Source organism: Acidobacteriota bacterium, from assembly GCA_040754075.1.
In the GTDB taxonomy this organism is placed as follows: domain Bacteria; phylum Acidobacteriota; class Blastocatellia; order UBA7656; family UBA7656; genus JBFMDH01.
In genome coordinates this window covers 57,672-115,342 of record JBFMDH010000016.1, presented here as the reverse complement: position 1 = coordinate 115,342, position 57,671 = coordinate 57,672, and the positions used below count along the sequence as shown (strand labels likewise).

Below are 57,671 nucleotides of genomic sequence, written 5' to 3'. Positions count from 1 at the left end.
TGGCACAAATTTAATCATGGCGAAGTTGCTAAACCGCCCCCAAAGCGGGTAAGATGTCGCCGGTTAATAACGAAAGAGCAAACACATCCCGGTAAAATCTAAAGTCGCATTTTCTCGCTTGCCCCAACATTTGAGCGGATACCCCCACGAACTTTGCAAAATCATTGCAGGGCAAAAGCGCTGTCTGAATCAATTAAACTTTTTGGCAATGCTGAATGGCCTCACCACGAAAAAAACATCGTTCTGCTTGGACGAATCAGGTTCTGGCTTGGGATGCTGAAAAGGTTTTAAGAGGGGATTTGAATGAAGACGGTAACAATAAAATCGAAACTGGTTAATGGCGCAGCCATCATCTATCCCGGCGCCTATCTCAATCAATTGCGCGGTGAAGTCATCGAACATCAATGCAAAGAATTTTTAGGCAATGGTGTAAAACGTCTGGTAATTAATTTCGAGGAAACCGAGTTGATTAACAGCATCGGCATTTCAATTCTGCTGGAAGTGATGGAAACCATCAAAGCGGCAAAGGGCACCTTGCTGCTTTCAAACCTCAACGATTCAAACCGCGAGTTGTTTGAAATGCTGGGGTTGATGTCACACGTTTATGTCGAAGAGACGGAACAAATCGCTTTAGCAAAATTGTATGCCTATGCATCGTAAAATCTGAACGCTGGCTACAGGACACATCTGCATAAGAACTGGCTAAAACTTTTTACGGGGCTGCCGTAAAAGTGAGGGATTGGTTCTGTCAACCGAACGGACAGGAATTATTTTGGAGGAGGGGTATGAGTCCGAATAATCTAACCGTCAGAAAAATGCTGCATACACTCGGCGCGCTCACCGATTTAGGCGCTGAAATCACCTCACAGGAAAATTTCGATGAACTGATGCGCGCTTCCCTGCATACCTGTCTGGGCACGATGGCGATTCCCAAAGGCGCAATTGCGCGATTCAGCGAAAAACCGCGACAACTGAAAATCATCGCCGCGAAAGGGTTGCATGGCGCAGTCGGGCAAAAAATCGAACTCGGAGGCGATGAAGCCGAAAAAATCGCCGGTTGCCTGAAACCGATTAACTTACACGCAGAGCGCAACGGATTGGCGCATTTCGTTCGTCGTCATGGGGAAATGTTTAAAAAGCTTCGCGCCGATTTAATCGTTCCGATGACCGTCAGAAGCGAATTGATGGGCGTCATCTACCTTTCGGAAAAAATCTCAGGCGAACCATTTCAAGATGAAGATTTGGAAATCATCAACACCATTGCGCGCCACATTGGGCTGGCGCTTTATAATCAGAGGTTGATTATTTCGCTCAAACGCCGCGCCGAGGAAAATCGTCGCCTCTACCGCGAAATGCATTCGGTTTATAAAGACACGGTGGCGGCATTTGGCGCAGCAATCGATTTGAAAGATGCCTACACCAGCGGGCATTCCGAACGGGTTGCCAGGTATTCGGAAGCCATCGCCAAAGAGATGGGCGTCACCGGCGACGAGTTGGAATACATCAGCGTCGCCGGCTACCTGCACGACATCGGCAAAATCACGGTTGACCGCAGCATCATCAACAATCCGCAACCGCTCAGTGAACGCGAATTCAAAGAGTTGAACAAACACCCGATGGCGGGATATGAAATCCTGTCGCACATTCGCCGCCCGTGGCAGGACATCGCTTATATGACCAAATGCCATCACGAAAGAGTCGATGGCACGGGTTATCCGAACGGACTGCGCGGCGATGAAATTCCGCTCGGCTCACGCATTGTGACGTTTGCCGATTCCTTTGACGCGATGATGACCGATAGACCGTATCGCAAACGATTGCCGCTGGAAGTGGCGCTTGGCGAACTCGAAAAACATACCAACAGCCAATTCGATGCCGGAGTGATTACGGCGTTTTGTCGTCTGCTACTCAAAGAGATTAACGGCATCATCCGTGAACGGGTGTTCATTTCAAAAATCGGCTTGCAATTTGACCGCGAAGCGATTGTCGAAAAATTGCGCGATATGATAGACCGATTTGACCTAACCATCTCCTGTCAGTAGCCCGACCGTAAGAGAGGGCGCGAGTCAAGCAAGCAGGCGCTCTCTTACGACCGAGCTATTGCTCATTATTTCCTCAATATCGCTCCGAAAAAATTTTAAAATAGTTTCCAAAGTTGCATCGCAAATGAAATCTTTTTCGTCAACAGATACCAAAGCGTTTCCCAAATCGAAAAAGTTTCGAGTTAGGGATTTGTTTACCTCAGCGCGCAGTTTTCATCGCCGCGCATAGGCTCAGAAAATCTTGCGCGTGACCGGAAACATTGCGCCACAATAGCCGAAGACGGGGATAACCGGAAAGGAGATAGTGATGAATTCCGAGAGACATTTAATCCTGCATAAAATCGCATCGCAAGTTTCATGCCTTAATTGGCAAATCTAAATTTATCCGAATCCCGCTCTGTCTGATATTGATGTTGAGCTTGTTAATTTTTCCGGTTCAGCATTCTTTTATCGAAGGCGCGAAGGCGTTTGCCTCTACAACTTGGAGTGGAGCCGCCAACGTGAGCGCTTCATCATTCAAATTATTACCCGACTTCATCAAATGGTTATTCAATACAAAAGCCAAATTACCCAGGCAAGAAACGATGACTGAACGCAATAATCGCGTGTCGCGGATTCGTATATCGCCATTCAAATTCGTTGGCTACCTCAACGAAGCGCAAATTTTCACCGCTTTGGGTGTTGATGCAAATGGGGAAATCGTTCACGGCGCGAAGTTCTCATGGGAAACTTCCGACCGCAACATCCTCACCATTGATGACACCGGGCGCGCTACTTTTTTACAGCCTGGACAAGCTCGTCTCATCTGTCGAGCGGGTGCAGCACAAGGCGAAGCGATTTATGGAGGACCTACCTTTACCCAACGCACAGAGACCGCGACCAACGCGCCGAACGCGACCTATGCTTATTCGACCAGTTCAGGTGTTTATGTCATCACTCGCCCGGATAATTCGACTTTGCGACTGACGCCCGGCAGCCTCGGCATCACGCAATCGGAAATTCGCACCAGCGGCGGCACGACCGTAGCGAAAACCGTGTACACTTATGCCAACGACGCGGGCGGACAACCACAGGTGCAAACGATCACCAGTTATGACGACACCAACACCGCCAGCAAAGTGGATTTCAGTTATGACCAATACGGCAACATCACCGACAAACGCGAATACGGCAATCAAATCGGCGGGCAATGGAAAGTCCGCAGGCGAACCCACAATACCTACGTTCCTTATCAACAGTATGTTGATGCCTATCTGAGAAGCCTGTTGCAGACGGTCGAGATTTACGACGCACAGGAGAACACCAATGACGGCGATGATGTGTTGATAGCCAAGACCGAATATCAATATGACAACACGACGGTGACGACTTATTCGGGAGCCAACCCGCCGGGCTATATTGCCAGTTACAACGGCACGACGCACGGTAATCCAACGACGGTCAAAGAGTGGACAAATATTTCGAGCAATACGTTTGACACTCACACCAGAAATTACGATATGTTCGGCAATCGCGTGAAAGAGCAGATTTCGTGTTGCAACGAAAAGAGCTACACCTTCGGACAGAACACCTATTGGTCGAAAGCCGAACAAGCGACACGCGGCAATACCAGTGGTATCTATTTGACCGACGCGATGAGCTACAGTTTCAATAGCGGCAACCTGCAAACTAACACTGACCCGAACGGACAAATCACCGCGTATAGCTACGGCTCAGGCAATCTGTTGACTGGAACGACCAGCCCGACAGGTGCGACCAATTCAACGAGTTATAATGGCTGGGGCTTGCCGAGTTCAACGACGCAGCAGTATGTTGAAGGTGGGGTGACTAAAACCATCACCACCTCGACGGTCTATGATGGCTGGGGACAAGCGATTCAGGAAATCAATGAACACGGCGGGCAAGTCAACATGGCTTACAACAACCTGGGCAGAATGACCAGCCGCACCCATCCCTTTCAAGCGGGCGGCACTCCGGCTCCGGCGACCACTTATCAATACGACACCCTCGGTCGCGGCACAGTGATTACGACGCCTGATAGCAACACCGTGACAACGGCTTACAATGGCAAAATCACAACCGTCACCGATCAAGTGAATCGGAAAATTAAACGCGAGGTGGACAGCTTGGGCAGGCTCATTAAAGTCACGGAGCAAGAGGTCACGACCGGCGCGCTCTCGCAGGAGACCGCTTACACTTATGATATGGCTGACCGTCTGACGCAGGTCAATCAGGGCGGACAGATTCGCTCGTTCAAATATGACGCGGCAGGACATTTGCTTTATGAAAAAATCCCCGAACAGACGGCGACCATCAATGACGGCACGGGAACGCTGTGGACGATGAAATACGCCTACACCGATTTCGGTGCAGTCGCAACCCGCACCGATGCCAGAGGCGTCATCACCACCTATTCCTATGACAGCTTGAATCGTTTAACCAGCATCAGCTACAACACCAGCGGGGCATCGGGGGTGGCAGCGACGCCAACCATCACTTACACTTATGACAACAATCAAACCAGCATCTTCAAAGGCTTGTTGCTCTCGGTCACGGTAGGCACAGGGTATTCGGAAACTTATACCTATTCCAACATTGGACAAGGTAACGGCGCGAATGGTGGCGACCGCCTCAATCTGCAATCTCTTGCTTACAACATCGAAGGCAAAAATTATTCGACCAGTTATCAATACAACCAAGCCAATCAACGCACACAAATCGGGCACCTCTATCCTGAGTACGACAACAAAGGGCGCTTGTTGAAGTTGAAGAACTCTTCAGGCGTGGCGTGGTTGAGCAACGTAGCCTACAACAATGCGGGGCAAGTGACCGGCGATACCTTGAACACCAGTGGCACAGTAATCAACGAAACCTTCGGCTATGACACCAATCGAATGCAACTGACCTCGCAAACGGCAACCAAGGGGGCGACCAGTTTGCTGAATTTGACCTACAACTATGCCGCCGCCGCCGGACAAAATGGCGTCGGCTCAACCGCCGGTAATAGCGGGCAATTGATGAGCATCAGCGGCACGATTAACTCAACGACCGAGAGCGCCAGTTACACTTATGATTTATTGAGTCGGTTAGTCACCTCCTATCAAACGACCAATGCAACATCAGCCCAACGCCGCTTTGCCTATGACCGCTGGGGCAATCGCACAGGAATGTGGGATGCCACCACAGGCGGCAATCAAATCCAATCCATCACCTTGCAACAATCAGGCGGAACCGCGACTAATCGCATCACTTCGGTCACGCAAGGCGCGACGTTGAATTACACTTACGACAACGCGGGCAATGTCACCAGCGACGGACAGCACAGCTATGTGTTTGACGCTGAAAACCGCATCGTCGCAGCCGATAGCGGCGCGAGTGTCTATGCTTACGACCACAAGAACCGCAGGGTGAAAAAAACCGTTGGCGCGACCATTACCCATTATGTCTGGGAAGGCTTTCAGGTACTTGCCGAACACAACGGCGCGACCGGCGCGGTCATCACCCGATACATCAACACGGGGAGCAAGTTGATTGCCAAAATCGAAAATGGCAACACCCGCTATTTTTTGAGTGACCGGTTGAGCGCGAGAGTGGTGTTGGATGCGAGTGGCACAGTCGTCGGCAGACAAGCCCATTTGCCGTTTGGTGAAGAGTTGGGCGTGAGCGGCGAATCAGACAAGCATCGCTTCACCAGTTATGAACGCGACTCAGAGATTGGCTTGGATTATGCCGTTAATCGCTATTACAGCTTAGCAATCGGCAGATTCGAGACCGTTGACCCACTGCTTGATAAGGGATTCAAAGCCGCAAAAAGAATGACTTGTGGCGGGAACAAAGGGAATAATCATTACCAGCAACCGCAGAAGTTGAGCCGCTACAGCTATGTCGTCAATGACCCGATTCTGTTAACTGACCCACGCGGCTTGAATGCCCAAGGTCCTTGCCAAAGCCCGAATGTGCCGTTTTATTGTCCGCCGGAATTTTCAAGCTGTGAGTTTGACCGTTGTGGGAATCCCATTGATGCTGATGGAAGTGCCTTCGGTGGTGGAGGCGGTTGTAGTTGTCCGGGAACTACCAGTTGCAATTATTATAGAAAGAAATGCAAAACAGCATCGGGCGCAGGACAGGTATCATATTATTGCGTAGGGGCACAAATAGTATGCAGAGCTGCTTCAAACACCTGCACCAATAATTGTAGGAGGTTTTATATTCAATTAATGGATACTGCTTATGCCTGTAGTATTTCCCCATCAGCAGAAGCATTTTATGCTTGTCAAACTGCTGCCCATATTACAGCATTTGAGATTTGTAATTCTTTTTGCAATCTTCCATAGAACACTACTTCGGACAGTTTTTATAGACAAAAAGTTCTTTAGAATCAATAAGCGGTAGGTTCAAAGATGATTTTTTTGCAAGTTTAGACAACCTCTAACTATGAAGAAATTCAACCGCCTACAAAAATCTATACCTTACAGCAGGTCGCCCAGTAAACCGTGTCCGAACTATTGCGTTATGTAAAGAAAGTTAAAAAGTTGGAGGTAATTAAAGACATGAAAATCCATAAGGTAGCTTTAGCTAATACAGTCATAGGAGGGAGCATATATTGGATTCCGAGCGTGTTTCTTCATGCAATCAGGGGGAATGAGTTTTCTAGAAGAGATGAAATTTTCCTTACATATTTTATGCCTTCATTAATTGCGGGCATCTTGGTATTAGTATATCGTTGGTTGAAATATTGGGGTATAAGCAAACGATTATTCTCCATTTCAATTCTATTAGGGATATGGATTTTAGGTCCTTTTTTTATGTTCATAAGCGCCAGTTATACAGGCGGTGGTTTTGCTCAAAGCGGAGCATGGGTTAGGTTACTATTTGGAACTCTTGTCTTTCCTATCACTACATTTTCGATGTCAGTTTTCGACGGAACATTATATGCCCTCTTAATTATTACCGCTGTCCTGATTTTAACATCCACGTTTCCACAACTCCTTTTTATTAAAGGAGAATTAAAATAAAGACTCATGCCAAGTGCTTTTTGTCATGCTTATCGTGTAGTGGTGATTAACATACCAAGGATTCGCTATTCGTTTAATCCTCTTATACTGTATTTCTGCTTAAGAGAGTAAAGGAAGGTAAGTAAACATGGCTAAATTAATAGCATTGGTAAAACATTTTGGAATTGGGGGACTCGTTTTCTGGCTTCCTAGTATTTTATTGCATCTTGCTAGAGGAAATAATTTTTCCGGGATGGACGTACTTCTTCTTACTGCTATTTTGCCTGTTACTACCCTGTTAAGCTACGTGGTTATTTTAAAATTTTGGAAGAGTCTTGAGTTTCCCTTTGAAATTCGAGCAATCTTCCTGCTTCTTGGAATATGGATATTAGGCCCGCTTTACATGATGGTTGAAGCAAGTTTTTTGGGGGGAGGTTTCACAAGTTCCGAGGGATTGAGGGTTGTATTTTTGGGGACATTGCTGTTTCCTATATTCACACCTATACTGGCAACCCACAAGGGAACATTAGGAGCGATAGTGATAACCACATTGGTTCATCTTGCTTTAATATCATTATCCAAACTAACCAGTTTTTTGGGTAAGTCGCGGAATTCAATGTGAACCCGATAGCTAATCCTTCAAGTACGACGCGGCGGGCAGGTTGCTATTCGAGAAAATCCCTGAACAGACGGCGACCATCAATGACGGCACGGGGACGCTGTGGACGATGAAATACTCCTACACCGATTTCGGTGCGGTCGCAACCCGCACCGATGCCAGAGGCGTCATCACCACATATTCCTATGACACGTTGAATCGTTTAACCAGCATCAGCTACAACACGGCGGGCGCGTCAGGTGTAGCTTCGACGCCAACGGTCACTTACAATTATGACAACAACCAAACCAGCATCTTCAAAGGCTTGTTGCTCTCGGTCACGGTAGGCACAGGGTATTCGGAAACTTATACCTATTCCAACATTGGACAAGGTAACGGCGGCAATGGTGGCGACCGCCTCAACCTGCAATCTCTTGCTTACAACATCGAAGGCAAAAATTATTCGACCGGTTATTAAAGGTATCGTGAAAGCGTTTGATAAGCCTTCGCTTTTGAAACTTCGCCGAAGGTGAGCCGAACCTGAGAATACAACCTACATAAGCATAATTCCTTTTGAAATGCATATAGTGAGCACAGCAGGAATTATTTCAAGCTCACTTCATTGCTTAGGAGAACATCAATTATGGATATTTTTAAAAGAGGTGGTAAAGAATATCCGATATCCCGAAGTTTGGCGCAGATTTTCAGCGCTGGTTTGTTCTTCTATATCGGTGTTGCGATATACACCTATTTCTCCCGCAATCTTTCAATCTTTTTTATTCTTTGGAGTCTTTTTTCTGCAATCATATTGATGTTAATCTGGCACAACTACGAATTAAGCAAGCAAAGGAAAACGCCATTGAGCCTCAATCTATTACTTGGGACAATCGCTTTCTTGCCAATTTACTTTCCATTGGTTTCCACCATTTATTACCCTAAACCTGTTCCTTTAAGTTTTTTGGAACAATTGGAAAGTATTCTGGGCGGTTATTTAATACTACCTGTGCTAATTATCACAATTCAACAAACCATCGAAGGTTGGGCTATTGACTTATTCTGTATAGCGGTTCTTCTTACAAACGAATCAATAAAGCGAAGAAAAAGGATGGCTAAAGAACTCCAATAAGAAGGAGAGCACTATCTCATTATTAAAAGGTTTTGAGGTTGATTCTCACAGCAATTGCTTTTCCGGGTGTACTCTCTTTTGCCCATTTTTGAATCAGGGCTGTAACAAAGTCGGAAGCCGTGATACTGGGAACGCGGACGTCCACCTCCGCCGACTTCACGGCTGCGGACGTGGACGTCCGCATTCCCAGTTAAAAAGTTTTCTGATTCCTCATAGAGAAGTACTTTTGGATTTGCCCCAGACTTTGTTACAACCCCGTTTTTGAATAGGATAACTTTTCGATGTTTGAATTAGGGTTATATATCTTGGCTCTACAAGGAGTATTAGGAGCCTTTGACACAATTTATTACCACGAGCTAATAGCACGGCTCCCATCTAAAGCGGAAGCAAAGGTCGAATTGTGGCTTCATTCAGCAAGAGATTTTATTTACGCCATCGTTTTCTGCACCCTTGGCTGGGTTGCTTGGAATGGAAAATTTGCCTGGCTTCTCATCCTCCTGCTTTTGGCTGAAATCATTATCACACTTTGGGATTTTGTCGAGGAGGATTGCACTCGAAAACTTCCTGCCGGAGAGCGGATAACTCATGCAGTAATGGGAATTACTTATGGTGTATTTCTAGCTTATTTATTACCAGAAGTCTTTATTTGGCTTCGGCAACCAACAGGTTTTGCATTGGTAAAAACCGGTATCGTCAAATGGTTGCTGACGGTTATGGGTATCGGGGTCTTTATTTCAGGAGGGCGAGATTTGCTATCCACTATACTTTCCTCTCCAAAATATTAATTAATTTGCACTTGGAAAACCTATGCTATGAATTTGCGAAGGCTCATCAAAATCACTGCTCACTTTAGGTACTTTGGATACCCAGCCTATCAATACATCAGATGCCCATTGTAGAAATTCATTAATCGGCAAATAAATTTTTCTTTTCTTACATTTCTCGCCGCGCTTTGCCGACGCTTTCGCCAACCGTTACAATGCCAAGTTTAAAACGAATCATAAATGGTGTTCGCAGGTGTATGACCATTGAATGTAAAACGAATGCGCGGTCATAGACCGCTTGCTCAACTTGAGGAGAGCGGCAGGCTTGACGGCTTTTCAATTTTCAGGTCATAAACCGCTTGTTCAACTAAACTATGCGTCGCTTTACAAACTAAAACCCATAGATAGCCGAGAACTGATATGAAAATACTGGTGTGTGATGGATTGGAAAAAACCGGAGTCGAGATTTTAGCGGCTCTTGAAAATGTTACCGTTGATGAACGTCCCAACATCAAGCCCGGCGAAATCGCCGAAATCATTGGCGATTACGATGGCTTAATCGTGCGCTCAAAGACCCAGGTCACTCGCGAATTAATCGAACGCGCCGCAAAAATGCGGGTCATCGGTCGCGCCGGCACCGGCGTTGATAACATTGACGTAGCCGCCGCCACCCGGCGCGGCATCGTCGTCATGAACGCCGCTGCGGGTAACACGGTGACCACCGCTGAACATACCTGGGCAATGCTGATGGCGCTCGCCAGGCGGATTCCCCAAGCCGTCGCCTCGACCAAATCGGGCAAGTGGGAAAAGAATAAATTTTTAGGGGTTGAACTTTTAAGCAAAACCCTTGGCATCATCGGGCTTGGGCGCATCGGCTCAACCGTTGCTAATCGCGCCCGCGCTTTCGGAATGACGGTGCTCGCCTTTGACCCGTACTTCACTAAAGAAGCCGCTCGCGAACTGGGAATAGAAATGTCAACCCTTGATGAAATTTATGCGCGCGCCGATTTCATCACTCTGCACACGCCGCTCACCGAAGAAACCCGCGGCATCATCAATGCCGCTTCGATTGCCAGGATGAAAGATGGTGTGCGCATCATCAATTGCGCGCGCGGCGGTCTCGTCGATGAACTGGCGCTCGCCGAAGCCGTTCAAGCGGGCAAAGTCGCGGGCGCGGCGCTCGATGTTTTTGAACAGGAACCCATCAATGCCGATAATCCGTTGCTTGCGCTCGATAAAGTGATTTGCACACCGCACCTCGGCGCATCAACTCAGGAGGCGCAGCTCGGGGTGGCAACCATCATCGCCGAACAGGTCAGCGATTATCTGCAAAGCGGTGCGGTGCGCGGCGCAGTCAATATGCCGGCGGTGAGCGCGGAACTCATGGCAGTCATCGGCCCATACATCACACTTGGTGAAAAGCTCGGCTCATTTCAAGGGCAGGTATTCGGGCACGATTTGCAGGAAGTTGAAATCGAATATTCCGGCGATGTTGCCGATTACGATGTGAAGCCGATTACTCAAGCGATTCTTGCGGGCTTTCTATCGCCGGTCATCACCCGCGTCAATATGGTCAATGCCGCCCTGGTTGCCGAAGAGCGCGGCATCAAGGTGCGCGAATCGCTTTCAAGAAAGGCGCGCGATTTCGCCAGCATGATTCGCGTGCGCGCCGTCACCACTAAACAGGAAAGCGAAGTCGCAGGCGCACTCTTCGGACGCAGTGATGCGCGAATTGTTCGCGTCAATGGATTCAATCTCGAAGCCATTCCGCGAGGCGTGATTTTGTTTTTATTCAATCGCGACGTGCCGGGCGTGCTTGGCAACATCGCATCTTACATTGGCAGCCAGAACATCAACATCGGGCGGTTGTATCTCGGTCGCAAAGTGGTTGGTGAAAACGCGCTCGCATTGATTCAAATTGACGAAGCGATGAGCGAAGCGCAGTTAAGCGGTTTAGAAGCATTGCCCAATGTGATTTCGGTTCAACAGGTAAAGTTATAAATTCTCTTTGGCTATCAGGTTGGTACGGAAAATCATCGGGCGCTTTATCAAGGTCAATTTCCCAGCGGATGCGGCGGATTTGAGCGAATAAAGGTTTACCAGTTGCGCATAGCTGTAGTTCATAAAAATCCGTTCTTATCCGCGCCATCCGCCGCATCCGCTGGGAAATCAGAATTGCAAGACCAGCCCGATGATTTTCCATCAGACAAATGAAGTTGAACAAATTTGCTGGAAGTCACCGTCCAAAAATTTCAAACCAGGTTTGAATTTATGAAACAATGGAAATTGGTCTTCGCAATTTTTTTAGTTTTGTTTTCTCTGTATTCTTCCTTCACTTCCGCAGCACAAAAACCATCCGCTAAAAAATATCGCGAATGGAAAACGTTTGGTGGCGGCGCGGAAAATATTCATTACTCGACGCTCGACCAAATCACTCGCGACAACCTAAACAAACTCGAAGTCGCCTGGACGTATGACACGGGCGATGCCTTCGCGGGTTCCGAGATGCAGTGCAATCCGATTATTGTTGATGGCGTGATGTACGCGACCACGCCCAAAGTTCGCGTCATTGCGCTTGATGCCGAGACCGGCAACTTGCTCTGGAGTTTCGACCCCAACGAAGAGAAAAAACCGGTCGGCAAAATGCGCAATCGCGGTTTGAATTACTGGCAAAGCGGCGAAACCAAACGGATTTTTTTTGGCTATCGAAACTGGCTTTATGCGCTGGATGCGAAAACCGGAAAACCTGCGCAAGCGTTCGGCAGTAAGGGGCGCATCGATTTACGCGCCGGGCTTGGACGCGACCAGGAGACCAATCTCGCCATCACCCTCACCACCCCCGGCGTGATTTATAGAAACCTGTTGATTATCGGCAGCCTCGTCAGCGAAGGCTTGCCCGCCGCGCCCGGTCATATTCGCGCTTACGATACGCGCACCGGCAATCTGCAATGGATTTTTCACACCATTCCGCAACCCGGCGAATATGGTTATCAAACCTGGCCCAAAGATGCTTATCAATATATCGGCGGCGCGAACAACTGGTGCGGCATGACATTGGACGAAGCGCGCGGCTTGGTCTTCGTGCCTACGGGTTCGGCGGCATTCGATTTTTACGGAGCCAACCGGCACGGCGATAATCTGTTCGCCAATTCGCTCATCTGTTTGAATGCATCAACCGGCAAACGCCTCTGGCATTTTCAATTCGTTAAACACGATGTCTGGGATAGAGATTTGCCGAGCGCGCCGAGTCTGGTGCGCGTCAAACGCCACGGGCGCATGATTGACGCGGTCGCGCAAATCACCAAATCGGGACACCTCTTTGTTTTTGAACGCGCCACCGGCAAGCCGCTTTTCCCGATTGAATATCGCAAAGTATCAACCGCAGGCGCTGATGGCGAAAAACTCGCTGAGACACAACCGTTGCCCATCACGCCGCCACCGTTTTCGAGACAACAACTCACCGAAGAGATGCTCACGCGCCGCACTCCCGAAGCCCACGCGGCGGCGCTTGAACGCTTTCGCAATCTCCGCAGTCGCGGGCAATTTGAACCGCCGAGTTTTGCCGGCACCATCGTCTTTCCGGGGTTTGATGGCGGCGCGGAATGGGGCGGCGCGGCATTCGATCCCGAAACCAACTGGCTTTATGTGAACGCCAACGAAATGCCTTGGATTTTACGATTGGTCGAGAAGCGACGTCCGCAAACAGTCACCAGCGCGAAAAATTTATACGAAAGCAATTGTGCCAGTTGTCACCGCAGCGATTTGCGCGGCACGCCTCCCGAATTCCCTTCTCTCATCAGCATCAACAAAAAATATCAGGAAGCGGAAATCGCCAAGGTTATCAGCAAAGGCGCGGGACGCATGCCGGGATTTGCGCGCCTCGGTGAAAATGCGATTCAAGCCATCACACATTACCTTGCGACCGGCGAAAATCGTGAAGGCATTGCGTATCAGGTTGCGCCTTCGCCGATTGATTTGAAATATACGATTGATGGCTACAACAAATTTTTAGACCCCGATGGCTATCCTGCGGTCGAACCGCCCTGGGGCACCTTGACCGCGATTGACTTGAACGCCGGAAAAATCGTCTGGCAGATTCCTTTGGGCGAATATCCTGAACTGGTGGCAAGGGGAATGAAAAATACCGGCAGCGAAAATTATGGCGGCGCGATTGTCACGGCAAATGGCTTGTTATTTATCGGCGCGACCAATTACGACAAAAAATTCCGCGTCTTCGATAAAATCACTGGCAAACTGTTGTGGGAAACCCTGCTGCCTGCTGCCGGTAACGCCACCCCCGCGACCTATGAAGTGAATGGCAGACAGTTCATCGTAATTGCCGCGGGTGGCGGCAAATCAAAAGACCCGGCGGGCGGAACTTATGTTGCATTCGCATTGCCGAAAAACTCGCAATAAATTTTTTGCATTTAAATTTTGATTTTTCAGGGAGAAGGAAATGGATTACACACCGCGAAAAGATTACTGGGTGCAGACCGCAATTCAACGACTGCAAGCCGACAGGTTTACATTTTTACCCGATAACACCTTTAAAATGGTGGCGCATCGTTCAGGGTTTGAACTCTCGAAGTTCGGCAACGCAGAAACCTTTTTCATCTTTCATGAATTCGATTACACCGATGCCAATTTAATTCGCCGATTTTCCGCAGATGCTTTCAATCACGCGATGAAATTGAAGACCAATCCGCTGCCTTGCGGATTTTTTGAAAGCGTCTGGTGTTTTGCAGTAGCGATTTCGCATAACGTCGATGATATGACGGCGCAAATCCTCAAGACCGAAGACCCGCCAAAACACTGGTCAGCCGGTGAAATGCGCGTCTGTTACGATGCGCCGCGTCACGGGCTTTATTATTTTGAAAAAACTCCCGTCTGGGGCGCAGCTTATTATGCGGGCTTTAGAAATCAGATTAAAAAATATCTCGGATAAAATTCGCGCAATCGATTAAAGCCTAGGCGGGATTACCGGTTCAATTAACCACACGCCGTCAAAAACCGGCATTCAAAAAATGAAAAAGCGCGAGCAACTCACTCGCGCTTTTTCATTTGTGGGTTTCGGTGATTGAAATTTTATTCGCTGGCGACGGTGACGATTTCCGTAGCCCCCGCATTTTGTGAAATTGATTTTTCGGCTTTTGATTTCTGAAATTTCAAATCGACTTCATTCTGAAAATTGGAAATCGAACTCAGAAAATACCGGTCGGCATATTTATTAAAATTCACCTGAGTTTTTGCGCGATATTTCGCTGACGGGGTTGAAAGCGTCGGCACGATGACGCTGGTCTTGCCATCGCGACTGGTAATTAAAAGTTTTTGAAATTTACTGGTATCGGAAATGGTTTTGATGGTGTACTCGCCAGCCGGAAGCGCGCGTTTGCCGACGGAGAACTGGAAAGGCACGTTGACGGTGCAAGTCTCCTGCACCTGCGCCATTGTTGTGGTTGCTGCCATTGCCCATACAAAGCTCAATACGGTTATGGAACTGAAGATTTTTTTAAATAATTTACTACCCATAAAATACTCTCCTTTCTAAATCGGATGATGATTTGCCGCTCACCATCGAAAGCCTTCATTTAACTAACGCGCAAAAATTCGGTGAATCCAATCACTGATAGAAAAATATTTTTTATAGATGGGGTGGGGTAACCTGAAATGCGTGGAGTGTCAAGAAGTTGAATAGGCTCAATGATAACTTGAAGATTGTTTATCTGAGCGAACTTATCTATTCACGCAAGGTTTCTTTCTACCTTCTTCAGTCCAAAATGTTGGCGCATTTAAAAATTCAAATGAGTAAAGTTCTTTTGTTTTGGGGTTATATTCCCACTCGGCAGTCTGGTAATTTTTCTGATAATCCTTGTGGTAGAGCGCTATTTTCCAATTGCCCGAAGTTTTTTTCTTTTGTGCATACCAACCTATCGGAAAGATATTGTACGCACCTTTGTTGGAAATGTGTTCCTGTACAATGTCGATAAGTGATTTTGTCGCTGGGCAATCATTGATTAAAGGTCTCATTTCATGAACCTGTTTTAACACTTCACGACCTTCTGGAGTGATGTTAGAAATTTTTTCCAACGCTTTTATTACCCGCTCATCTTCCTGGTTGGAGAAGGTTACTCTAGCTGAAGCAAGCAAGAACATTATTAACAAGACAGTGATACTTTTCATTTGCTACTCCCTTGCAATTGAAGCTTCAATCGCGATTCGCACCGCCGCGATGACGGTTTCGCGTGACAGGCTCGGAAAGTCATATTTCTTGTCGATCACTTGTTCGTGAATGTAGGGCAGATGAATGAAACCGGCGCGGGTGGTCAATTGATTTTCCGCCAGATGATGCATCACCGCATAAAAAATCCGGTTGCAAAGATAAGTTCCTGCCGAATTGGAAATCGCCGCCGGAATATTGACCGCTTTCAACCCATCAACAATTTCATAAATCGGCAGCGTCGAAAAATAGGCGACGGGTGCGCCTTCGACTATCGCTTCGCCTTTCGGTTGGTTGCCGACATTATCGGGAATGCGAAAATCATCTACGTTAATCGCCACACGTTCAGGCGTCACGCGATACCGCCGCCCGGCTTCACCCAACATGATGACAACATCAGGACGGGTTTCTCGTAATCGCTCCAAGACCATCGCAAGCGCCACGAAGCGATCAACCGGCAGTTCCAACACATCAATTGTGACGCCATCGAAACTGATTTTTTTAATCGCCAGCAAAGCCTCCATCGAAGGGTTGATCGTCTCTCCGTCAAAAGCTTCAAATGCTGTCAGTAAAACTTTTTTCATAAATTCCATTTTCTACTTTTTCGACAACCGCGACCACATCTGATCGCGTTCGAGTTTGCGAACCAACTCAACCGCTTTGAGCAGGTTCTCTTTGGTATCCGCCCAGTCCGGGTAGGTCGCTGTATCCAGGGCGATTTCGACTTCGATAATCGTCGAACGCAAAACTTCGTGTAATTTAGTCAAATCTTCAGATGCCATTTTAATGTCCTCAAGTCACGCGAATTTGATTTTTCAGCTTATGAGTTAGAGCGTTGCATCGTCAACCAGACACCGGCAAGCACCAACAGACCGCCCGCCAATATTGAAAGCGTCGGGCGTTGGTTGAAAAAGAAATACGCCAGTATCGAAGCGATGACCGGTTCACCTAAAAACGCCAGTGACACGGTTGCGGGTCTGACGTGTTTCAATGCCCAGTTAAAAACCGTGTGCCCTAAGATCGTCGGCACAATCGCCAAGGCAAAAAAATAGCCCCAGGAACTCGCCGGATAAGGATAAAGCGAATTGCCGAGTGAGCTTGCCCAAATCAATAAAAACGCCGAACACGCCGCATAAACCGGCGTGACATAACCTAAGAGGCTCACACCTTCGCGCACCTTGCGCCCGATGATGAAATACCCGACAACCGCCAGCGCGCCGAGTACCGCCAGCAAATTTCCTTTTAAAGCGAACTCGGCATCCGCCAGACTATTCCAGGCAATGACCAACATGCCGATTAAACCGATGCTGGTGCCCATTAAACTGAATCGGTTGGGCTTTTCTTTTAAAAAGAGCAAAGCCGCAATCACCACGAAAAACGGATGAGTATTGACCAGCACTGCGGATGCGGCAATCGAAATATATTTGAGTGAGGTAATCCACGCGCCGAAATGCAGCGCCAGAAACAAGCCGCTGACGATAAGCCATAAAATATCTTTGCGCGTCAATGTCGCCAGTTCCTGACGTTTGCAAGCCACTGCCGCCGGAAACAACAGCAGGGTGGCGATTGCCATTCGATAAAAGGCGATGATTAATGGTGGAACTTCCGAGCGTTCCAGGTGTGTAATAAAAATTGAAGCGAACGACAGTGACACCATTCCCAGACTCATCGCGATAAACACCATCGCGCCGGAAGGGTTCGGAGTTTGGTCTGAGGATTGAGAGCGAGTCATCAAGTTTGCAGTCGCAGTTGAAATAGCGCGCGCGCCGAAGTTTTATAACACCGCTCACCGCTTTATCAAAGAGGCTGGCGGCTTGCTTGCCAAGCGATTGATGAAGATGTTAATAACTTTGTTTAATTATCGTGACCGCTATGACCAGATTTTTACCAATTGAAAGGAATGCTCTTTAATGCGAAAAACGCTTTTTATATTACTGTTCGGCGCGCTGTTTTTTAGCGCCTGTGCCGATGATACGGTCAATAAAAATACCACGCCAACTAATTCCAATAGTCGCACCCCTTCTTTGAATGAGAACATAACGCCGGTTAAAAATACTTCATCCTTTGACCCGAATTCCAAATCCTGCAATCCCTATTTTCCCTTGAGACCCGGAACCTCGGTCAAATACACGCTGCAATATTCCAGCCCGTTGGTTGCAGAGGTTACGGTGGTCACAGACGCCGCCGAGGAAAACGGACAGAAGGTTTTTATCGAACGAACCCAGATTGTCGATAAAAGCGGCGGCTACGAGAAAAACGAATTATCGACACGAAAATATATCTGCGAGGACGGACGTATTAAAATTCTATCGGAGAAGACCGAAAATAAAATTCAGGGGCAGGCATCCGTCTTTGAGCATAAATTCCGGGGCGTGCCTTATTTGCTGGTTGACCCGTCAGCCTTAGAGAAAAAAGGTTCGACCTGGACAGTATCATTTACCCAGACCATCAGCGTTGGCGATCAACCGCCGATGAACCCGGCTGAACCAATTATTATTAACTTTGAATCGCAGGGCGAAGAGGAAATCAAAACTCCCGCCGGAACCTTTAAAGCCTGGCGCGTCGCGAGAAAAATCAAAGAAGCCGAAGTTTATGATTATTACGTTAAAGGTCTGGGACTCGTAAAACGCGCTTCCAAAGAAGGCACCAACTGGGAGATGAAAGAGTATGCCGGTTTGCAACCCGACCCCAAATCGGTTGTTGAGAAATAAATTAAAAATAAAAAAGCCCTGTAATGACGGGGCTTTTTTATTGCAAGGTGAGGTTATGACAACAGAATTTATTAACCCTGAAGCATTGGGAAGACCGCGCGGTTACAACAACGGTGTTAAGGTCGCGGGCGGCAATTTGTTGTTTGTCGCAGGTCAAATCGGCTGGAATCACAATCAGGTGATTGTGAGCGATGATTTCGCTTCGCAGTTTACGCAGGCACTCGAAAACGTCATCACCGTGGTACGCGAAGCCGGAGGCGAACCCACGAATATCACCAGACTGTTGATTTTTGTCACCGATAAACGCGAGTATCTCGCAAGCCTTAAAGCGCTCGGTGAAGCTTACCGGCAACTGATGGGCAAACATTTTCCGGCAATGACCCTGGTTGAAGTTACCAGCCTGGTTGACGAAGGCGCGAAGATCGAAATCGAAGCCATCGCAGTTTTATAAAGTGATGAGTAATGAGTGATAAATAATTCACTCATTACTCATCACTCATCACTAAAATCATGCTAAACAAACCGAATCCACAAAGTTTTCTTTACGAAGAACGCGATGCCGTAGCCATCATCACCTTTAATCGCCCGGATAAGTTGAATTCCTTGACCTTTGAAGTTTACCGCGAACTCACAGACACATTTGCCGCGCTTGAACACCGAAAAGAGGTTCGCGTGGTGGTCATCACCGGAACCGGCAAAGGCTTCTGTTCGGGCGGCGATGTCAAAGACATCATCGGCGAACTCTTCAGTCGCGATATGCAGGGGCTTTTGGAATTCACCCGCATGACCTGCGAGTTGATTAAAAATATCCGCCTGCTGCGAAAGCCGGTGATTGCCGCGTTGAATGGGACGGTCGCGGGCGCAGGCGCAGTCATTGCTTTGGCTTGTGATTTACGCCTTGCGGCGGAATCGGCAAAGATTGCCTTTTTATTCACCAAAGTCGGGCTTGCAGGCGCAGACATGGGCGCGGCGTTTCTGTTGCCGCGAGTCGTTGGACTCAGCAAAGCGACAGAGATGCTCTACACCGGCGATTTTGTGAGCGCCGCTGATGCTTTACAAATTGGTCTTTATAATCAAGTGGTCAAAGCCGAAGAGTTGGAAAGCGCCTCGATGGAACTCGCCAGTAAGCTGGCAGCGGGACCGGCATTTGGACTGGCGATGACCAAAGACGCTTTGAACCGCGAACTGCACATGAGTTTGGAACAGGCGCTCGATGCCGAAGCTGCCGCTCAAGCGATTTGCATGCTCAATCCCGATTTCAAAGAAGCCTATCAAGCCTTCGTTGAAAAACGCGCACCGAAGTTTAATCAAGGTTAGATAAAAACATCGTTGGAGTTAAATCCCTTTCAACTATGTACCCTGAGAATGTGATACAAAAGCCAAAATTCAGTCGCAAAAAACTGGCGCTGATTATTGTTGCAAGCGTCCTCTTTCCTCCATTGCTTTCAATTCTTCTGGTGGCTTTTGTGGTTCAACCAGTTAGAAATGAAGGAACCGGAATGTTACCGACGATTAGAAATGGCGATAAAATATTACTCAGAAAAAGTGTGGCTACATTAAACCGAGGTGACATCGTTGTGCTTCACTATCCGCCTAACCCATCTCAAAGTTTTATTAAACGCATCGTTGGTTTACCCAATGAAACATTGAGTATTGACGCCAATGGAAAACTCATCATCAATGGCAGTCCGGTTGATGAACCATATATATCACCTGACTTTTATCAACATCCCAGAAAAACGCCGGAACTAAAAATTCCTCCTGATCATTATTTTGTGATGGGGGATAACCGCGATGCTTCAAACGACAGTCGTCAATTCGGAACCGTGCCGAAAAAATTGATATACGGGAAATATTTATTGACTTACCAGAAAGCGCCATAGCAGCAATATCGCGGTTTGGAAGATACAGGTCATGAAAAAGCTTTGAAGTTTTATTGAATCAACAGCTATACAGACCGTGTGTTAAAATTCCTCTCCGACGAAGAGTATACGAAATGACAATGGTTTTTAACCGGATGCCGGTGATCTGATTGCAGGAAGCGGCGGTATCAGAAAAATTCGCCAGGCAGGTAGCGGGCGAGGCAAGCGCGGTGGGCTGAGAGTGATTTATTATTGGGCGGATTCACGGGACAAATTTTCATGCTCAATATTTCCTAAAAATGAATAACCAGATTTGAACTCCGATGAATTGAAAGTTTTAAAGCGATTAGTGGAGACCTGGTTGAAATGAAAAAATCAGAATTCGAGCGATTAAAAAAGAGCATTGTAGAAGTCGGCGATGCCATCAGGGGAAAACGCGAAGCCTCAAGAGTGTTTAGTTATGAAGTTCCCGCGCGAGGCAAAAAACCGGTGAAAACTTTTGCTATCTGCCTGAACACCGATGACCCGGAATTGCTCGTGCCGCGAAAATTTTATGAGATTACCATTGCTGATAATGATTTGGTGCGCGTGATTGATGAAGGCGGGGAATCCGCTATTTAACCGGCAAATTTCTTTATGCCGGTTAATCTCTCAAAAGAGGGCGAGACCGCGCTGGCAAAAATTGCTTGAATATTACAGCAACTTGAATTCCATAATTTAAAATTTCAAACAACCTTTTTTCATCAAACCAATGAAACTCTTTGAACCGATACAAATCAATTCGATGCGGCTGGAAAATCGCATTGTGCTGACCGCAATGGTGACGCGGCTTTCCGGTGAAGACGGCTTTGTCAATCAAGACATTCACGACCGTTACATTCGTTTTGCCAAAGGCGAACCGGGACTCATCGTGGTCGAAGCAATGGCGGTGCATCAGGCGAAATCGGGTCCCCTCCTCAGACTCTGCGCCGATGAGTTCATTCCGGGACTCCGCAATTTGGCGCGCGAAGTTCACGATATTTCCCCCTCGAAAATCGTCCCGCAAATCATTCACTTTTTGAAAATCGCGCGTTCCGGCTGGCGACAGAAAATCACCGACCTAACAACTACGGACATCAAACAAATCATCGAGGAATACGGCGCGGCGGCGGCGCGCGCGCGCCTTGCCGAATTCGATGGCGTCGAACTGCACATGGCGCACGCTTACACCATGTCGTCGTTTCTTTCACGCATGAATAAACGCGCGGATGAATACGGCAAAACTCTGGAAAACCGTATGCGTTTGATGAGCGAAGTGATTCTGAAAGTCCGCGAGCGTGTCGGCAAAGATTTTCCCATCGGTGTGCGTTTTGATGGCGAAGAGTACATCAAGAACGGTTACACGACAGTTGATTCGCGGGAAATCGCTTTGCGAATGGCGGAACTCGGCGTCGATTACATTTCGATTTCGGCGGGCGGCAAATTCGAGGACGCGATTCATAAACCCGGCGAACCGCTCTACCCTTACACAGGCTATTCGGGCGACCGTTGTATGCCCGGCGCTTCTTACGCGGACGGCGCGAATGTCTATATCGCTGATGCCATCAAGCAATACATCAACGACCGAGGCTATCACACGCCGGTCGTGACAACGGGCAAAATCGTCCATTCGGAACTCGCCGAAACTATTTTGCAAACGGAACGCGCAGATTTAATCGGCATGGCGCGTGCCCTGCTTGCCGACCCAGATTTGCCGCGCAAAGTCCGACTCGGCGAAGAACACAAAGTCATCAAATGCGTTTACGGCAACATCTGTAAAAACCTGGATGAAAATTTTAAACGCGTGGTCTGTGTGTTATGGGACAAAGGCACATTGCAAGCGCCGCTTTCCGATGACACGATTGCCCCGAGTTGGAAAGCCGATGGCGCGAAACTCACAGGTGAGTTAAAGACCGGGCAGATTTATCTGGAGTGGGAAGAGGCTACGGATAACGAAGGCATTTACGGATATGAGATTTTCCGCAGCGAAGATGACAGCCCGTTCAAACGCCTGCATGCCATCAAACGCACGCATTTTTACGATATGTCGGTGGTCGGCGGTCGCACTTATGCCTACTTCATCCGGGCTTATGATTACGCCGGCAATCGTTCGCAAGACTCGAACGTTACGACTTTGCGCGTTCCGCGAGTCGGCGAAACGGCTAATGCCTAAGAAGGGGAGAAGGGGAGAAGGGGAGAAAGGGAGAGAGGGAGAAGGGGAGACATTCGGCTTCAATGCTCAACCAACCTGGAATTTTTAATCAATCAGCGAAAACCAAGGGGAGATATATTTTAAGCTCCCCTTCTCCCTTTCTCCCCTTCTTTTTTCGAGTTTCGTTTGGGGGTACAATATTGATTGAATTATAGATTTTCATAAGGAGTCTTCATGCGATTTGGATTACCGATTAATAAACTGGAAGGGCAATTGACCTATGGCGGTTATTTGAAGGTCAATGAATTGCTCAATCTGCAAAATTTGCTTTCCGAACCGGCGCAACACGACGAAACGTTGTTCATTATCATTCATCAGGTTTACGAACTCTGGTTCAAACAGATGCTTCATGAACTCGACACGGTGGTTGAAAAATTCAATAACGGCGATGTGCTTGGCGCGATTCGTTTGATTCGCCGGTGCATTGAAATTCAGCGCGTCTTGGTTTCGCAAGTGGCGGTACTTGAAACCATGACGCCGATGGATTTTCTGGCGTTTCGCGATAACCTGATGCCCGCGAGCGGCTTTCAATCAACACAATTTCGCGAGTTTGAATTTGCCTGCGGAATCAAAGATGCGAGTTTCCTGAATTTCTTTGATGAAGGAACCGAAGAGCGAAAGCGTTTGCAAAAGCGTTTGCAAAACCCGTCTCTGCCCGATGCCTTTTTTGCTTTACTCAATCGTCGCGGTTTCGAGGTCGGCGAAAAGCGTGAAGGCGAAGCCGCGGAAGCCTATCACGCCCGTGTTAAAGAGATGATGCGAATTTATCAGGAAGCCGATAAACATTACGATCTGTTTTTACTCGCAGAGAGTTTGATTGAATTTGATGAAGCGGTGATTTTGTGGCGATTCCGTCACACAAAGATGGCAGAGCGTATGATTGGCAGCAAAATCGGCACCGGCGGCAGCGAAGGCGTCGCATATTTGCAATCCACCACGACGCAAAAATTCTTTCCCGAACTCTGGGAGTTGAGAACCTATTTGAGCAATGCAACCGGCGGCTGCCCGATGCATGGTTCAACGTCGAGCTAATCAATCATCGGCGATAAACAATAATGCAACTTGAATACGTCCCACTGCTAAAAATTCAACGCGAGTTATATGAATCGCCTCGCGGGATGGAGCGATTCGAGGCGTACATTAAAACGATGGTGGATGCAGAGACTCGCGACCTCAAATTGCCTCTGTCATCAATGAACCCGATGGGCAAAGACCATTTGCCGAAATTACTGGATGAATATCTGGCTTTTCATGCCGATGAACTCGCGGCTCAATCTGTCGAAGAAGCCGAAGCGAACCTTACGAACATAGACGGCAAATTCAAAGTGACGCTTGTGCTTTCAGATGATTTGATGGGCGGATGGACGAATCGTTATACGGTAGAGTTCGGTCATCGTTCAGGCAGCGCAGCCTATTTCAAGCGCGGCTGGTTTACCGGAATGCTCTGGACAAGTTTGCAGCCAACACCTGAATTGGTTCGCCGTGAAGTTTTAATTACGGTTTATCGCGGCGCGCACATCGTTGCGCACGGCTTTGCAACGACGCTTGGAGGCTTACTCGCACAGGAAGGTTACGCGATGGCAATGGCGAATTGCCAAACGCCAACCCTCGATGCGGACGATCTCGCCTACACCGAAGAAATCATTTCGCCGTTTCTTGACAGCAAAGATTATCCAATCTTGCTCACCTGTTTATTCGGCGATGAAGCGGCGAAAGCGCTCGGTTACGCGCCGATGGGACTCAGCCGCAATGCGGGTCTTGCGCTCACCTTATCGCAAACGAAAAAGAAATTTGGATAACCACAGAGACACGGAGACACAGAGGAAGAAAAAGAGAGGGGGACGGGAGAAGTTCATCATTCTCCTTCTCCCCGTCTCCCTCTCTCCCTTTCTTCTTATCCCTGTGGTAAAAAACTTTGACAGTTTCAACCTTGCGCATTACCGTTGAAGCCTGGCACTTAAACTAAGGAGAGTTTTATGGACGAATTGCTTGAATGGCGGAAAGAGTTTCCGACACTTGAACATACTGTGTATATGATTTCGCATTCACTCGGCGCAATGCCGCGCCGCACCCGCGACCGTTTGAATGAATACGCTGACCTTTGGGCGACGCGCAGCATTCGCGCCTGGGAAGAAGGTTGGTGGGAGATGCCGCGTTCAGTGGGCAATCTCATCGGCAAAATCATTGGCGCGGGTGAAGGCGAAGTCATCATGCATCAGAATGTTTCGGTATGCCAATCGCTCATTCTGTCGTGTCTTGATTTTTCCGGCAAACGCAACAAAATCGTTTCCGAAGATTTTAATTTCTCTTCAAACATTTACATCTTTCACGCCGCCGAACGCCTGGGCGCGCGGCTGGTCACCGTCAATTCCGAAGACAATGTCACGGTGCCGCTTGAAAAAATGCTTGCGGCAATCGATGAAGAAACTTTAATCGTTTCGGTGTCGCACGTCTTGTTTCGCAGTTCGTTCATTCAAGACCTCAAAGCGATTGTCGAACGCGCTCACCAAGTCGGCGCGTTGGTGTGCGCCGACCTGTATCAATCGGCGGGAACCGTCCCCGTGAATGTGCGCGAATTAAATTTAGATTTCGCAACCGGCGGTTCGGTGAAATGGTTATGCGGCGGACCGGGCGCAGGGTATTTATATGTGCGGCGCGATTTGTGGGACAAACTCGAACCGCGCATGACCGGCTGGGTGGCGCACAAACAACCGTTTCAATTCAACATTGGCGAAATCGAATATGCCGATGACATCTTTCGCTTTGCGCATGGCTCACCGGCAATTCCTGCGATGTATGCGGCGATGTCGGGTTACGAAATCATCGCCGAAGTCGGCGTAGATAAAATTCGCGCGAAATCACTCAGACAAACCGAGCGGTTAATCGAACTCGCAACTGCCGCTGGCTTCAAACTCAACAGCCCGCAAGCGGCTGCGAGTCGCGGCGGCACGGTGGTTGTTGATGTGCCGAACGGCTACGAAGTGAACAAAGAACTTTCGCGCAGAGATTTCCTGGCAGACTACAGACCCGGCGCAGGCATTCGCATCGCGCCACATTTTTACACCAAAGATGAAGAGTTGGAGTTAATCATCCGAGAGATTCAAACGATTCTCGAAACCCGCGCTTACGAACAACACAAAGCCGTAGCCGGTTGACGTGCCATCACCAATAATTTTTCAATAGGCGGGCGAGTTGAATTTCGACTCGCCCTTTCTTATTTTTTGCAGTTCCGTTCAAACAGCACAATTAATCAAAGATTCCGAGAGCTTAATTGCCAGGCTCAATGCCCGCGAAGAGCAAATACATAACCCTATAGCCGTTTGCAAAACGAAGCGGCGAGTAAACTCAATCGCAAACCGCTCTAAAGCCGAAGTAGTCTATGATGTGCTGGCAATGAAAGGCGGCGCGAAACTCTATTCGCGAATGGCAGGCGTTTATGCCGCCGCACATGACCTCCTCGCTTTAACCAATCATCACCATAGAAATGGCTACAGTAGCCATTTCTATGGTTTCTTCATTGCAATCATTCAATACAATCTGCAAGCCCTTCGCAATTCGTTATCGTAAAGAATGGGCACGATATGGGGTGAAAAGGCTCTGCAAAGCGCGTCTGCGATTCATACAATGGCTTTTATCTTCGCCGGTAACTTCTCTTATTACCGGGTTAATCCGAACCATTAATATTGCAACCTTTGAGGCATGATTCTTGCCTTTCTAAATTGGTTTGTCGCACCTCACCAAGACAAAGTCGACAAGGAGGTTTCAAAAATGGCTGAGAATTTTACACATTATTTGTCGAGACAATTATCACGAATTTCTCTACGAACCGCATTAGTTGGTTTAGTCATTACAGCAGCCTTAGCTGCCGGAGTGGTTTATTTCAAATCAGGTTCACAGCCTAAAACCGAAGCCAGCACGACCCCGTATGCGGCGCGAATCGAACAGGTCAACGGCAGCGTCGGCATTGCCAGCGTTTTAAATAATCAAGACAATGCGCAACTGGAATGGCAGGAAGTCACACGCAATACGCCTCTGGTTGCCGGGAATCGAATTTATGCGCGCGAAGGTTCAAATGCCATGGTCGCTTTTACCGGTCGCAATTATGCGCGGTTGGATGCCGGTACAGCCCTGGATGTTTTAACTCTTGCGGACAACCGTACACAATTGGCTCTGCGTGACGGTACGGCGCTTTTTGATTTAGGCGAATTAGAAAGTGATGAATTATTTGAAGTGGCAACTGCCAACGGAGCCGTGGATTTTACCGAACCCGGTTTGTATCAAGTCGGCATCGGCGATGATGGCAATGCCTGGGTATCGGTATTAAGCGGGCTGGCGCAAGTCGTCGGACTTGGCGGGTCAGGCGAAATTGAATCCGGCGAAATATTCAACTTCGGCAGTCAAGGCGTGACAGAGGCTTCGATTGGCAATCTTGCGCCGGATGATGCCGGCAGCGTAGTTGATGATTATTATAGTTACCGCTATCCGAAAGTTTATGATCATCGCTATCGTACTTATTCAGCCTATCTGGATGACCCGGATTATTACGACGATTACCACTCGGTGAGTTACGATTATTTGGATTATAACCTGCCGGGTTTATACGACCTGGATGAGTATGGGTACTGGCAGGATTTCGATGATTACGGACATTGCTGGGTTCCGCGTGTGGACGCAGGTTGGGCGCCTTATCGCTATGGCTATTGGGATGTGGCTAACCTTTATGGGCCAACCTGGATTTCTTATGAACCTTGGGGCTGGACACCTTATCACTATGGTCGTTGGGCTTGTGTAAACAATGTCCAGTGGGTGTGGGTGCCTGAACGCATCAGCAGACCGATTTATGCGCCGGCATTGGTTGCTGTTGTGCCTTTACATCAGGTCAATCAAATCGGTTGGGTGCCGCTCGCGCCGGGTGAACCGTATCTTCCGAGGTATTATGATGCGGACTTTCATCCGCGTTATTTCGCTTCACCGGAAGTGGTCACAGAGGTTATTTCGGTTCAGCGTACCTTTATCAACACCAGTTATCCACAAGCGATAACCGTGGTGCCTTTTCAACGATTCACGCAAGTCATCGAACCGCAGACCGTTGTACAGGTGAATTCGCAATCTATCGCGCAGGTGCAGCCCACGCTTGATCCCTACACCATTGAAGGTTTTCGTCAGGTGGCTTTAAGCAATGAAAGCCCTGTGCGTAAATTCAAAATGGAGCGAGCCATCAAACAGCAGGTTTTTGAACGACCGGTGATTACCAGCACTGAACCGATGGCGTTGCCGGGTCGCGCCAATACAGTTGAAAAGTTTCATGTCGCGACGTTGCCTGAAAGACAACGTAAACGTGAACTGAAGGCGCAACGAAATCCTGAAGTAGCGATTACTCAACCGAGGCGCGCTAATCCGATGATGAATCGTCAGGCGAATGCGCCTGCCATCGCGGAACGTGAACAACGCATGGCGCAACTGAAATCACAAGCAAGGCAAGGTGATCAAAATGCCAGGCGTGAGTTAAAACGGATGCGCCGCCAGCAAGGTGTTGGAAATAACCTTCAAATGATACCGCCGGCTCAAAAACCAAAGCCGCCAGTCGTTCAACGGCGAGAATCGACGGTTCGGCAATCGCCAAACAATGAACGTAAAATGCAAAAACCGATTAGGCGACCACAAATTCAACCGGATTACAACCGGCAACAGATGAAAGCGCAAAAACGTGTTGAGCGCCAGCAGATGGTTATCAAGCAACCACCCAATGCAGCGGCAGCAGCCAGAGTTCAACGGCAGGCTCAAAAACAACGCCAACCGCAGATTCAGCAACAACAAATTCACCGGCAGCAGATGAAACAACCGCAGCAATTGCAACAACGGCAGATGCAGCAGCAAATGAAGGCGCGGCGTCAACAACAAATGCAACAGCAGATGCCGCGTCAGCCAAAGCCCGCGCCGCAGCGACGGGTGAAGCCGCCGGTTCAGCAAATGCCGACGCCACAACGTCAGGTTCAACCGATGGTAATGCCTCGGCAACAAGTGAATCCGCGCGCTGAATACAAGGGACCGCCGGTTACCACGCAAAATCCGACAAAGGCGCAACGTCAAGTTGACAAATCCCAACGTAAAGCCAGCGGAAAAGGTAACTGATAATGAATCAATACGAGGCTTTAGCTAATCACTAAAGCCTCGTTCACTTTAAAATTTCACGGCTCTCTCAGCCTAGCGTTTCAACCTGCCGTAATCTATTCGTAAATGAACTGATATTCTCATAAATATGTCGTCCTTCAGCGCGTGGTAAATAGATGTACTGAGCGGCAAGCGTCGCGGCTAAATTTCGCCCGTCATTGTTTGCTAAATAATTCGCGCGGGTGTCGATAACCACAGACGTGATAAAGGTCTCTTTTAACAGCAGACCGAGTTGACCAAGTTCTTCTTGAAGTAAAGCCGAACTGTTTTTTGATTTTTCATTTCTCTTACCCAAACCGATATTGGCTCTGCCATCCGTAAACAGCAACAAAACAGCCTGCGAAATCTCTTGCGAGTGCGCCTGCCCGGCAACCTCTATCGCTTTAATCAAAGCGGCGGCGAGCGGTGTGCTACCACCTGTCGGGATGGCATCAACAGCCCGCTTGGCTAATTCAACGCTGCGCGTCGGCGGCAAAACCACATCAGCCTGATTGCCGCGAAAAGTGAGCATCGCAACCTTGTCGCGGTGAATATAAGCTTCTTGCAATAAATGGGTCATCGCGCCTTTAGCCTGTGCCAGGCGATTTAAAGCCATGCTGCCACTTGCATCAACCGCGAAAATAAACAGGATTCCGGATTTTTGTTTGAACCGCTTGAAACGCAAATCTGCCGCAGTGATTTTAATTTTGGCGTTCGCTGCTGTCTTCTCAACTTCAGCCCGACGCTTTTGCCAGGCAGCGGCGGCGCGAATGGTCGCGGCAACCGCAATTTTTTTCGTCGGTGTTTTTTTAGCAAACGCGCGATTGCTGCGCCCGCGCATCAGATTATTTTTTTCGCCGCGTTTTCCCGTAGTAGCTTTTTGTCTGCGAATCGGTTGCTGTTGATTGGTTGACAGCGCCGCCAAAAAATCTTTTGGCAAAAAGGCATCCATTGCCTGAATGATTAAATTTTCAATCGGGTTGGAGCCTGCTGAGTTTTGAGAATTTGAAGGCGAGTCCCTGTGATTTTGCGCTAAAGTCTGTTCAAGCCCATTCAGGTTTTGCTCACCAATTGATTGATTCTCGGAATCAGAATTTGACTGTTCCAAACGCTCATCAAAATCCGGTAAACGCCGGGCACGGGGCAATAGAACCAGTTGAATTGCCGCAATCAAATCTTCATCATTTACAGATTGTCGATTTTTGAGTGCGGCGTGCGCCATTGCCGCTCGCGACGCAAAAATATCCGCCTGATTGCCTGCGATTCCAAGACGCAAAGCAGCCGCAGACAAACGTTCAATACCTTCTCGCGAAAGTGAAATTTCCGGCAGCAGCTTTTTTGCCTGCGTTATTTGCCTTCGCAAAGCGCGCATCTCATCTTTAAATTCTCCGGTAAAATGCTTCGCCGTTTTTTCAAAATGCAAAACCCGTTTGGTGATTTCGAGGCGCTCATCGAATGAATTTCCCCCATCGGTTTCAACAATCAATCCGACCCGCTCACGAAGCAACGAACTGACCGCGCGTTCTTGAGCGCAGTAAGCGCCGATGAACACGAAACTGGCTGCTGTAGCCAGACTCAAGCCATCGCGTTCGACATTCACCGCCTGCGTGTCCAGCGCAGCAGCGATTTTATCTATCACCTTCGCCTCAAGCATCGCCGCATCATCGGCGTATAAAATTCCGCTATCAGCCTGCGCAAGTAATCCTTTCGAGAATATTTTTTTTCCGGTTTTCAGGGTGCGCTCAAAATCCAACCCGCCGAGCAAACGGTCTTCGGTGACGCCATTCGGGATTTCGATAAACGGCAGGCGTTGAGATATTGAATCGGCAAAAATCATTCGCGCAGTTCGCGCCAGCAAACTTTTTCCCGAACCAAACGGCGCAGAAATCAAAACCCCTTTCAAACGCCGGTCAATCGCAAGCAAGATCAATGCAAGCTTTGCTTGTTCGTTGCCAACGATTGCCGCAAATGGAAAGTCAGGGTTTTGCATTTCGTGTCGCATAAAAAATTAACAGGGATAGACAGGATGAACAGGATTTTTTTCGGACGTGATTCAATATCGTATTGAAGCCACACTTGCACTGACCGAATAGCCTTGATGACTTTATAAACGATCAAACCGTGCGCGGTCGAGGGATTCAAAATGAGGTAATTTCACATATCACTTTTTCTCTATCCCGGCTATCTTCTGATTGAATCTCCGTTGATTTAACCCAACCCTTTTAGCGGTTGCCCGAAGGTGAATTCGACTTGATGCCCGTCGGGGTCGCGCACAACTGTCCAATAACCGACTGCGCCGCCTGTGAAGGTCGGCGGCTCAACCAGTATGTCTTGTTGGCGAGCCGTTTCTGCTATCTCATCAACCTGTTCTTTCGACTCGCATTGAAAACCGAGATGCTCCAAAAGATTTTTCACTTCGCCTTGCATCAATACCAGTATGAATGTCGGGTATTCACCTTCCGCCGGTTCATAACCGAGCCACACCGTTGAACCACCTTGTTTACGCCGGTCAAGCAAGAGTTGGAGTCCGCAAAAAGATGTATAAAATTGAATGGAACGTTCAAGGTCACTGACAACCGCCGTAATGTGTGTCCAACGCGCTGGCATGGTTCCTCCTTAAAAGAAACGATGAAGTCGGAACGATGAACGATGAACAAATTCAAGGTAACAGGCTTCATGGCAAAAATTCGCTCTTTAGTTCATCGTTCCGACTTCATCGTTCATCGTTTCTTACCCCTCTTCTTCGCAGGCAAAAAAATCTGTGGAAAGATAACGCTCGCCTAAATCCGGCAGTAAAGCAACGACGCGCTTGCCGCTTCCGAGTTCATTTGCAACCTTCAATGCCGCCCATAAAATTGCGCCCGATGAAATGCCGCACATAATCCCTTCTTCACGCGCCAACCGTCTGGCAATCTGTTTTGAATCTTCGTACTCAACCGGAATAATCCGGTCAATGATTTCAGTATTCAAAACCGGCGGCACAAATCCCGCGCCGATGCCTTGCAGCAAATGCGGCTGGGCGATGCCGCCCGAAAGCACCGGCGAATCTTTTGGCTCGACGGCAACGATTTTGACATTGCGCAGACGTTCTTTTAAAACTTCGCCAACCCCTGTGATGGTTCCGCCGGTGCCAACGCCGGCAACGAATGCGTCAAGCATCGCGCCAGTGTCTTCAATGATTTCCTGAGCCGTCGTGCAACGATGAATCGCCGGATTGGATTCATTGGAAAATTGCATCGGCATAAAACTGTCGGGCAATTCGTTTAACAACTCTTGCGCTTTATCAATCGCGCCTTTCATATCCAAAGCTTTCGGCGTCAGGATGATTTCCGCGCCGAGCGCCCGTAAAACTCTGGTGCGTTCGACGCTCATCGAATCGGGCATGGTTAAAATCAAGCGGTAGCCTTTCGCTGCCGCGGTCATCGCCAGCCCGATGCCGGTGTTCCCCGAAGTCGGTTCGACAAGGGTAGTTTTTCCGGGCGCAATTTTGCCTTCGCGTTCCGCCGCATCAATCATCGCACAGGCGATGCGGTCTTTGACGCTGCGCATCGGGTTGAAGGATTCGAGTTTGACTAAAACTTCGGCTGAGTTTGCTGCGGGCAAACGGTTGAGGCGAACTAAAGGGGTGTGTCCGATGGTTTCAAGTATGCTGTTACAAATTTTTGGTCTCTCAGACATTCAATGATTCCTCCACGATTCGCTGTGAAGAATAGCTGAGAGAAAAGGCGAAAGGCAAAGCGGTTCATCAGCAAGTCATCAGTTGCCGAAGGTGAAAAATCACCAACCGGTGGCAAACAGGTTTCTGGCGGCTTTCAACCCACAACGTTGATATTGATTGTAGGCTTGGGCGGCGCGTTCGCGAATCTGTTCGCCGCTCTCCTCAGCCAGCCACCCATCAATTGCGCTGCGCAAAATGTAACTTTCAGGAGCCATCAGTCCCGTCGTCCATAGCAGCGGATTTGCGCCCGATGCCCGAAGCGGCGCAGCGAAATAATTTTTACTGATACAACAAAGCATCAAGGCGTCGCGGCGTTTGTCGTTCTGTTTTTTCGGAAAAGATTCAAGGTTGAAATCCATCAAACCATCGTGCCCGACATAAGCGATTAAATCGGCGTTGCCGCCCACGTTGATTGCCGTATCTTGATAAACGGTCGTGTCGCGTTTATCACCGGCTGCATAATTAAAAAAATCAACGATGCATTGTTTAATCTCGCTGCCGCGATAGGCATCAGCGATGAGATAGACCTCTCTGGTTTTATGTTTGAAAACGCATCGCTCCAAAATAACTTCATTCGGGTTTAAGGTAGATGAGATAAGTTTCCACGAAGAACTTTGATTTTTGAAAAAGGCTTTCACACCAAAAGCCGCGCCCCAGTAAAGGTTATTCTGCAAATCCTCACCATTTCCCAAACGCGCAGGCACCGGCACAATGCCTTGATTGACGTTGTCACACAAGGCAACCAATAGGTGAATCACTTTGCCCGAATGCGTTTTTGCGGCGCGCGGCTGAGGGTTCGCAGGCGTTGATGAATCTGTCGCAGTCGTTGCGGCGCTTGCCGGTAAAGTGGTGTTGCGATTTGATTGGCAATTGAGTATCGCCGCAAGCGCAAGGCAGAGGGCAAAGATTATCGGCAAGCTTTTCATATCCGTTTTAACACCGCTTAATTTTTCAGGTTCCCGAATATTCCGTCAATCTCATCAACCACCAACCCTTGATAATCGGGAAATCGCGCTTCAAATGTCGCGAACCAATTCTTTGAATGAATCATCAAGGCTTTGGTTAAGGCTTCGCATACCGCCGCATCCTGACCAACGACGGCTGCGGCAAGCGTCCGGGAAATGGATTCGCCGGTAACGGGGTTGATGAGATGCCCGAATCGCTTTCCATCCACAACAAAAGATTTGCCGTGAATCGCTGAAACCGAAAGACAATGATTCGCCAGATGAATGTAAACAGGTGTTTGCTGTTTGAATGGTTCAGGGAGTTCGATGCGCCAGAATTTTTCAGCAGGCGGCGTGCCAATCGTCGCCACCGAACTGGTTCCGCCATGCAATAACGCGCTTTGAATGCCATTTTCTTTGAGCAAATCAATGGCGCATTGCACCGCGTAACCTTTGCCGAATCCGCCTAAATCAATTTCCACGCCTGCCTGTTTAAAGTGAATGGCGAATGTCTCATCATCAAATTCCAGGTGCTGCATTCCCGTGAGGCGTCGCGCCGATTCCAGTTCATCAGCAGTAGGCACGCCGCCTTGCTCGCGAATAAATCGCCAGGCGCGCATCAACGGGGCGATGGTTATATCGAATGCGTTATCGGTTTTTTGATGAAGCGCGGCGCAATCTTTCAGGAGTTTAAACAGACGCGGTTCAATTTTTACGAAATGATTGGCGGCGTTGCGGTTGAGATAGTTGATTTCGCTGGCGTTTTCGTAAAAGCTCAATTGCTGTTCGAGCCGTTCGATTTCGCCTAAAGCCTCTTCTCCGGCGGCAACCAGACGATTCTTATTTTCACCATACATCACCAATTCAAACCGCGTCGCCATCGCGCGAAGTGACAGGGTGACAGGTGAAAGTTGATTCATTCGCTTAGCTTATTGCAATTTCTTTTTTCCTGCGAGTAATAATGAAACCGCAGAGGACGCAGTGGATAACGTAGAGGGCGCAGCTTATTCCCGGTGCCCTTACTCGCTCTTGAATGCGTCAACGAGTGTTAATCGAAACGTAGAGAATAGAATGCAACCTCCGCGTTCCTCCGCGCTACCTACTGCGACCGCTGCGGTTTCACTATTTGTTTAACCGTCTCGCCGTTTTTCTCAACTCATCTTTCGATTCGAGGCGTCGAAATGCAACATCTTGCCTTTGCGATAAGACATCTCAGCCATCGAAACCACCGCTTGCACACGAATCGCCAATTCAATGTCGCAACTTGGCGGCGTATTGGTTCGCAAACTGTCGATGAAATTTTTCTGATGTTTGAGATGGCTTTCACCCGAATCGGGCGGCGTTTCGTCCTTCGCTTCGACCTCATCGACGAACGGGCGTTCAGGTTGCAAATCGACTTTGCCGCCACCGAAAAGCAGATTGGCTTTTTGCCCGCGAATCACATCTTCAACGCCGCGCTCGTTAATCGTCGAACCGGCGACATAAATCATCACGCCGCTCGGAAATTCCACCATCATCATGGTCGTATCAGCGACATCACGCGGTTCGCCATTGCCTTTGTCGCAATCAGTCAAAATGCCGCCAAGACAAGCGACGCTTGAGGGAAATTCATTGAGCGCCATCGCCAGCATCAACGGATGCAAGCGATGGGGCCAGAGGTCGCCAATAATGCCATTGGCATAATCCCAATATTTGCGCCAGCGAAAATAGCGTTCGGGACTCCAATCGCGTTTCGGCGCTTTGCCGAGCCACATCTTCCAATCCACCGTCTGTTCGGTCGCCGCCGGGTCTAGCGCATAATTCCACTCGCCTTTCGGATTGTTGCGGCAATAGCTTGCCTGCGCCCAGAGCAGCCGTCCGAGTTTGCCTGATTTAATCACCTCGCGGGCTTTGTGCCATTTCGGGTCGCTGCATCCGTGTGAACCGACCTGCACCAAACGATTGGTCTTCTTTGCCATGTCGTAAACTTTGAAGGCTTCATCCAATGTCCGCGTCATCGGTTTTTCCAGATAAATATGTTTGCCTGAATCCAAGGCATCGACAGCGATTTGTCCGTGCCAGTGGTCAGGCGTGGCAATCACCACGACATCGATGTCTTTGCGTTCAAGCAAGCGACGATAATCGGTGTAAGCCGAACTATCAGGTAGACTAACTTTCGCTTGATTATCACGACGACGTTTTTCAAACACATCACACACCGCAACGACTTCGACATTCTCTTTGTCGGTTAAACTTTTTATGATCGATAAATGACTGCTGCCCATCCCTCCGAGTCCGACGAAGCCATAGCGAATCCGACCGTTTGCGCCAAGAATGCGCGCATTGGCAGGCGCGTTGATGGTGCTCGCTTTGGCATTGAGATTTGCGCCCGCAAACACCGTTGCCGATGCGATACCGGTTGCCTTGATAAAATCGCGTCGGGTTAAATCGTCAAAGTTTTTCTTCTTCTCTGCCATCATCTCCCTCCCTTAGGTTATTTGAGTTCAAATAAACTTTTGTCTAAAACCAGGCGGTTCCCCGCCAAAATCGCTTCATTGGTTTTGATTGCTAAAACCGTTGCCTGATAAGCCTCCATCGCGCCACACGCAAGCTTCTGATTTTCTCTGATGCTGCGCGCGAAATTTTCAAAAGCGCGATAGATCGCCGTCTGCGTTGGTTCGAGCGCGCCTTCTTTACCGGGTTCCTTGCCCGCTTCCAATAACTTTGTCGCATCGGCAACCATGCAGATGGTTGATTCGTTATGCACCTCTTCTTTTTTCGCGTAAACTTCCCAACCGAGAAGCGGCGAATCGGCTTCTTTCATCATCCAGCCGCGCTTTTCGCGCATCATTAAACTGGCGTTGCTGCCTTGAAAAAGCGTGAAGGATTCGCTGAATGAACTCACCAGCGTCATGGTCAACATCAATTTCACGTTGTTGGGATATTCGAGAAAACCTTGAACGGTATCGGGAGTTTCGCGTTCATCTTTCCAATTGATAATCGAACCAAAACCACCAACAGCGGTTGGCAAGCCTTTTAAATACCAGTTCACCAAATCGAGTTGATGAACGCCGATTTCGCCTGCAAGTCCCGCCGAACTCGTTTTATAAAGTCGCCAGTTCAATTCGCGTTCGCGTTCGGGCGTCGGCGCTGCGCGTCGCCAACTGAGTTTCTTATTCCACTGCGCGACCACCTGCGCAGGGGTTCCGAGCACCCCCGATTTGACGAATTGCAAAACGTGGTTGTAGAGCGCATTCGAGCGCCCTTGCAGTCCGGCTTGGAAAATCTGTTTGCTGGATTGCGAAGCCACAAGCGCAATCGCTTTTGCGTCTTCGATGGTGCTTGCGAGAGGCGCTTCGCAATAGACGTGCTTTCCGGCTTGCAGGGCTGCAAGCGCAATCTCTTTATGTTGATGTGAAGGGGTGCAAATGACCACGGCTTCGACATCCGATGATTCCAGCACTTTTCGATAATCGGAAAAAGACCCCGCTTTCGGCGCAATCTCCAGTCCACGTTTCAAATAAGCTTCATAAGTGTCGCAAATCGCCGTGACCTGAGCGGCTGGCAAACGCGCCAGAGTCGCTAAAACTTCTTTGCCCCATTGCCCGATACCGATGACGCCGATTTTTACCGGCGCGCCCGCTATCTGCGGGGTCTGATAGAGTCCGCTTGCCAATAATTCCTCTTCACTAAAAACCGCCAGCATGGCGGCGGTGGTCAACTTGATAAAATCTCTGCGGTCAATCGAGTCGTTGCTCATCTCCCTCTCCAACGGCGTTGATTGGTGAATCTTCCCCAAAAAACGGGGGATTCTCCTCAACTCAAACCCGGGTTACAGATTTGCGGAATCGAAGTTCCGAGATGTGCAAGCCATGTGCCTGATTTGCGGTAATAGATGGTGGTGCATAAAACTGGGATTGGCTTTGGAGTGCGATGACTTGTCATCGCTTTTCATTAGCTGTATGCCTGCTGATTGGATGCCATTATTGCCAGAGCACTTACGCCAAAGCGGCGACCAGTCGCCGCACTCCAAAAAAAAATCATACTTTTAATCGCACCCCGCCATGTGCCTGATTTGCGGTTATAGCTTTTATCCGCAGCATCCGTCTTGCTATGATTCAGGTTTATTCCCCGGACAATTTTGGAGTGTGATTTATGTTAAAAGAGAAAAAGCTGGCAGTGCTTGGGGCGGGCAAACTCGGAGAGACCTTAATTAAAGGGTTGCTTGAAGCCGGTGTGATTGATGTCGCAAACGTTACCGTCACGGCTGCTCACCTGCCACGACTTGAACAGTTAAAAGAACGGTTCAATATTCGCGGCACCCTCTCAAATGTCGAAGCCGTAAGCGACGCCGACATCATTTTACTGAGTGTCAAACCGCAGACCGTACCCACCGTGCTCACAGAGATTGGCGATAAACTGAAACCTTCGCAATTACTCATTTCGGTAGCCGCATCGGTGAGCATCGCGTTTATTGAAAAGCATATCGCCGCCGATGTGCCGGTCATTCGCGCGATGCCAAATACTGCATCGCAAATCAACAAAGGCATGACGGGTATTGCCCCCGGCACCCACACGAGCAAAGACCACACGGCGCTGGCGAAATTCATCTTCGCTTCGGTGGGTCGTTGCGTGGTTGCCGACGAAAAACATATGGATGCAATAACCGGGCTTTCAGCATCGGGTCCGGCGTTCATTTACATCATCATCGAATCCTTAGCCGAAGCCGGTGTCAAGGTCGGTCTGCCGCGTGATGTCGCGACAGAGCTTGCGGCGCAAACCGTGGTCGGCGCGGGGTCGATGGTTCTGGAAACCGCCGAACATCCGGCAAAATTAAAAGACACCGTGACCACCCCCGCAGGCTGTACGATTGACGGCATCCTGGAACTCGAAGAAGGCGGGTTGCGCGTCACTTTGATTAAAGCGGTCGTCAAAGCCACGCATCGCGCCAAAGAATTATTGGAAGTTTGAAACATTAGTCAATCCAGGTTGCTCGTTCATTGAACTGCGCCGGAGGCGTAGCGGAAATTAGCCAGCGGCTGCGCCACAGGCTAATTTCCTTTGCCCCTTTGGGGCATTGGCAATTGCGCATTACAGCAAATATCCGTTGCCTGATTTCCTTTGCCTCTTCAGCGCGCTCGGCTACTCGCAACCTGGATTCGTTAGTTCGTCTGATTGTTCCAATGCCTCACGCAGTTTAATATAAATCCGAAGGATATGATTTTAAGGTGATAGAAAAACCGACGTGGATTTTACGAACGACTAACCGAAACCTGAAGAACATCTACCAACAGAGTCTTGACTTAAACGCTGATTCAGCGAGAATGAAGAAAAAAGCCCGTGTTTACAGGCTTTTTGAAATTCTCGTTGTCATCATCTTAGGGGTTGGCAATTTTGCTCCTACAGTTACACTCGCACAAAAGACCGAAGATAAGACGGCGATGGCAGCAGCCGATTTCCCAAAATTCGTCGATGAGTATTTAAGCGATTTGCATTCGCGACATCCTGCCCTGGCGGCAGCAAGTGGTATTCACGCCTGGGACGGCGGGCTGGAAGATTATAGTTATACAGGTATCAATGCCGAGGTTTCCGCAATTAAAAAATTTCAGGAACGGCTTGCCAAAATTCCACCGTTGCAACTCTCAAGTTCCGATCTTTTCGATTATCAAATCCTCGCCTCGAATATGAAAGCCCGGCTTCTGGAGTTGGAACAGATTCAATCCTTTAAACGCAATCCGTCAATTTATTGCGACACGATTTCCAACTCGCTTCTGCAAATCGCCATGTATGAATACGCGCCTGCCGATTCGCGACTACGTCACCTCATCGCCAAAGAGAAGTTGATTCCTGAATTAATCGACGCGGCGCGCGCCAACATCAATGGCATTCCAGCAGTCTTTTTAAAAGTGGCAATTGAAAATTTCAAAGGCACCAACGATTTCATCCAAAACGATTTGCCGCAAGCCTTCGCTACGGTAAAGGATGCAAAGTTACAAAGCGAATTTAAAAAATCGACGAAGACCGCAAGCGAGGCGATTAGTCGCTATATCAAACATCTCGAAAAAACCAAAGCGGACAGCACGGTTGCGTTTGCGATTGGCAAAGCCAATTTTGAAGCCAAGCTGCGTTACGAAGAAGGCATCGACATCGCGGTTGATACCTTGCTCAAAATCGCTTACCGCGAACTTCGCAAAACCCAAGATGAGTTCCGCCAGGTATGCGCCAAAATCAACCCCAAACTCGACCCTCTACTGGTCTGGGCTGACGTTCAGCGAGAACATCCGAAAGCCGGAACCTTGGTTGACGAAGCGCAGAAGCAACTCGACACCTTGAAAAAATTCATTGAAGAAAAACAGCTTGTCACCATACCGCAAGCTGTGCCGCCTGTAGTGTCTGCGACTCCCGATTTTATGCGCTGGTCAACCGCGAGTATGTGGACGCCCGGAGCCTTTGAAGCGCGCGCTCTCACATCCCGTTACCTCATCACCGACGTTGACCCGAAATGGACGGAAAAACAGCAGGAAGAATATCTCGGCTCCATCAACTACCCGCAGTTGTGGTCAACGTCGATTCACGAAGCCTATCCCGGTCATTACCTGCAAGGCGTTTATCTTTCGCGGGTGCAATCGAAAGTGCGCAAGACTGCGGCGTTTGCGCCCGCAAGTTTTGTTGAAGGCTGGGCGCATTATACCGAACAGATGATGCTTGAAGAGGGTTTCGGCAATGGCGACCCGAAAATCAAACTCGGACAACTCGCGGATGCCCTTTTGAGGCTTTGTCGATTCGTGGTCGGCATACGCCTGCACACCGAAGGTATGAAGATTGAAGACGGCACGCGCTTTTTTATGGAGCATGCCTTTATGGGTGAAACGCCTGCGCGCCTTGAAGCCGAGCGCGGAACTTTTGACCCGACTTATCTGGTTTACACGGTTGGAAAACTCATGATTTTGAAATTGCGCGAAGATTACCGGCGCTTTCACAAACAGGATTATTCATTGCAGGAATTTCATGACCGTTTGCTTTCAATCGGACAGGCACCGCTCTGGGTTTATCGCCAGGCTTTGATGCCCGGCGATAAAAGCAAACTGCTGGAATAACAATAAATTTTCATGTTCTTTTCCTGCCTCCGAAATTGGAGGTCAAATAACAAACTTAAATACATGGAAATTTTTACGCTACAACATTGTAATTATTACTTTGTTTAGAAATATCCAGGTATTTTTAGCGTATGCAATCATCCGTTTTTATTATCAAACCGCTACATCAACTATGGCATCTCGATTGCCTCAATATCTATTGAATTGAGAATATTACGGTAAACATTTCCAACTCACTCTGTGGTAAGCATAACTAAAGTAAGAGCGTGTTTTGAAATTGGGTGAGAATCAGCAACGACAGGTAAACTGTTATTGCGATGAACAAAATACCGTATCGAACTGCTCTCACCGATGAGCAGTTTCCACTGCTTAAACCGATGTTACCACTTCCTGCGACTCGTGGTCGCAAACGCAAGGTGGATTTGCGTGACGTGATGAATGCCATTTTCTATTTACTCCATACCGGCTGCCAGTGGCGCAACCTCTCACCTTCGATGGCGGCAAAAAGATCAACGGGCGCAAACGCCATATTCTCGTCGACACCATCGGTTTGTTGCTGCTGGTGGTCGTGCATAGCGCCGCCATCCAAGACCGTGATGGCGCGAGGTTGGTGTTGGCCAAAGTGCGCGAGCGCTTCACCCGCCTGCGCTTAATCTGGGCGGATTCTGCCTACGGCGGCCAATTGGTCGAATGGGTCAAAGAGCAAGTGCGGTGCGTACTGGAAATTATCCGCCGCCGTGAGGAGGTTGCTGGTTTCGAGGTCTTGCCACGTCGTTGGGTTGTGGAACGCAGTCTGGCGTGGATCAGTCGCTGTCGGCGTCTGAGCAAAGATTATGAAGCACGGACAGAAAGCTCGGAGGCCTATGTTTACTTGGCGATGATTCATTTAATGCTCAAACGCTTGAAGCCAACAACTTCAGGTTAATTTCAAAACACGCTCTGAAAGGAAAACTATTTAATTGGAAAAAGCGCATCTATGGTCTGCCAGGCGAATGGTCTACAGTCGTCTTTTTGTGTGGTTTGCAGCGGCTTTGGTTATTCTAGTCTGCATCATTCGTTTTGCGCAGGCTCCGTCCTTCTGGCTCGACGAAGCCTGGATTGCGGTTGAGTTGCGCGAGCCGTCACTGCAATCCATATTTTCCCGCTTACCCAAAGGGCTTTATTTTCCACGTCTTTATTTATCCGTCATAGCCGGACTACGAGAATTGCTCGGTTATCGGATATGGGCGCTGCGACTCCTGCCGTCACTGTTCTTTATCACCGCTACGATGTTTTGGGCGCGGCTTTTGGCGAAACGTTGTGGCGCTCTCCGGTCAACTAATCTGCTAGCCGGGTCTTTATTAATCGGCTCATTCTTCTGGCTCGAGCAAGCTATTGAACTCAAACCGTATTCACTTGATGTTCTGGTTGCCTTGATTCCATTTCTTCTCTCGGACCATTTTTATGAATCCGGATTGTCGCAGGGTAGCAATAAAACGAAACTCATTTTACTGACCTGCCCTGGCTTTTTTTCTTATACCTATCCGCTGGTTTTACTGGCTCGCGTCTTGGGGTGGTATCTGCGACCGTCAGGTCAACGGCGCTGGAAACTGTCTGGGAAAGCCGTATCTATTTTCTTGGGATTCATCGCGCTCGGTTTTATCAGTATCTACATAACCGATTATCAATTTAATTTCAAAGACAGCGCCGCTTATTACTTATACTGGGACAAATGTATTCTGCACGCACAACTGCGGGACGGCATCGGCAGTAGTTTGCGATTGTTGGGTGATTTCTTTTGGGGTTGGCATAGCGGTCGTTTACAGCCGTTGGTATTGGCGGCAATTGTGCCGCTGCAAATTCTCGGCTTATATCGGGTTTTAAGCCGATGGAAGACTGCTGCGCCTGACGATGCTCACTGGGGGTCGAGAAGCCTTGGGGCGCTGGCGTTATTATCAGGCATCATCCTCGCAAGCCTACTGGTAAACTACCCAATCTGTGCCGGACGGCTATTGCTATTTGCGCAAGTGCATTTACAGGTTTTAGCTCTCGAAGGGGTGTTATTGCTCCATAGTTCATGGAACAAACACAGAGCGGCGCAAATTTTCATTTATGCCTCTATTGCGGTCATTGCCGTTTATTCAGTCCATAGATATGTTCGATTTATCGGAGAGGAGCCGCGCGAGAATCTCCGCGTGCTTTTGCCATTAATCAAACCTGAGATGGCAAACACCATTTGGGTCGAACCATGCGCTGTCGGGCAGGTCAGGAGTTTGCCTGACCCTCTGCCCGTCGAGAACATTATTCTTAAAACCAGAGAGCAGAATCCGCCACTGGGAGAGCGCGTTTGGGTTTTATGGGCAAACGTGAGTGACGAAGATTGCCAGAGGCGTTTAGATGAGCTTCGCGCGCAGGCTCGAAACTGGCAAGTTGTCCATGAAGGTCCGGGGCGTGGATTAGCCTTAGCGCAATTTTGAGGCGAAAGATTTTACGAAATTTTGATCCTCCTGTCAGACTGTTTGCGCCCGACGGCGCGCTTTAACCAACTCTCAACGAAATCAAAATATTTTCAGTTTGCATTCAATACCTTGGAAACTAAGTTAGTACATTGGAACCTAAGTTAGTTGATATTTTTCAGAGTTCAGAGTAACGCCTTCAGGCGTGAGAGAAGAGCGATTCACGCATAAATGCGTTACTCTGAACCTCAAGAAATTTAGTTTCCACTGTAATTAATCCTACTTGCTTGAGCGTTCTTTACTGACACAACGATAGGTATCGCGGGCAATCATCAATTCTTCGTCGGTCGGGATGACATAGGCTTTCAGCTTTGAACTCTTTTTACTGATTAAACCTTCGCGCCCGCCAATGTGTTCGATGTTCCGCTTATCGTCGAGGTCAAGCCCAAGCCAGTGCAAGCCTTCACAAATACGCGCGCGAACCTCTGCCGAATTTGCGCCGATGCCGCCGGTAAACACCACCGCATCCGCGCCACCCATTGCCGCCAGATATGCGCCGATATATTTGCGCGCCCGATAGGTAAAAATATCAATCGCCAGTTGCGCCCGTCGGTCGTTGTTCTCGTGCGCTTCATCCAAAAGTTCTCGCATATCGTTCGTGAGTCCCGAAATGCCAAGCAACCCCGATTGTTTATTGAGCAGGTTTTCAACTTCGCGGGCGTTCAACCCTTCTTTCGCGCCGATGAATTCAACTATCGAAGGGTCAATGTCGCCCGAACGTGTGCCCATCACTAACCCTTCAAGCGGCGTAAAGCCCATCGACGTATCTATCGAATCGCCGGCGCGAATCGCTGCCGCCGAGCAACCGTTGCCCAAATGCAAAGTGATGATGTTGGTTTCATCGCGTTTGAGGTCGAGCATTTGCCGGTAACGTTGCGCGACATAGCGATGCGAGGTTCCGTGAAAGCCGTAACGACGCACTTTATAACGTCGATAAAGTTGATACGGCACGGCGTACAGGTAAGCGCGTTCCGGCAGGGTTTGATGAAAGGCGGTGTCAAATACGGCAACCTGCGGAACCCCTGTGCCGAATTGTTCGCGGGCAGCCAGAATGCCTTTGATATTGGCGGGATTATGCAGCGGCGCAAGGTCTATGCAATCTTCAATGCTGCGCAAAACCTCGTCATTAATGATGACGGATTGTTGAAAGCGTTCGCCGCCGTGAACCACGCGATGCCCGACAGCATGAATATCAGCGATGGAATTTATCGCCTCAACCCCTGAAGCCGGTGAAGAAATCCAACGCAGAATATAGCCGACGGCTTCGCCTATATTATGCAAAGGCGCGGTCAACCGAATCGGCGTTTGATTATCTACCTGCAAAACCATAATGGCTTCGCCGCCGATGCGTTCAATCGTGCCGCGCACCAAAGGCTGATCGGCATTGCGCGCAATTACATCTTCGTCGGTCGGAATAATCTGAAACTTAACGGTTGAACTGCCACAATTCAAAACTAAAATATTCATAGTCAATCTCTACATCATCGCTGTCAGAGTCAGGGGGAATTTTTCAAGTGCGCCATTTTACAACGTCCATCAGGGTAAATGCCAAAGGTGAAGGTCACAATCGCCTCTTATGAGTTTGTCTTTTCGCTTGTCTCGGATGTTTCAGTTGCGCTATACACTATCGTTCAAATTTCATTATTTGAGGAAACGATAAATGCCACGAAAAATTCTTATGGTTCTTATTGCGTTCATGTTTGCGTTTGCTGCCTGCTCGAAAAATAGTGAAACCGCCAACACCAACAGCGCCCCAAAACCTAACCCCGACATTAAAGATGTCGAAGGTTTCACGCCGCTGATGAATGCCATTAAAACCGGCGATGTTGAAGGCGCAAAACAGGCGATTGAAAACGGCGGCAATGTCAACGCCAAAACCAATTCCGGCATCACGCCGCTGCATATTGCCGCAGGAATGGGCAACACCGAACTGGTTAAAATCCTCATCGAAAAAGGCGGGGACGTAAACGCCAAACCGCCGGGAAATTTCACGCCACTGATGCAGGCTGCGCTCACCGGACAAAAAGAGGTGGTTGAAATATTATTGGAAGCCGGCGCGGATGCGACCGTAAAAGATGTTTCCAACAAGACCGCTGCCGATTGGGCGGATGCCAATAAACACAAGGAAATTGCCGATATTTTGCGAAAAAAGACCGGCGAACCGGCGAAACCTGAACCCGTCAAGTCGGATGCTAAACCGATAGAGAAAAAACCTAAATAAATCAATCCCCGGAGTATCACCATGCGAATTGCCAAAATCGCTTTTTTGCTAACGGCGTGGTTTATTTTTTCTGCGTCGATGGATTTTGCCTCAGAGCAGGAACCCGCGCCTGCAAGCAAACCCAATCTTGACCCGGATAAAGCGCAATTCATCACTTCGGATATAGATAATTTCTGGCGCGCTTATGACCTGGCGGCGAAAGAACCCGATTTTGAAAAACGCAAAGCGATTTACCAGCGCGAGTATTACGACAGAGGCTCTCAAGGGGTAAAAGATTTCATCGTCTTGCGCCTCGGTAAAATCGAAAACTTTGTGGTAACGATTGAGAAACATCCGCAGTATTACGCCTCGATTCGTCAGGAATCGCTCAAAGTCAATTTCCTGAAAGACCAAATCAGGAGGAGTTTTAAGAAATTAAAAGCTCTTTATCCCGATGCCGTTTTTCCCGATGTCTATTTTATGATTGGCAAATTGAGCACCGGCGGCACCACTTCAAAAAACGGTCTGCTCATCGGCACGGAAATGTATTGCCGCAGCAAAGCGACGCCCGAAAATGAATTGAACGATTGGCTGAAAGCGGTTCTCAAACCGATTGCGACCTTGCCGGCGATTGTCGCGCATGAACTGATTCACATTCAGCAGGACACCCCGCGAGCCGACACCTTGCTTGCGCAATCCATCAACGAAGGCGCGGCGGATTTTTTAGGTGAGCTGATTGCCGGACAAATCATCAACCCGCACCTGCACAGTTATGGCAATCCGCGCGAAAAAGAACTCTGGGAAGATTTCAGAAAAGAGATGAATGGCAAGGTTTATTCAAAGTGGCTTTACAACGGCACGGCGGCAAAAGACCGACCCGCCGATTTGGGCTATTATATGGGCTATAAAATCTGCGAGTCGTATTATAAAAATGCCAGAAACAAGCGCCAGTCCATCAAAGATATTTTGCTCATCAAAGATTTCGAGCAATTTTTTAAAGCCAGCGGCTACGCAGAAAAATTCGCCGGGAAATAAAATTGCCTGGCGATTGATTCTACCGCCAAGGAGAAGGCTATGACCCCGATTTCAAAATCCATTTGCTTATTGCTTTTCTGGTTGATGGTTTCATCAGCATCTTCAAAATTACCTTTCGTAAACGAAGCGATACATCCTCAGGAACCCTCAAAAAAACTTTATGTTTGTCCGCCTTGCGGTTGTTCTCAGGATGACGAAGTTTTTACCGAAGCCGGCACCTGTTCGCTGTGCAAAATGGCTTATGTGGAAAAGACCGATAAACTCAAAACGGTCGATGCGATTTTCACCTTTACGCGGATCAATGAAACTTTTTGCACAGCCGGACAACCGACCCTCGAACAACTCGAAAGCCTGAAAAAAGAGGGCTTCAAAACCATCATCAATTTGCGCCCGCCGAGCGAACATCAAAGCGAAAAAGAGGCAGCAAAAGCCAAAGAATTGGGATTTCGCTATATCAACATCCCGGTGGTTTACCTTGCGCCGAAAGACGAAAATGTTGATGCGTTTTTAAGACTCACGGATGAAATTAAAAACGAAAAGGTATTGATTCATTGTACGGCAGCGGTTCGCGTCAGCGCCTTCTGGATGATTCGCCGCGTCCTGCGTGACGGATTGCCATTTGAAAAGGCGCTCGAAGAAGCCCACAAAATAGGGCTGCGCAATCGCCCGCATTTAATCGAATTTGCCCGCAAATATATTGAAAGCCACGCGAAGAGATGAAGAGGTGATTGGCTTTTTAGTTTGCCTTAAAGTTTGGGTTAAAAATTTTACAGCCATAATGGGAGTTAATAACTTACACTCGGATGCGTTTTTACAGTTCTGGTTTTCTCACCGCTTCACCTGTTCACCGCTTTACCGGAAAATGTGACTTCATTAACTCGCCTTGTTACAATCTCGAATAACTATGAACGATAAAATTGATTTCATCATCGTCGGCAGCGGTGTAGCGGGACTGCGCGCCGCTGTCGCTTTAGCCAAAGTCGGGCGCGTCGCCGTTTTAACTAAAGATAAGGTCAGCGAATCAAACACCGAATATGCCCAGGGGGGGGTCGCGGTAGTGTTAAGCGACGACGACAAAATCGAGTTGCACGTTCAGGACACCCTCGAAGCCGGTGCCGGACTTTGCGACGAAGAGGCGGTCAATGTTCTGGTCGAAGAAGGTCCACGTTACATCACCGAATTGATTGAACACGGCGCGAAATTTGATAAGGTTGGCGATGAATTGCTGTTCACACGCGAAGCCGCACATTCGCGTTCGCGCATTCTGCATGCAAGCGGCGACGCGACCGGGCGCGAAATCGTCCGCGCCCTGGTTGCCTGGTCAAAAAGTTTTACCAACATTGAATACCTGCCGCACGCCTGCACCCAATCGCTCATCGTTAAAGACAATCGTTGTGTAGGGGTTACCTATGTCGAACCTCGCACCAACAAAGTCCGCGCCCTTTATGCCCGCGCGGTGGTGCTGGCGACCGGCGGCGCAGGGCAACTTTACCTGCATACGACGAACCCGGATGTGGCAACCGGCGACGGTCAGGCAATGGCATATCGCGCTGGCGCCGTGCTTGCCGATATGGAATTCATTCAATTTCACCCGACGGCGCTGGTGGTTGCGAATGCGCCGCGCTTTTTACTTTCGGAAGCCATGCGCGGCGAAGGCGGGCATTTGCTCAACGCCAGGGGCGAACGCTTCATGAAAAATTATGATGAACGCGCCGAACTTGCGCCGCGCGATATTGTCAGCCGTTCGATTCATTTTGAGATGCAGAAAGACGAGGCGTTGAATGTCTGGCTGGATATGCGCCATCTGGATGGCGAGTTCATTCGTGACCGGTTTCCGAAAATTTACGACACCTGTCTGTTTTACAACGTTGACATCACCCGCGATTTGATTCCGGTCTCTCCGGCAGCCCATTACACGATGGGCGGGGTGCGCACCGATACTTACGGACGCACCTCCATTGACGGGCTGTACGCGGCAGGCGAAGTTTCCTGCACAGGGGTTCACGGGGCAAATCGTCTGGCATCGAATTCACTGTTGGAAGGTCTGGTCTTTGGCGCGCGCGCAGGGTTTGCAGCGATTCAGGAATCGCCTTCGGAAATTGTCGAAGCCGCGCCGCGCGATTGGGATTTCGGTGAGACCACCGACTGGCAAATCGGCGATAGCACACGACGTGAAGTTAAAAAAATCATGTGGGATAAAGTCGGCATCGTTCGCCATGAACAAGGGTTGAAAGCGGCGCTTGATGCCCTCGAAGAGATTGCCTCGCGACAAATGAACACGCGGTCATGGAATTTCGTCACCCTCGCTAAACTCATCGCTCAGGCGGCGCTCTCAAGACGCGAGTCGCGTGGCGGACATTATCGCAGCGATTTCCCCGAACGCGATGACGAACATTTCAAAGCCCACACTTTGCAACAACGTATAGACCTGCAACAGGTCAGCACCAGTACGAAATTGAATAATTAGGATTCGGGATGTAGGATTCAGGGAAGAAACGATGAAAGCGGAACGATGAACGAAGAACAACCTTAAACCTCATTTTGTTCCTCGTTCATACTTCATACTTCATACTTCATACTTCATACTTTCTTTCCCTGAATCCTGTATCCTACTGACAAAGGAGTGAACCAACCGATGAGTACCATGAAACCGGCAACCACCGAAGACGCTCAATTGATTTTGAAGTTATATGAACTCCGGCGCGAAGATGAAATGCGCAAAGCGCGGAACTGGTATTTTTTTGAATTCAACCCGCAATCTGTCGATGACGTAAGAGCCGTCTGGTTCAATCCGCAACATCCGCACAATGCCCATTTCCGTATGGTGACCACTTATTGGGATATGGCAGCGTCATTTGTGGTTCACGGAACCTTAAACGGCGATTTGTTTCTGGAATCCGGCAACGAAATGATTTCCATCTGGGCAGTCATTGGCGATTACATCGAAGAATTACGCAAGCTATCGGGACTTACAACTTACCTGGGTAATATTGATAAAGTTATTCAAGCGCACCCGGCGGCACAGGAACGTTTGGCGTGGATGAAAAAGATGATTGAGCGGCGTCGGGAATCGGCGAAGCCCGAAAACCCGTAAGCAAAAATATTTTATAATTTTTTTTCACCTGAATGAGGGAGTCCGAAAAAAATAATTGCGTTAATTAACGAATCGGAAATGATTCCCTCAAAAGGAGAAACCCCTCATATCGGTTTTACCCGAAAAGCCCGAATGCCGGAGATCCTCTCGAAAGCATTCGGGCAAATTCCTCTCTAAAGACTTTCACCCTGACTTACATCCTTTCCATCATTATTGTTGATTACACCACCTTCACATTGTATATTTTCTGCGTCCCTGAAAATTTTCCGCTCCCTCTAATTTCCAGCCCCGTACCCCAAGCCCCGATAGCTCAAGCAAATTCATACACAGGATTCTTAAATGAAAAAATTGGTCATCTTCATTGGCTTGATACTCACATTAGGCGTTACCACCTACGCGCAAAAATCGCCTTCGGAAACCGTCATTAAATTTTACCGGGCATTGAAAGATAAAAAATATGTTGAAGGATTTCACGTTTCCGTTTATCGCGGCGCAATCGAAGGACTCACACCTGCGGAATTGAAAGAGTTGGAACCCGATTTTGCCCGAACCTTTTCCGAAATTCCCGACAAAATTGATGTAAAAGGCGAACAGATCAACGGCGAAACGGCGACCGTGTTTTTAAAGTTCGAGGCAATCGAAGAATTTCAGCAAATTACCTTAATCCGCATCAATGGAGAGTGGTTGGTTGGCGACCAGGAATCTTTAACGATGGTCAACCAGCAGGGTAAAAACTTTTTCTTTAACAGTCGCATCAGCGTCAACGAACAGGAAGCGATTTTGATGCTCTCCAGAATTCATAGTTCCGAAATCATCTATGCGCAAAAATTCAATAATACTTATGCGACGCTTGCGGAGTTGGTCAAATTACAGGCATTGAATGAAGATATGGCAGACAGTGAATCAAGCGGCTATTTCTTTGCAATGACCATGAGCGAGGATAAAACTTCGTATGCCGTTACTGCGACGCCAAAGTTGTATGGCAAAACCGGCAGAATTTCTTTCTATCTTGATCAGACCGGCATACTTAAAGGCGAAGATTTACAGGGCAAAGCCGCTACTAATCAATCGCCGGTATTTCAACCGAAAAACAATTAACTCATACGATTCTATCGGCGCGCATGACCACCCATTACCGAGGTTAAGCAAGCGGTCTTTGACCGCGCCGTAACGGTTACGCTAAACCCGCATTCGCAACCTGCTCGAACCAATCAAAACCCAACCGGAGTTTGAATGGCACAAAGCGGTTCGAGAATTTCTTCTACCTGTTCAATCGGCAAACTGACTTCCTTAAAAATCGCTTCGATTTGCCCGGCATCAATCTTTTCATAATGCGCCTGTTCGGGCATCACCAGAATTCCAGCCATATCCACAGCGCCCGGACTAATCATCATTCGCGCTTCACCTTCACCGTAAAAACAGGCGGGGCGATGGCGGGCGCGCGGAAATAAAATCAAGGTAAAAATGCCGCGCTCGAAATAGGCAATGAGATTCATCATCGGCTCAGGTTTGCCGGTGGCTGCGGCTAATGCCTGAATGACTTGATAAGCCCAGTTGGTAATTTCAATGCGCGAAGCGGCGCGAAAGACAATGGCGCTGCGCCCGAAATCGCCAAGTGTGAACAATTCAAAATCGCGCCGCGCCAAATCTTCACAGACATCGCAGTCAATATCCGCCGATGGCTCTGTGTTTTTCAACACTTCATCAATTGGCAACAGCTTGCGCGAACAGGCTTGCAGGTGAAAGTGGTCTGGCGCCGACGCGCCGCATTCGGCTCCGTTGTATAACACAAAAAACGCTTCACCTAAATCAAAGGCGAGCGCCAGCAAATCCTCGATGTGCCCGTCAATTTTTTGCTCGACATGATTTTTATGGGTAATGACCAGATGGTTATCGAGCACCGGGAAAGGGTTGCAGAGGATGACGAGATTTTCATCGTATGCAATGCCCTTCTCTTCTGCGGGCAAATGGTCGGCGCACAAAAAACATTTGCGGGCTTCGATTGAGGCTCGATCAACGGCGGCGGCAGTGCTGCGAACCCGACGGGGATTGTGCTGCACGACAACGCTTGAGCCGTCACTTTCGATACGGCGGGTTTCAATTTGCGAAAGCGCCGCGTACCCTTCGCCGAGCGCCGACCAGTTTTCTTTCTGGTGTTCAATCAATGCCACCACATCGTCACGAAAACCGTATTCGCTTTGACTTTTTTGATAGGGTTTTAATTCATCCGCATTGAGCATCCGCGCATGCCAGTTCACCTCTAAAATCTCCTCCGATTAATTTTGCGAATCGTTCGCTCGTTTGAGTCGAATTAATGTCACTTCCGCAGGGGCGTGATAGCGAATCGGCGCAAGCGTCAGCCCCAATCCGTTATTGACGCTCACCAGCATTTTATCGACCTGGTAAAAGCCCGTCACATACGGCGTTTCAAATGATGAGCCGGTGAGCAAAAAACCCGGCAGAGGAAAAACAATTTGCCCGCCGTGCGTATGTCCTGCAAGGAACAGGTCATAGCCTTTCGACTTTGCGAAATCGACCAGGTCGGGTGACGGTTGGTGAATGAGAAAAATATTGACTGCACCTTTGAGCCGTTGCGATTCGATGGTCGCAAGCGTCGCCTGCGACGGTCGCTCGCGATAGGCATTGGTTACGCCGGTTATCGAAAGCGCCGAAGCCTGAACCGGAATAATTGCCGCGAGGTTATCCAAAACGTTGATGCCGTTTTCCTGCAATTTTCTTTTGACGAGGGCTTTGTCGCCAAACAAATCATGATCGCCAACGACCGCATAAATACCATGCGTTGCGGTCATTTTTCCCATTGCCTGCGCCCCCGCTTCAACAAACTCGGTTCCAGATGTCACCACGTCGCCGCTAAAGAAAATCACATCGCCTTTGAGGCGATTTACCACATCGACATAGTTTTGTAATTTCGAGCCATTGGTTTCATTGGCTGCTTGCAAATCGGCAATGTGAATGATGCGGAAATTTTCTAACTCGGCAGGCAGATTGGCAATTTCGACGATGCGCTCGCGTGTGCGAACCGTCCAGGTATCGCGATACACTCGAACGACAACATAAACGATCACTATACAGCTTAGTCCAAGCGCCAACCACACACGATACTTCATCCAGGACTTTCGGTAGGAATCGATACGCGAAAGGAACAGGTCGGCAAAATCAATAAGCAAAAATCCCATTGCCAGTTGCGCAGCGAAAATCAATCCCAGCCAGAAAGGATAAATCAACAGGATATTCGTCCAGCCGCCCGGTCTTTGAATCAATCCCAGAAGATTGGTGAATTTGAACGAATAACCGATTGCCCCCAGCACCGGATAGGCAATGCACCAGAGGGCAACGAGCGCCACCATCCACCCCACACGCTTTTTTTGCCAACCGCTTAATTCAGCAGTTGAATTGGCGATTTTACGCCAAACATAGAAATGTAAAACCGACCCCACGAGAGTCAGCATCAATGTCATTCTGAGTGCCCACGGCATAGATTGAGTTTCTCAAGTTTATACAAATTTGGCGACAGGTTTTGTTTAATGCGGAGGCGACCTTAATGAAATTTACGGACTCAGGCAGTAACCCTTGAAGTCAATTTCCCTTTCTCAAAAGTGAAAATGCGCTTCTCGAATTGGGCGGATTCATTTAGCTTATCCGCCCAATCTGTTTCTTCCGCCTCATCCTAAGATAAACTCTCACATTCCACAAAGGTAAGCTGATAAGGTTCTGACGAGAAGTTAAGACCCGACCGCATTCAACAGCAATCCATCAGATTTTGGTACGATTCATCTCCATGCGCGCCCGTATTTCGATGGTTCGCAAATAATCTTTATAAGCGTCGTAACGATTCGCTGTGGCAAGCGGCAAAGCGGCATCCGAATTCCCTTCCCAACGTCGCGCATAATAAATCGACTCGTAGATGCGCCCGATTTCATAATGCCTGGAAATCCTCAATGCCGTTGCATAGTCTTCGCCATAACTGGTATTTGGCAATCCGAACCGGCGCAGCAGCGGCGTCCAAAAGGCGCGCGGCGCGCCGAGTCCGTTGATGCGAAGCGCATTGTTGCGCCCGTTTTCCCGCGTCCATTCTTTGTGGTCAATGAGTCCCGGCGGCAACTCCTGCAAATCGAAATTCACAATCGTGTATGAACCGATGACCATCGCATAGTTGCCTTCCGTGAATTTCGCGACGATTTTCGCAAGCGTCTGCTCATCGGCATAAAGATCGTCGGAATCGAGTTGGGCGGCTATTTCGCCGCAATGTTCAGAAAAGACGGCTGTATTCCAGCAACCGCCGATACCTAAATCTGGGCGTTCAGGTTTGAGGTGAATCAGATTGGCATGTTCGGTTGCAAGTTCACCAAGTATTTCCGTGGTTTTATCGGTCGAATGATTATCGACAACGATGACATTGAAAGCGAAATCGCCAACTTGCGAAAGGGCGCTTTCCACTGCATCTTTTATCGTGCGCTCACGATTGCGCACAGGGATAATGACGCTGGCGCGAACCGCAAACTCGGATTCTCCCTTTTTCACGGTTTGAAAATGCGGCTCAAGATAAGCGCCGATGCGTTTGAGGTGAGCGGTGGCGACCGCTTCCATTTCAATTTGATAATCGCGTTGTCGCGGGTCAACGTAATCAAATTGTTTTTCACCCGTCAATCGTTTATCGGTCGGCACCCGCGTGTAAAGCGGTTCGGGGATTCGCAACAATTGATGGTCAATCGAAAGTTTTAATCTGAGGTCATACAACCCACCCCATTGCAATTTTTCATCAAGCGCGCCGTAACGTTTCAAAGCGGCATCGGCAGCGCGTTTGGAAATCAGCGCCACCGAGCCGAAATCGAAAGTATCGCGCAGGCTGCCGAGTTGATAGTCAATGAGCGGATGGTCGCTCAACTGTCCGTCATTTAAGTCGCGAAAATCGCAATAGACCCAGGCGGCGTTGCTGTCTTCGGCGGTTTGCAAAAATCTTTCGATGGCGCGAAAGCCCATCTCGACCGCTTGCCCCGGCAACACCAGCAACAGGTATTCGGTTTTGGTCTCCTGTAAAACCTGCGTCATTCCAACGCCACTCAGTAGCGAGTTGACGGATAATTTGCGGGTTTTGAGTTTCGCGGTTGAATAGCTTTGCTCTTTGCCTTGCAGTAACAAGGTTTCAACAACCGCGGGGTTTTCCGCGAACGAATCAATCAATGCCGATTGTTGTTCACTGTCTTCATTGATGAGTGCAATGGTAAGTTGTGACATAAATTTGATGATTATTTAATAACCGGTCTGAGTATTATCAATCCCGACATGCGGTTTGGTTTGAGGAATTCGTTCAAGTTCTGGTCAATCACTTTTTTTGCGGCGCGCGAGGCATGGCGCAGCAAAATAGTTTCGCCTTCAGCAATCAAAATGCCGGTATGAAAAACATCGAGATTTTTTTTCGCTGAACCGAAAGCCACAAAATCGCCTGTCTTTATTAGGTTTTTCACATGCGATAAATGACGTTTGGGGAAAACCCGGAAACTTGCGCGCGCTGTTGGCAAGCCCGCAATAATATTCAACTCACGAGTTTTTGTAACCGTGTCTTTGCCTTTGGTCAGATTTTTAACCAAGCCTGCGCGTTCATTGATGCGCCACCAGTCTGCCATGTAGTGATTGCGCTTCGCCCAGCTCACTTCGCCGTTTTGATAACGGATGCCAATGAGATGGGTTTGAAATTCATCAGCGTTTGTTGAAAGCGCCAAAGCCAGAACCGTTTCAATAAACGTCACGCAATCAAAGCCATCGAGTCGCGTCACCAGTTGTTCGGGTTTTTCAAAACTTCCGACGAGCGAATTCGCAACATAAGGTCGTCCTAAAAATGACGCGGAGAGTTTTTCGATGCGAGCCGCTAAATCGCTTTCCTGGGCGACGGATTTAAGCAGACGGTTGATCTGCGCCTTTTCAGTTTTTTTCATAAACAAAAACAATTCAATGATTCTTTAAGACAATCCTTTTTGATTGGCAAGGCGGATGTTTCAGACTGGCAAACCTCGCCGGATTTGCCAGTCTCGCAAAACTATTTTAATTCAACGCTCTCATCGCCCAACTGTTCTCTCGTGAGTCGTTGCATCACCGCTTGAATCGCTTCGCCGGTATCGCTTAACACAAAATCATTTCGTTCATCCGACCAGTTGAATTTAAAACTTGAAACCCGCGCCGAAACCCAGATTTGTCCGGCTGGCGAATTGGGGCTAATGATAAATTTTCCCGGTTCGCCCTCTTCAAAAGTGATGGACAGGACGCCTCCGGTCACTTCGACATCGATGTCGCGCGTATCGGCTAAATTACTGAAAACTTTTTCCAGTTGGCTAATCGTCGCTTCCGATTTTTGCTGAAACTCGGCATCGCTCAATTTATTCATGACATCGCTCCAAATCGTTTCGCAGTCAGAGACCGCTTTCTCAACAAGGTTACTTTTCGGCTTTGTTGACCACCTTAGCCTAAATTTTATTGGCTTTCAATTCCGCGAGTGAATAGTGTGTGCCGCGCCAATCAACCCCGCCGCGCATCACCGCCAACAATGCCGAACGCCACATGATGTAAAGAAAAAGTAAAGTTGCGAGCGGGAAACAGAAGGCTTGCCAGCGCGGGCGATTTTGCAAACCGGCGCTTGCCAGACACACCGATAAAATCATAATCATCGCCGCCAGATTGACAATTCGCGTTGCGCCGCTGGTTAAAAAGACCGCGACAAAAGGAAAGACATTAAACAACAAAACCGCAAGGGTTGAAAAACCCAGCAACCACAAACTGTAATTCACCCCTGAAAACGCATTCTTCTCCAACCCGCGAACCAACTCTCTCACTGACGCATACCATTCGACGCTGAGCATCCCTTTACCCAAAAGCAATTCCTGCCGGTGTCCCGATTGTTTAATCAATTTGCCGAGTTTCATATCGTCATCGGGTCGCATGGCAATCGGTTGGTGTCCACCGATTTTGCGATAGACACTGGCATAAACCATGTTGAATCCGCCGATGCCGATGTGCGCCGCGCTGCGCGGATTTTTCGCCCGCCAGAATCTCGAATAAACCGAAAAGAAAACGCTGAATGCCAGGGTGAAAATATTCAACCAGAAGCCCTGCATTCGGACTTCCATCAACACCGTCACATTGTCGAGTTTTTGCGCTTGCAAATAGCTCACGGCGCGCGCGACCGTCGTTGGTTGCATGACAATATCGGCGTCGGTGAAAAGCAGAATGTCACCGGTCGCCTGCCGCGCGCCTGCATAAAGCGCGTGATTTTTTCCCAGCCACCCGCGCGGCAATTCTCTGAGATGAACGACGTGGAGACGCGAATCACTTCTTGCCATTTCGTTGAGAATTTCTCCTGTGTGGTCAATCGAGCGGTCATTGATAACGATAAATTCGATGTTCGGGTAATCTTGATGCAAAACCGATTGCAGGGCTTCGCGGATATTGCGCGCTTCGTTGCAGGCGGGAATGATGACGGAAACTTTCGGCGGTGTCGGCGCGGCAAGCGGGTTTATATCTTTGAGGAAAACGATTGAGCGATTGCCGATTGCCAGTTCGACCAAAAAAATCAACCAAAGGATTGCGGTTATCAACGCCAGATAAAAAAGGACAAATTGCATAGAGGGAAGTCTACATCAACGCTGCCATTTTAAAATTTTTGATAACAGGTAGTGACTACAAAAAAGCGACGCTCAGGAAAGCGCGGCAACTGCCAGACGATAAACCCGCCTCATCTCTTCTTGACTGGCAATGTGAACGCTCAAATCGCGCAGCAATCCGTCGTGTAACCCGTAAATCAATCCGTGAACTTCAAATCGTTGTCCGCGTTCCCATGCCGATTGTATAACCGTGGTCTGACATACATTGAATGCCTGTTCAATGACATTCAATTCACATAGTTTTGCCAGTCGCGCCTCTTCATCCGGCAGGCGCATCAAAAGCGCTTCATGCTTTTCTATAATGTCGTGAACGTGGCGCAACCAGTTATCAATCAAGCCGAACTTTTGATTGAGCAATGCCGCCTGCACGCCCCCACAACCGTAATGCCCGACGACGATGATATGTTTAACTTCCAGAACGTCAACCGCGTATTGCAAAACCGAGAGACAATTGAGGTCTGTATGAATCACCAGGTTGGCGACGTTACGATGAACAAAGAGTTCGCCGGGATTTAACCCGACCAGTTGCGTAGCCGGAACGCGGCTGTCGGAACACCCTATCCAGAGATAATCCGGCGATTGTTGTTTGGAAAGCGCTTGAAAAAAATCCGGGTCACGTTCACTGATGCGGTCAGACCAGGTGAGGTTCTTATCAAGCAATTCTTTAATTATCATACTCTCCTATTTTTTGGACGCGACAATTCGCAAACGACGATAATCAACAAACCACACCCCGTCAATG

Annotated in this window: 54 protein-coding genes and 1 pseudogene (2 of these 55 cut by a window edge); 33 read left to right on the top strand and 22 right to left on the bottom strand. The window is 48.6% G+C overall.

The annotated features are described in order from the left end of the window. From AB1757_17910 to serA, 10 genes are all read left to right on the top strand, one after another. Positions 1-52: the final stretch of an ATP-binding protein gene (locus tag AB1757_17910; protein MEW6128918.1), read on the top strand. Its footprint begins 2,294 nt before the window's first position; only the last 52 of its 2,346 coding nucleotides appear in the window; its start codon lies beyond the left edge, outside the window; its stop codon occupies positions 50-52. A gap of 251 nt (positions 53-303) precedes the next feature. Continuing rightward, the gene (locus tag AB1757_17905; protein ID MEW6128917.1) at positions 304-660 is read left to right on the top strand and encodes an STAS domain-containing protein; all 357 of its coding nucleotides are present in this window, start codon (positions 304-306) and stop codon (positions 658-660) included. Positions 661-785: 125 nt separating this feature from the next. Further along, positions 786-2,042 (top strand): HD domain-containing phosphohydrolase, encoded by a 1,257-nt coding sequence (locus AB1757_17900; protein ID MEW6128916.1) that lies wholly within the window; start codon positions 786-788, stop codon positions 2,040-2,042. A 584-nt stretch (positions 2,043-2,626) separates the two neighbouring features. Next, complete coding sequence (locus AB1757_17895; GenBank protein MEW6128915.1) at positions 2,627-6,376, top strand: RHS repeat-associated core domain-containing protein; 3,750 nt, start codon at positions 2,627-2,629, stop codon at positions 6,374-6,376. 216 nt (positions 6,377-6,592) lie between these two features. Then, on the top strand, positions 6,593-7,057 hold the full coding sequence (locus tag AB1757_17890) for a hypothetical protein (protein ID MEW6128914.1): 465 nt from the start codon (positions 6,593-6,595) through the stop codon (positions 7,055-7,057). Positions 7,058-7,184: 127 nt separating this feature from the next. Beyond that, complete coding sequence (locus tag AB1757_17885; GenBank protein ID MEW6128913.1) at positions 7,185-7,658, top strand: hypothetical protein; 474 nt, start codon at positions 7,185-7,187, stop codon at positions 7,656-7,658. A gap of 40 nt (positions 7,659-7,698) precedes the next feature. After that, complete coding sequence (locus tag AB1757_17880) at positions 7,699-8,112, top strand: RHS repeat domain-containing protein (GenBank protein ID MEW6128912.1); 414 nt, start codon at positions 7,699-7,701, stop codon at positions 8,110-8,112. 165 nt (positions 8,113-8,277) lie between these two features. Beyond that, positions 8,278-8,760 (top strand): hypothetical protein, encoded by a 483-nt coding sequence (locus AB1757_17875; GenBank protein MEW6128911.1) that lies wholly within the window; start codon positions 8,278-8,280, stop codon positions 8,758-8,760. 281 nt (positions 8,761-9,041) lie between these two features. Further along, on the top strand, positions 9,042-9,545 hold the full coding sequence (locus AB1757_17870) for a hypothetical protein (protein MEW6128910.1): 504 nt from the start codon (positions 9,042-9,044) through the stop codon (positions 9,543-9,545). 399 nt (positions 9,546-9,944) lie between these two features. Beyond that, entirely contained in the window at positions 9,945-11,525 is a 1,581-nt protein-coding gene (gene serA / locus AB1757_17865) for a phosphoglycerate dehydrogenase (GenBank protein MEW6128909.1), read from the top strand. Here the strand turns inward: serA and AB1757_17860 are convergent. After that, positions 11,520-11,648 (bottom strand): hypothetical protein, encoded by a 129-nt coding sequence (locus AB1757_17860; GenBank protein MEW6128908.1) that lies wholly within the window; start codon positions 11,646-11,648, stop codon positions 11,520-11,522. The two genes, serA and AB1757_17860, sit on opposite strands and share 6 nt — an antisense overlap. Positions 11,649-11,795: 147 nt before the next feature. Here AB1757_17860 and AB1757_17855 point away from each other — a divergent pair, with 147 nt between their 5' ends. Then, a complete protein-coding gene (locus AB1757_17855; protein MEW6128907.1) occupies positions 11,796-13,940 on the top strand; it encodes a PQQ-binding-like beta-propeller repeat protein in 2,145 nt (714 codons plus the stop codon). Positions 13,941-13,980: 40 nt separating this feature from the next. After that, entirely contained in the window at positions 13,981-14,469 is a 489-nt protein-coding gene (locus tag AB1757_17850) for a hypothetical protein (GenBank protein MEW6128906.1), read from the top strand. 140 nt (positions 14,470-14,609) lie between these two features. Here AB1757_17850 and AB1757_17845 read toward each other — a convergent pair whose 3' ends face one another. The 5 genes from AB1757_17845 to AB1757_17825 form a co-directional block, all read right to left on the bottom strand. Then, complete coding sequence (locus AB1757_17845; protein ID MEW6128905.1) at positions 14,610-15,053, bottom strand: hypothetical protein; 444 nt, start codon at positions 15,051-15,053, stop codon at positions 14,610-14,612. 204 nt (positions 15,054-15,257) lie between these two features. After that, positions 15,258-15,704 carry a hypothetical protein gene (locus tag AB1757_17840; protein MEW6128904.1) on the bottom strand — a complete coding sequence of 149 codons (447 nt, stop codon included), beginning with the start codon at positions 15,702-15,704 and terminating at the stop codon, positions 15,258-15,260. A gap of 3 nt (positions 15,705-15,707) precedes the next feature. After that, a complete protein-coding gene (gene pcp / locus AB1757_17835; GenBank protein ID MEW6128903.1) occupies positions 15,708-16,325 on the bottom strand; it encodes a pyroglutamyl-peptidase I in 618 nt (205 codons plus the stop codon). 12 nt (positions 16,326-16,337) lie between these two features. Continuing rightward, positions 16,338-16,523 (bottom strand): hypothetical protein, encoded by a 186-nt coding sequence (locus AB1757_17830; GenBank protein ID MEW6128902.1) that lies wholly within the window; start codon positions 16,521-16,523, stop codon positions 16,338-16,340. A 38-nt stretch (positions 16,524-16,561) separates the two neighbouring features. Further along, positions 16,562-17,473 carry a DMT family transporter gene (locus tag AB1757_17825; protein ID MEW6128901.1) on the bottom strand — a complete coding sequence of 304 codons (912 nt, stop codon included), beginning with the start codon at positions 17,471-17,473 and terminating at the stop codon, positions 16,562-16,564. Between the two features lie 178 nt (positions 17,474-17,651). On the opposite strand from AB1757_17825, the gene AB1757_17820 reads away from it, so the two are divergent. The 11 genes from AB1757_17820 (at position 17,652) to AB1757_17770 (ending at position 28,676) form a co-directional block, all read left to right on the top strand. Beyond that, positions 17,652-18,452: a hypothetical protein gene (locus AB1757_17820; GenBank protein ID MEW6128900.1), complete on the top strand. Its 801-nt coding sequence runs from the start codon at positions 17,652-17,654 to the stop codon at positions 18,450-18,452. Positions 18,453-18,507: 55 nt separating this feature from the next. Then, on the top strand, positions 18,508-18,903 hold the full coding sequence (locus AB1757_17815) for a RidA family protein (protein MEW6128899.1): 396 nt from the start codon (positions 18,508-18,510) through the stop codon (positions 18,901-18,903). A gap of 59 nt (positions 18,904-18,962) precedes the next feature. Continuing rightward, positions 18,963-19,769: an enoyl-CoA hydratase family protein gene (locus tag AB1757_17810; protein MEW6128898.1), complete on the top strand. Its 807-nt coding sequence runs from the start codon at positions 18,963-18,965 to the stop codon at positions 19,767-19,769. Positions 19,770-19,804: 35 nt separating this feature from the next. Continuing rightward, positions 19,805-20,335 (top strand): signal peptidase I, encoded by a 531-nt coding sequence (lepB, locus tag AB1757_17805; GenBank protein MEW6128897.1) that lies wholly within the window; start codon positions 19,805-19,807, stop codon positions 20,333-20,335. 345 nt (positions 20,336-20,680) lie between these two features. Then, positions 20,681-20,935, top strand: coding sequence for a hypothetical protein (locus AB1757_17800; GenBank protein MEW6128896.1), 255 nt, complete (start codon positions 20,681-20,683; stop codon positions 20,933-20,935). 130 nt (positions 20,936-21,065) lie between these two features. After that, on the top strand, positions 21,066-22,505 hold the full coding sequence (locus AB1757_17795; GenBank protein ID MEW6128895.1) for an NADH:flavin oxidoreductase: 1,440 nt from the start codon (positions 21,066-21,068) through the stop codon (positions 22,503-22,505). A gap of 213 nt (positions 22,506-22,718) precedes the next feature. Then, positions 22,719-23,576, top strand: coding sequence for a tryptophan 2,3-dioxygenase family protein (locus AB1757_17790; protein ID MEW6128894.1), 858 nt, complete (start codon positions 22,719-22,721; stop codon positions 23,574-23,576). Between the two features lie 23 nt (positions 23,577-23,599). Then, on the top strand, positions 23,600-24,343 hold the full coding sequence (locus tag AB1757_17785; protein ID MEW6128893.1) for a hypothetical protein: 744 nt from the start codon (positions 23,600-23,602) through the stop codon (positions 24,341-24,343). A gap of 177 nt (positions 24,344-24,520) precedes the next feature. Beyond that, positions 24,521-25,699, top strand: a complete 1,179-nt coding sequence (locus AB1757_17780) for an aminotransferase class V-fold PLP-dependent enzyme (protein ID MEW6128892.1) — start codon at positions 24,521-24,523, stop codon at positions 25,697-25,699. Positions 25,700-25,928: 229 nt separating this feature from the next. Continuing rightward, positions 25,929-26,111: a hypothetical protein gene (locus AB1757_17775; protein ID MEW6128891.1), complete on the top strand. Its 183-nt coding sequence runs from the start codon at positions 25,929-25,931 to the stop codon at positions 26,109-26,111. Between the two features lie 201 nt (positions 26,112-26,312). Next, complete coding sequence (locus tag AB1757_17770; protein MEW6128890.1) at positions 26,313-28,676, top strand: DUF6600 domain-containing protein; 2,364 nt, start codon at positions 26,313-26,315, stop codon at positions 28,674-28,676. Between the two features lie 67 nt (positions 28,677-28,743). On the opposite strand, the gene bchD is transcribed toward AB1757_17770, so the two are convergent. The 7 genes from bchD to AB1757_17735 all read right to left on the bottom strand — a co-directional run bounded on the left by bchD (position 28,744) and on the right by AB1757_17735 (position 37,095). Continuing rightward, entirely contained in the window at positions 28,744-30,684 is a 1,941-nt protein-coding gene (gene bchD, locus AB1757_17765) for a magnesium chelatase ATPase subunit D (protein MEW6128889.1), read from the bottom strand. A 218-nt stretch (positions 30,685-30,902) separates the two neighbouring features. Next, positions 30,903-31,301: a VOC family protein gene (locus AB1757_17760; GenBank protein MEW6128888.1), complete on the bottom strand. Its 399-nt coding sequence runs from the start codon at positions 31,299-31,301 to the stop codon at positions 30,903-30,905. Between the two features lie 123 nt (positions 31,302-31,424). Beyond that, positions 31,425-32,372 (bottom strand): cysteine synthase A, encoded by a 948-nt coding sequence (gene cysK / locus AB1757_17755; protein MEW6128887.1) that lies wholly within the window; start codon positions 32,370-32,372, stop codon positions 31,425-31,427. 99 nt (positions 32,373-32,471) lie between these two features. Next, positions 32,472-33,338 (bottom strand): hypothetical protein, encoded by an 867-nt coding sequence (locus tag AB1757_17750; protein MEW6128886.1) that lies wholly within the window; start codon positions 33,336-33,338, stop codon positions 32,472-32,474. A gap of 17 nt (positions 33,339-33,355) precedes the next feature. After that, complete coding sequence (locus tag AB1757_17745; protein MEW6128885.1) at positions 33,356-34,276, bottom strand: FAD:protein FMN transferase; 921 nt, start codon at positions 34,274-34,276, stop codon at positions 33,356-33,358. 231 nt (positions 34,277-34,507) lie between these two features. Further along, on the bottom strand, positions 34,508-35,815 hold the full coding sequence (locus tag AB1757_17740) for a Gfo/Idh/MocA family oxidoreductase (GenBank protein ID MEW6128884.1): 1,308 nt from the start codon (positions 35,813-35,815) through the stop codon (positions 34,508-34,510). A 14-nt stretch (positions 35,816-35,829) separates the two neighbouring features. After that, complete coding sequence (locus AB1757_17735) at positions 35,830-37,095, bottom strand: Gfo/Idh/MocA family oxidoreductase (GenBank protein ID MEW6128883.1); 1,266 nt, start codon at positions 37,093-37,095, stop codon at positions 35,830-35,832. Positions 37,096-37,490: 395 nt separating this feature from the next. On the opposite strand from AB1757_17735, the gene proC reads away from it, so the two are divergent. The 4 genes and pseudogenes from proC (at position 37,491) to AB1757_17715 (ending at position 42,888) form a co-directional block, all read left to right on the top strand. Next, positions 37,491-38,306, top strand: coding sequence for a pyrroline-5-carboxylate reductase (gene proC, locus AB1757_17730; GenBank protein ID MEW6128882.1), 816 nt, complete (start codon positions 37,491-37,493; stop codon positions 38,304-38,306). A gap of 353 nt (positions 38,307-38,659) precedes the next feature. Further along, on the top strand, positions 38,660-40,432 hold the full coding sequence (locus AB1757_17725) for a DUF885 domain-containing protein (GenBank protein MEW6128881.1): 1,773 nt from the start codon (positions 38,660-38,662) through the stop codon (positions 40,430-40,432). A 317-nt stretch (positions 40,433-40,749) separates the two neighbouring features. After that, positions 40,750-41,357: pseudogene (locus tag AB1757_17720) on the top strand (transposase). A 34-nt stretch (positions 41,358-41,391) separates the two neighbouring features. Continuing rightward, positions 41,392-42,888 (top strand): hypothetical protein, encoded by a 1,497-nt coding sequence (locus AB1757_17715; GenBank protein MEW6128880.1) that lies wholly within the window; start codon positions 41,392-41,394, stop codon positions 42,886-42,888. A 258-nt stretch (positions 42,889-43,146) separates the two neighbouring features. Here AB1757_17715 and AB1757_17710 read toward each other — a convergent pair whose 3' ends face one another. Continuing rightward, positions 43,147-44,394 (bottom strand): acetate kinase, encoded by a 1,248-nt coding sequence (locus tag AB1757_17710; GenBank protein MEW6128879.1) that lies wholly within the window; start codon positions 44,392-44,394, stop codon positions 43,147-43,149. A 193-nt stretch (positions 44,395-44,587) separates the two neighbouring features. Here AB1757_17710 and AB1757_17705 point away from each other — a divergent pair, with 193 nt between their 5' ends. From AB1757_17705 to AB1757_17680, 6 genes are all read left to right on the top strand, one after another. Continuing rightward, positions 44,588-45,148 (top strand): ankyrin repeat domain-containing protein, encoded by a 561-nt coding sequence (locus AB1757_17705; protein MEW6128878.1) that lies wholly within the window; start codon positions 44,588-44,590, stop codon positions 45,146-45,148. 21 nt (positions 45,149-45,169) lie between these two features. Then, positions 45,170-46,162 carry a DUF2268 domain-containing putative Zn-dependent protease gene (locus AB1757_17700; GenBank protein MEW6128877.1) on the top strand — a complete coding sequence of 331 codons (993 nt, stop codon included), beginning with the start codon at positions 45,170-45,172 and terminating at the stop codon, positions 46,160-46,162. A 39-nt stretch (positions 46,163-46,201) separates the two neighbouring features. Further along, positions 46,202-46,882: a protein tyrosine phosphatase family protein gene (locus tag AB1757_17695; GenBank protein MEW6128876.1), complete on the top strand. Its 681-nt coding sequence runs from the start codon at positions 46,202-46,204 to the stop codon at positions 46,880-46,882. A 184-nt stretch (positions 46,883-47,066) separates the two neighbouring features. Beyond that, complete coding sequence (nadB, locus tag AB1757_17690) at positions 47,067-48,629, top strand: L-aspartate oxidase (protein MEW6128875.1); 1,563 nt, start codon at positions 47,067-47,069, stop codon at positions 48,627-48,629. Between the two features lie 168 nt (positions 48,630-48,797). Further along, positions 48,798-49,256: a hypothetical protein gene (locus AB1757_17685; GenBank protein MEW6128874.1), complete on the top strand. Its 459-nt coding sequence runs from the start codon at positions 48,798-48,800 to the stop codon at positions 49,254-49,256. A gap of 339 nt (positions 49,257-49,595) precedes the next feature. Continuing rightward, complete coding sequence (locus tag AB1757_17680; protein MEW6128873.1) at positions 49,596-50,354, top strand: hypothetical protein; 759 nt, start codon at positions 49,596-49,598, stop codon at positions 50,352-50,354. A gap of 113 nt (positions 50,355-50,467) precedes the next feature. Here the strand turns inward: AB1757_17680 and AB1757_17675 are convergent, their stop codons facing one another. From AB1757_17675 to AB1757_17640, 8 genes are all read right to left on the bottom strand, one after another. After that, positions 50,468-51,514, bottom strand: coding sequence for a DUF4922 domain-containing protein (locus AB1757_17675; GenBank protein MEW6128872.1), 1,047 nt, complete (start codon positions 51,512-51,514; stop codon positions 50,468-50,470). An 18-nt stretch (positions 51,515-51,532) separates the two neighbouring features. Further along, complete coding sequence (locus tag AB1757_17670; protein MEW6128871.1) at positions 51,533-52,753, bottom strand: metallophosphoesterase; 1,221 nt, start codon at positions 52,751-52,753, stop codon at positions 51,533-51,535. Positions 52,754-53,030: 277 nt separating this feature from the next. Beyond that, positions 53,031-54,512 (bottom strand): glycosyltransferase family 2 protein, encoded by a 1,482-nt coding sequence (locus tag AB1757_17665; GenBank protein MEW6128870.1) that lies wholly within the window; start codon positions 54,510-54,512, stop codon positions 53,031-53,033. Between the two features lie 11 nt (positions 54,513-54,523). After that, positions 54,524-55,210, bottom strand: coding sequence for an N-acetylmuramoyl-L-alanine amidase-like domain-containing protein (locus AB1757_17660; GenBank protein MEW6128869.1), 687 nt, complete (start codon positions 55,208-55,210; stop codon positions 54,524-54,526). Positions 55,211-55,311: 101 nt separating this feature from the next. Continuing rightward, a complete protein-coding gene (cyaY, locus tag AB1757_17655; protein ID MEW6128868.1) occupies positions 55,312-55,656 on the bottom strand; it encodes an iron donor protein CyaY in 345 nt (114 codons plus the stop codon). A gap of 79 nt (positions 55,657-55,735) precedes the next feature. Beyond that, on the bottom strand, positions 55,736-56,890 hold the full coding sequence (locus AB1757_17650; protein MEW6128867.1) for a glycosyltransferase family 2 protein: 1,155 nt from the start codon (positions 56,888-56,890) through the stop codon (positions 55,736-55,738). Positions 56,891-56,962: 72 nt separating this feature from the next. Further along, positions 56,963-57,604, bottom strand: a complete 642-nt coding sequence (can, locus tag AB1757_17645; protein ID MEW6128866.1) for a carbonate dehydratase — start codon at positions 57,602-57,604, stop codon at positions 56,963-56,965. Positions 57,605-57,610: 6 nt separating this feature from the next. After that, on the bottom strand, positions 57,611-57,671 hold the final stretch of the coding sequence (locus AB1757_17640; protein ID MEW6128865.1) for a methyltransferase domain-containing protein. Its footprint extends 695 nt past the window's final position; only the last 61 of its 756 coding nucleotides appear in the window; its start codon lies beyond the right edge, outside the window — the gene reads right to left on this strand; it ends in the stop codon at positions 57,611-57,613.

Bases quoted from the DNA above. Each gene is read 5' to 3' on its own strand.
- AB1757_17810 (MEW6128898.1), top strand. From the start codon at position 18,963: ATGCTAAACAAACCGAATCCACAAAGTTTTCTTTACGAAGAACGCGAT.
- AB1757_17845 (MEW6128905.1), bottom strand. From the start codon at position 15,053: ATGGGTAGTAAATTATTTAAAAAAATCTTCAGTTCCATAACCGTATTG.
- can (MEW6128866.1), bottom strand. From the start codon at position 57,604: ATGATAATTAAAGAATTGCTTGATAAGAACCTCACCTGGTCTGACCGC.
- AB1757_17710 (MEW6128879.1), bottom strand. From the start codon at position 44,394: ATGAATATTTTAGTTTTGAATTGTGGCAGTTCAACCGTTAAGTTTCAG.
- AB1757_17650 (MEW6128867.1), bottom strand. From the start codon at position 56,890: ATGCAATTTGTCCTTTTTTATCTGGCGTTGATAACCGCAATCCTTTGG.
- AB1757_17670 (MEW6128871.1), bottom strand. From the start codon at position 52,753: ATGCCGTGGGCACTCAGAATGACATTGATGCTGACTCTCGTGGGGTCG.
- AB1757_17830 (MEW6128902.1), bottom strand. From the start codon at position 16,523: ATGGCATCTGAAGATTTGACTAAATTACACGAAGTTTTGCGTTCGACG.
- AB1757_17890 (MEW6128914.1), top strand. From the start codon at position 6,593: ATGAAAATCCATAAGGTAGCTTTAGCTAATACAGTCATAGGAGGGAGC.
- lepB (MEW6128897.1), top strand. From the start codon at position 19,805: ATGTACCCTGAGAATGTGATACAAAAGCCAAAATTCAGTCGCAAAAAA.
- AB1757_17770 (MEW6128890.1), top strand. From the start codon at position 26,313: ATGGCTGAGAATTTTACACATTATTTGTCGAGACAATTATCACGAATT.
- AB1757_17900 (MEW6128916.1), top strand. From the start codon at position 786: ATGAGTCCGAATAATCTAACCGTCAGAAAAATGCTGCATACACTCGGC.
- AB1757_17905 (MEW6128917.1), top strand. From the start codon at position 304: ATGAAGACGGTAACAATAAAATCGAAACTGGTTAATGGCGCAGCCATC.
- AB1757_17700 (MEW6128877.1), top strand. From the start codon at position 45,170: ATGCGAATTGCCAAAATCGCTTTTTTGCTAACGGCGTGGTTTATTTTT.
- AB1757_17735 (MEW6128883.1), bottom strand. From the start codon at position 37,095: ATGAGCAACGACTCGATTGACCGCAGAGATTTTATCAAGTTGACCACC.
- AB1757_17740 (MEW6128884.1), bottom strand. From the start codon at position 35,815: ATGATGGCAGAGAAGAAGAAAAACTTTGACGATTTAACCCGACGCGAT.
- serA (MEW6128909.1), top strand. From the start codon at position 9,945: ATGAAAATACTGGTGTGTGATGGATTGGAAAAAACCGGAGTCGAGATT.
- nadB (MEW6128875.1), top strand. From the start codon at position 47,067: ATGAACGATAAAATTGATTTCATCATCGTCGGCAGCGGTGTAGCGGGA.
- AB1757_17725 (MEW6128881.1), top strand. From the start codon at position 38,660: ATGAAGAAAAAAGCCCGTGTTTACAGGCTTTTTGAAATTCTCGTTGTC.
- AB1757_17800 (MEW6128896.1), top strand. From the start codon at position 20,681: ATGAAAAAATCAGAATTCGAGCGATTAAAAAAGAGCATTGTAGAAGTC.
- AB1757_17760 (MEW6128888.1), bottom strand. From the start codon at position 31,301: ATGCCAGCGCGTTGGACACACATTACGGCGGTTGTCAGTGACCTTGAA.
- cyaY (MEW6128868.1), bottom strand. From the start codon at position 55,656: ATGAATAAATTGAGCGATGCCGAGTTTCAGCAAAAATCGGAAGCGACG.
- AB1757_17885 (MEW6128913.1), top strand. From the start codon at position 7,185: ATGGCTAAATTAATAGCATTGGTAAAACATTTTGGAATTGGGGGACTC.
- AB1757_17870 (MEW6128910.1), top strand. From the start codon at position 9,042: ATGTTTGAATTAGGGTTATATATCTTGGCTCTACAAGGAGTATTAGGA.
- AB1757_17820 (MEW6128900.1), top strand. From the start codon at position 17,652: ATGCGAAAAACGCTTTTTATATTACTGTTCGGCGCGCTGTTTTTTAGC.
- AB1757_17860 (MEW6128908.1), bottom strand. From the start codon at position 11,648: ATGAACTACAGCTATGCGCAACTGGTAAACCTTTATTCGCTCAAATCC.
- AB1757_17780 (MEW6128892.1), top strand. From the start codon at position 24,521: ATGGACGAATTGCTTGAATGGCGGAAAGAGTTTCCGACACTTGAACAT.
- AB1757_17665 (MEW6128870.1), bottom strand. From the start codon at position 54,512: ATGTCACAACTTACCATTGCACTCATCAATGAAGACAGTGAACAACAA.
- AB1757_17705 (MEW6128878.1), top strand. From the start codon at position 44,588: ATGCCACGAAAAATTCTTATGGTTCTTATTGCGTTCATGTTTGCGTTT.
- bchD (MEW6128889.1), bottom strand. From the start codon at position 30,684: ATGCAAAACCCTGACTTTCCATTTGCGGCAATCGTTGGCAACGAACAA.
- AB1757_17660 (MEW6128869.1), bottom strand. From the start codon at position 55,210: ATGAAAAAAACTGAAAAGGCGCAGATCAACCGTCTGCTTAAATCCGTC.
- AB1757_17875 (MEW6128911.1), top strand. From the start codon at position 8,278: ATGGATATTTTTAAAAGAGGTGGTAAAGAATATCCGATATCCCGAAGT.
- AB1757_17785 (MEW6128893.1), top strand. From the start codon at position 23,600: ATGCAACTTGAATACGTCCCACTGCTAAAAATTCAACGCGAGTTATAT.
- AB1757_17685 (MEW6128874.1), top strand. From the start codon at position 48,798: ATGAGTACCATGAAACCGGCAACCACCGAAGACGCTCAATTGATTTTG.
- AB1757_17825 (MEW6128901.1), bottom strand. From the start codon at position 17,473: ATGACTCGCTCTCAATCCTCAGACCAAACTCCGAACCCTTCCGGCGCG.
- AB1757_17895 (MEW6128915.1), top strand. From the start codon at position 2,627: ATGACTGAACGCAATAATCGCGTGTCGCGGATTCGTATATCGCCATTC.
- AB1757_17850 (MEW6128906.1), top strand. From the start codon at position 13,981: ATGGATTACACACCGCGAAAAGATTACTGGGTGCAGACCGCAATTCAA.
- AB1757_17745 (MEW6128885.1), bottom strand. From the start codon at position 34,276: ATGAATCAACTTTCACCTGTCACCCTGTCACTTCGCGCGATGGCGACG.
- AB1757_17815 (MEW6128899.1), top strand. From the start codon at position 18,508: ATGACAACAGAATTTATTAACCCTGAAGCATTGGGAAGACCGCGCGGT.
- pcp (MEW6128903.1), bottom strand. From the start codon at position 16,325: ATGAAAAAAGTTTTACTGACAGCATTTGAAGCTTTTGACGGAGAGACG.
- cysK (MEW6128887.1), bottom strand. From the start codon at position 32,372: ATGTCTGAGAGACCAAAAATTTGTAACAGCATACTTGAAACCATCGGA.
- AB1757_17840 (MEW6128904.1), bottom strand. From the start codon at position 15,704: ATGAAAAGTATCACTGTCTTGTTAATAATGTTCTTGCTTGCTTCAGCT.
- proC (MEW6128882.1), top strand. From the start codon at position 37,491: ATGTTAAAAGAGAAAAAGCTGGCAGTGCTTGGGGCGGGCAAACTCGGA.
- AB1757_17750 (MEW6128886.1), bottom strand. From the start codon at position 33,338: ATGAAAAGCTTGCCGATAATCTTTGCCCTCTGCCTTGCGCTTGCGGCG.
- AB1757_17795 (MEW6128895.1), top strand. From the start codon at position 21,066: ATGAAACTCTTTGAACCGATACAAATCAATTCGATGCGGCTGGAAAAT.
- AB1757_17790 (MEW6128894.1), top strand. From the start codon at position 22,719: ATGCGATTTGGATTACCGATTAATAAACTGGAAGGGCAATTGACCTAT.
- AB1757_17855 (MEW6128907.1), top strand. From the start codon at position 11,796: ATGAAACAATGGAAATTGGTCTTCGCAATTTTTTTAGTTTTGTTTTCT.
- AB1757_17680 (MEW6128873.1), top strand. From the start codon at position 49,596: ATGAAAAAATTGGTCATCTTCATTGGCTTGATACTCACATTAGGCGTT.
- AB1757_17695 (MEW6128876.1), top strand. From the start codon at position 46,202: ATGACCCCGATTTCAAAATCCATTTGCTTATTGCTTTTCTGGTTGATG.